Here is a 56,286-nt window from a genome sequence, read left to right as displayed (position 1 = left end):
GAACTGGCGCGTGACTATCCGGCCACCGCGGAACAGTGTCGCTATGCCCGCGAACGGCTGTGGGCCGCCATGCAGCGTGGCGCCGAGATGGAGATCCAGTCGCTGCTGGACGGGCTCGGCGGTGTCTTCGTACCAGCCGGGCCGAGCGGCGCTCCTAGCCGTGGGCGGCTGGACACCCTGCCTACTGGGCGCAACTTCTTCAGCGTCGACAATCGCTCGATTCCGTCACCCGCCGCCTGGTCCCTGGGCGAGAAATCGGCGCAGGCGTTCGTGGAACGTTACCTGCAGGACAACGGTGACTACCCGCGCCGGCTGGGGCTGTCGATCTGGGGCACCGCGACCATGCGTACCGGCGGCGATGACATCGCCCAGGCCTTCGCGCTGATGGGGGTGAGGCCGGTGTGGTCGCTCGGCTCGCAGCGGGTGATCGATGTCGAGGTGATTCCCGCCATGTTGCTGCAACGGCCGCGAGTAGACGTCACCCTGCGAGTGTCCGGCTTCTTCCGCGATGCCTTTCCCAATGTCATCCGCCTGTTCGATGCCGCGGTGCAGGCGGTCGCCGAATATGAAGAGCCAGGCAACGGCAACACCATTCGCGCGGCGGTGCTGGAGCGTCGGCAGGAACTCGAACGCCAGGGGCTATCGCCCGACGCGGCCGCCCGGGAGGCCGGCTACCGGGTTTTCGGCAGCAAGCCCGGCGAGTACGGCACCGGCCTGAACCGGCTCATCGACAACCGCGCCTGGGACACCGCGGACGACCTGGCGGAAGCCTACCTCGGTGCCGGGGCCTACGCCTACGGCCAATTCCCGGAATCCGGGATCGCCGCGCGCAGGGCCTTCGAACGACAGCTCGAGGGCCTGGAGGCGGTGATGCAGAACCAGGACAACCGCGAACACGATATCCTCGATTCGAACAGCTACTACGAGTTCCAGGGGGGCATGGCCAACGCCAGCCGCTCCCTCGGTGGGCAAGCGCCGATCATCTACCACGCCGATCACGCCAACCCGGCGCATCCGCGGATTCGCACCCTCAAGGAGGAACTGGCCCGCGTGATCCGTTCCCGGGTGCTCAATCCCAAATGGATCGAGGCCATGCGCGAGCACGGCTACAAGGGCGCCTTCGAGATGGCCGCCACGGTGGACTACCTGTTTGCCTATGACGCCACCACCGATCTGGTGGCCGACTATCAGTATGCTCAGGTCAGCGAAGCGCTGGTGCTGGATCCGGTCAACCAGCAGTTCCTGCGCGAGCACAACCCGGCGGCGCTGGAGGAGATGGCCGAGCGGTTGCTGGAAGCCGTTCAGCGCGGGATGTGGCAGGACCCCAGCCAACAGGGCCCTGACCTGCAGGATCTGCTGCTGCAGATCGATGAGGCCAAGGAGACCGGGTCCCCATGATAAATAAGATGGATAAGCCAGCCGAGCCTCGCATCAAGGGCTGGTGTCCCGGGGCATGGCGGCCCATGGCGACCGGCGATGGCCTGCTGGTTCGCGTACGCCCCCACCTGGGGCGACTCACACGGGAGCAGATGCTGGCGCTGTGCGATGCGGCCGAGGCTTTCGGTAGCGGTCTGATCGAGCTCACCAGCCGTGCCAATCTACAGTTGCGCGGTGTGTCCGAGGCCACCTGGCCCGGGCTGATGGCCTTCCTCGTCGAGCATGGGCTGGTTGACCCGGCCCCGCAGGCCGAACGCCGGCCCCAAGTGCTGCTGGCACCGGACTGGCAAGAAGGCGACGCCACCCATGAGGCGGCCCGCTTGTTGCTGGACCGCCTCGCTGAGCTGCCGGAACTGCCGGACAAGATGGGCATTGCCATCGATGCCGGTGATGCACCGGTGCTGGGCGAGGTATCCGCCGACTTCCGCATCGAGCGGTCGGCATCGGGCGCCCTGCAGCCGCGGGCTTCGGGCGGCCTGTTAGTCCGGGCCGATGGACGTGCTCTGGGCACCCCCGTAGACTCGGTCGCGGCTGCCGTTGAGCACCTGGTGCGGCTGGCGCACTGGTTCGTCGAGAGCGGCGGACGAGAATCCGGGCGGATGCGCCGCCATAAGGCGCCGCTGCCGGCCTGGGCACCGGAATCGATACGGCCCGCCGAGGCTGGCGGTAGACTGGCATTGGGCGAACATTCGCGGGGCAGAGTGTTTGGCCTGCCATTCGGACGGGCGCCGGCGTCGGTGTTGCGTGCCGCGGTCGACCCTGCATCGCTTGCCCCTGAAGCTAGTGGCGCCGTGCGGGTGATGCCGTGGCGGCGCCTGCTGGTGGAAGGCGCTGAAGCGGCATCGGTCGCTGGCCTGCTGGACGATAATCGGGATCCGCGTTTGTCCATGGATGTCTGTCCGGGCGCCCCCCATTGCGAGCAGGCGAGTGTGGAGACGCTGGGCATAGCCCTGAAGTTAGCCGAACGGCTGAGTGGCCGGGTCGAAGGCCCGGTGCATGTGTCCGGCTGCGCCAAGGGCTGCGCCCGCCGACAGCCGGCTGACGCGTGCCTGACGGGGCGGTCCGGACGCTTCGACTTGATCATCGGCGGTCGTGCCGATGGTGTGCCGGTCGCGACCGGCCTCACCGAAGCCGAGGTTGTAGAACTTGTTTCAAAACGTGGAGTGAGATGAGCGTCGGCGCCAAGCCTTCGCGAGGGCGCTGTAGACCCTTCCATGGGCGCTACTTTTGCCATCCATGGCAAAAGACCCTCGCTCCGCCTTGTCCCCAACGCTCATCTCCTTTGCTCGGAGAAGCTCTTAGGTTTGGGAGGAAATACATAGATGCCTCACGTCTATGAAACAGACGGACCGGCCATCTACCGGGAGTCCTTTTCCATCATCCGGCGCGAGGCCGAGCTGGAGCGCTTCTCGGAGGAGGAAGAGCCGGTGGCCGTGCGCATGATCCATGCCGCCGGTTTGGTGGAGCTTGCCTCACACATTCATTTTCGCGGCGACGCAGTGAACCGGGCTCGGCAAGCGCTGGAGCGGGGCGCGCCGATCCTGTGTGACGCGCGCATGGTATCCGAGGGCATTACCCGCAAGCGCCTGCCGGCGGACAACGCCATCATCTGCACCCTGCACGATGAGCGGGTTCCCGGCCTGGCACGCGACATGGCCAATACCCGCTCGGCGGCGGCAGTGGAACTCTGGCGACCCTACCTGGACGGTGCGGTGGTGGCGATCGGCAATGCGCCGACCGCACTGTTCCACCTGTTGAACATGCTGGAAGCGCCGGATTGCCCGCGCCCGGCGGCCATCATCGGCTGCCCGGTAGGGTTCGTGGGCGCGGCCGAGTCGAAGGAAGCCCTGTGGGAGAGCGCCCCGGTACCCTGCTGCATCGTGCGCGGGCGACTCGGCGGCAGTGCGGTGACGGTGGCCGCCATCAATGCCATAGCGGATCGGGCGGAATGAAGCTCGGGACCATAAAACCAGGAACCATCTACGGGGTCGGCCTTGGGCCCGGAAGCCAGGATCTGATGAGCGTCAGGGCGGATCGACTGATCCGGCAAGCGTCACATATCGCCTATTTTCGTAAGAAGGGCCGAACCGGCCATGCCCGCAGCATCGTGGAAGGCATGGTGGCGTTGGATGCGATCGAACTGCCGATGGAATACCCGGTCACCACCGAGATTCCGTTCGACGACCCCCGTTACAACGAGTTGCTGGCGGCCTTCTATGAGAGAAGCGTCGCACGACTGACTGAGATCGCCGACGCGGGAGGTGATGTGGTGGTGCTGTGCGAAGGCGACCCGTTTTTCTACGGTTCCTTCATGCACCTGTATACGCGCTTGCAGGGGCGGGTGCCGGTATCGGTCGTGCCCGGCATCACCGGCATGTCCGCCGCCTGGACCGCCACCGGGCAGCCGGTGACTTGGGGCGACGACATCATGACCGTGCTGATGGGCACGCTGCCGGAGGAGACGCTGGTCGAGCACATGGCGAAGACCGACGCCCTGGTGGTGATGAAGATCGGCCGCAATCTGGACAAGATCAGGCGGGCGCTGACCCGGGCCGGCCGGGAGGAAGAGGCCTGGCTGATTGAATACGCCGCCATGCCTCGGGAACGGATACTGCCGTTCAGCGACGCCGGCGATAGCGCCCCTTACTTCTCCATCCTGGTGGTCCATGGCAACGGGAGGCGGCCATGAATGGCTGTCGAGGTTGGCTGAAAATCGCCGGCCTGGGCCCAGGCGCCGAAGCACTGATCACCCCGGAAGTGTCCGCAGCGCTGGCCGAGGCCACCGATGTGGTGGGCTATGTGCCCTATGTCGAGCGGGTGTCGCCGCGGCCGGGACTGACGCGTCACGGCTCGGACAACCGCGAGGAAATCGGGCGGGCGGAACAGGCACTGCGGATGGCCGCCAACGGCCACCGGGTGGTGGTCGTCTCGTCGGGTGACCCTGGCGTGTTCGCCATGGCCGCGGCCATCTTCGAGGCGCTGGAGGCGGGAGAGCCGGCGTGGCGCTCGCTGGACATCCAGGTATTGCCGGGCATTTCCGCCATGCTGGCCGCCAGTGCGCGCCTGGGGGCGCCACTGGGACACGATTTCTGCTGCATTAACCTGTCCGACAACCTCAAACCCTGGGCCCTGATCGAGAAGCGCCTGCGGCTGGCCGCGGAGGCCGACTTTGCCATGGCCTTCTACAACCCCCGCTCCAGGGCACGACCGGAAGGGTTCACACGCGCCTTGCAGGTGCTGCGGGAGGCCTGCGGGCCACAGCGCCTGATCGTATTCGCGCGGGCCGTCTCCACGCCGGAGGAATCCGTTCGCGTCACCACCCTTGGCGAGGCGCAACCGGAAATGGCCGACATGCGCACCCTGGTGATGGTGGGATCCAGTCAGACGCGGCGGATCGAGCGCGATGGGCAGCCGTGGGTTTATACGCCGAGGTCGGCGTCAGGGTCGGAGTTATGACCGAGCCAATCCAGGACGGCGGCGGCGCTGTGGACTTCCTGGCGTGGCGGAAGAGCCGGCCGCTCGATCATCACCACCGGCAGGCCCAGTTGGCGGGCGGCGGTGAGTTTGGACACCGCGCCGTCGCCGCCGGAATTCTTGCACACCAGGCGCTCGACGCCATGTTCCCGGAGCAGGGCCAGGTCGCTGTCCAGCGTAAAGGGACCACGGTCGATGGTCACACGGTGATGAGGCAGGGGCGGTGGGGCCTCGGGCCGGTCGACCAACCTCAGCAGGTAGTGATGCTGGGGCTGTGCTGCGAAGTCGGCGAGGTGCATGCGCCCGATCGCCAGCAGCACCCGCTGCGGCGGACCGGCCAGGGCGCTTACCGCCGCGTCGACGCTGGCGACCCTTTCCCAGCGATCGCCGGCCATCGGCTCCCAGGGTGGCCGGGTCAGGGCAATGACGCGGATGCCGCTTCGCTGCGCCGCCGATACGGCGTTGCGGCTCATGCGTTCGGCAAAGGGGTGGGTGGCGTCGACCAGGTGGGTGATGCGGTTGTCCGCCAGGAAGGCGGCCAGGCCCTCGACCCCGCCAAAACCACCGACGCGGGTGGGCAACGGCTGCGGTTTGGGAGCGCTCACTCGCCCGGCATAACTGAACAGGGCCGGGATCGAGCGTTCGGTCAGGGCGCTGGCCAGGGCACTGGCTTCAGAGGTGCCCCCCAGGATCAGGACTTTCATGATGGCTGACGTTAACGACGCTCCCTGGCTGACGATTCTAGGCTGGGGGGAGAGTGGCACAAGGGGACTCACAGCGGCAAGCCGCAACGCGCTGGAAGCCGCCGAGGTGGTGTTTGGCGCGCGTCGCCATCTGCGCCTGTTGCCGCAGCTGGCTGCCGAGGTTCGCGAATGGCCGGTTCCATTCGCCGACGGTATCCCCCAACTGTTGGCCGAGCGCGGCCGCCGGGTCGTCATGCTGGTTTCCGGCGACCCGTTCTGGTTCGGGGCGGGTAGCACCCTGGTACGTCATCTGAGCGCCGAAGAGTGGCAGACCCTGCCATCGCCATCCACCTTCAGTCTGGCGGCATCGCGGCTGGGCTGGTCGCTGGACGCCTGCTCGTGCCTGGGCCTGCATGCCAAACCCCTGACGCGCATCCGGCCCCACCTGCATCGCGGCAGGCGCCTGCTGGTGTTGCTGCGCGACGGCGGGGCGGTAGCCGAGCTGGCCGACTTGCTGGCGCGCTTCGGCTTCGGGGAGTCCTGGCTGCATATCCTGGAAGCGCTGGACGGTGACGACGAGCGCATTCGCGCCGTGCGTGCGGATGCCACTTTGCCGGACGATATCGCCCACCCGGTCGCGGTGGGGCTGGAAGTCGCCGGTGTTGGGCCGGCCCTGCCGCTGACGCCCGGCCTGCCGGACGAATGGTTCGAACACGATGGCCAGATCACCAAGCAGGCGGTGCGCGCCATGACGCTGGCCGCCTTGGCCCCGGTAGCGGGGGAGCGATTGTGGGATATCGGCACGGGGTCGGGCTCGATTGCCATCGAGTGGCTGCTGGCGCACCCGGACAACCATGCCGTGGCCTTCGAATGCAACAGTGAGCGCGCGGCACGGGCGCGTCGCAATGCGCGAACACTGGGTGTCGACTGGCTCGAAGTGGTGGAGGGCAGCGCCCCCGAAGCTCTGGGTAAACAGGTTCTGGGTGAACAGGCGCTGGGTGATCATCCGCTGCCCGATGCGGTATTCATCGGCGGTGGGCTGTCGCAGGCGTTGCTGGAGGCGCTTTGGCGGCGTCTACCGGCTGGCGTGCGCATCGTTGCCAATACGGTGACTTTGGAGTCCGAGGCCTTGCTGGCTCACTGGCAGCAGCAGGCTGGCGGAGAGCTACTGCGTCTCGAACTGGCGGCCGCCGCTCCCATCGGCACGCGGCGGGGCTGGAAAACCAGCTACCCCATCGTGCAGTGGCGGGTGACCCGATGATAGTGGCGGGCTTCGGCTTCCGCCGAGAAGCGCTGCTGGCATCGCTGATTGATGCGCTGGAGCGGATCGAGAAACACCACGGTGCCGTCGACCGGCTGGCCGCGACGCAGACGATGTGGCCGCTGGTTGAAGCATTGGGCCAAGCGCGGGGTCTCGCGGTGATCCCCGTGGCCGACGCCGCCCTGCCCACGGCCACCACCATCACCCGTTCCAGGCACAGCTTGCAGGCCCGGGGAACGGGTAGCGTCGCCGAGGCTGTCGCCTTTCTGGCGGCAGGCCCCGGTGCGGAATTGCTCGGGCCCCGGCTGATTTCGGCGGATCGACTGGCCACTGCGGCGGTGGCGCGAGCCCCTCTCGGAGGAGACTGAGCATGACGATACACTTCATCGGCGCCGGCCCCGGTGCGCCGGACCTCCTGACATTGCGGGGGCGGGATCTCATCGCATCGTGTCCCGTGTGCCTCTACGCGGGTTCGCTGGTGCCCGAACAGCTACTCGAGCATTGCCCGGAAGGCGCCCGGATCATCAACACCGCGCCCCTGTCCCTGGATGAGATCATCGACGAGATGCGTCGCGCCCATGCCGCAGGCCTGGACGTGACCCGACTGCATTCCGGGGACCTGTCGGTGTGGTCCGCCATGGGGGAACAGTTGCGCCGGCTGCGCGAGCTGGACATGCCCTATGCCATTACCCCGGGCGTGCCGTCCTTCGCAGCCGCCGCCGCCACTCTGGGGCAGGAGTTGACGCTGCCGGGGGTGGCGCAATCCGTCGTGCTGACCCGGACACCGGGGCGTGCCAGCGCCATGCCGGGCGGCGAAACCCTGGCCAACTTCGCGAAAACCGGCGCCACCCTGGCGATTCATCTTTCTATCCATAACCTGGTCCAGGTGGTGGAAGACCTGGTGCCGTTCTACGGCGCCGATTGCCCGGTCGCCATCGTTTGGCGGGCCAGTTGGCCCGATGAACGGGTGGTCCGGGGGCGTCTGTCGACGGTGGCCTCCCTGGTCGACGACACCATGCAGCGCACGGCACTGATCCTGGTGGGACCGGTGCTGGAAAGTGAGGATTTCCAGGAAAGCCGCCTGTATGCGGTCGGTTATGACCGTCGCTTTCGGCCCCAGTCGGCGGACTCGCCCTTTGCCGGCACCGCACCCAGCACCTCTTCTGAAGACATGGGAGGCGAGGCATGATCCGGCTCTCGCTGATCGGCATCGGTACGGGCAATCCCGACCATGTCACCCTGGCCGCCGTGCGGGCGCTCAATGAGGCGGACCTCATCCTGTTGCCACGCAAGGGGGAAGCCAAGTCGGACCTGGTCGACCTGCGCCGGCTGCTGTGCCGAAACCTCCTGGACGATCCGTCACGCACCCGGGTCGTGGAGTTCGACCTGCCCCAACGCGATGCCCGCGCCGATTACCTGGGCGCGGTGGACGACTGGCATGAGTCGATCGCGCGTGTCTGGGCTGGGCTCATGGAGACCTATCTGCCGCAGGGCGGACGAGTCGGCATGCTGATCTGGGGTGACCCCTCGCTATACGACAGCAGCCTGCGCATCGCCAGGCGGCTCCGATCTTGTATGAAAAGCAGTATGAAAAGCCCCGCCGAGCAGGCGGTTGAGGTGGATCGGAAGGTAGAGCTGCAGGTAGAAATAGTACCGGGAATCACCAGCCTGCAGGTCCTGACCGCCGAGCACCGCATTCCCCTCAATGCGCTCGCCGAACCGGTCCAGATCACCACTGGGCGGCGTCTAAGAGAGCGTGGCTGGCCCGGCGATACCGCCAGCGTCGCGGTAATGCTCGACAGCGGAGGCGCCTTCGAGGCGCTGCCTCCCGAAGGCATCTACATCTGGTGGGGCGCCTACCTGGGCATGGACAAGCAATGCCTGCTCGACGGCTGGTTGGCTGACGTGGCCCAGACGATCATCGAGCGTCGTGCCGCCCTGCGCGAGCAGCATGGCTGGATCATGGACATCTACTTGCTCGCCCGGAAGCCGCTCTGAAAGGCTCGTTCCGCACTAAACCCCTACGACTTTTTCCTCAAGTTTCGATTACGCAGTGGACTTCCCCTACTTGAGCGGACACGCATCGCTAACTGCTATGGAGGTGAACGATGCCTACCAGCGGTTTCTTGATCAGCTTCTATGTCCCTTCTCGGTCGCCAGAGATAACCTGTCACTCATCGCCATTCCCACCTATCAATCGCAGCTACAGCAGCTCCAACCGCTACGGTCTGCTCTTCACCCTGGTGGAGCTGGGGTTCGTCAGCGGCTTGCTGATCAGCGGCCGCTACAGTCACCGACTGGGCTGCGGTGGCGCTATCCAGCCAGGCGGGCAGTCCCGAGGCACTGCCAGGACGGGCGGCCAGCGTGAAGACCGCTACGGCCTGCTCCAGGCGGCTGGCCTGCTGCTCCAGGGAGGTCGCGGCTGCCGAGACCTCTTCCACCAGGGCAGCATTCTGCTGGGTCACCTGATCCATCTGGCCGACTGCCAGAGAGACCTGCTCGATACCCTGGCTCTGTTCCTCGGAGGCGGCGGGGATCTCGTCCATGATATCGGTGACGCGGCGGATGGCGGCCACCACCTCCTGCATGGTGTCGCCGGCCTCTTCCACCAGGGTGGAACCCTCCTGCACCTGCGCCACCGAACCTTCGATCAGCGCCTTGATCTCGCGGGCGGCATCGGCACTGCGGCTGGCCAGGCTGCGCACCTCCCCGGCCACCACGGCGAAGCCCCGACCCTGCTCACCGGCCCGGGCGGCCTCCACCGAGGCGTTGAGTGCCAGGATATTGGTCTGGAAGGCGATCGAATCGATCAGCCCGGTGATATCGGCCACCTGCAGCGAACTGTCGGCGATGCCGTGCATGGTCTTGACCACGCGCTCCACTACCTCACCGCCGCGCTCGGCGGTGGAGGAGGCATCCTGAGCCAGGCGGCTAGCCTGACGGGCATTGTCGGCATTCTGCTTTACGGTGGCGGTCAGCTCTTCCATGCTCGAGGCGGTCTGTTCCAGGGCAGCAGGATACCGAAGATGAGAGCGACGGCCATGATGACGATGAAGGCCACCCGCATCCGGGCATACTCCTGTGTACCGAGAAGATACTCAGCCTCGGCCACGTCGAGCTGCACCTCCATCAGTCGACCGCAGGCCTCGGAGACCGGATCGATGCGCTGGTAAAGCTCATTGACGATGAAGCCCTCCAAGGCAGCGGCATCTTCCTGGCGCAGGATGGTCTGGAGGCGATCCACCGCGACCTGGTTGTTGTCGATCGGCAGCGTCCCGTCATCCAGATACCAGCGTCAGGGCCGCCCAGCGTTTCAGGCTGTAGACCAACGCCTTGGCGGTGTCCAAGCCATTCGGCGCCTTCTGCCGGTGGGCCAGCATTCAGTCATGCAGCGCCGGCACGTTCATCCAGTGATGGAGCGTGCGGTCTAATCACTGTTATTGTTGCGCGATGCGCAACGTGCTACCATTGGCTCATGATTAAATCATTCCGTCACAAGGGACTGAAACGGTTCTATTCGACTGGTAGCACAGCGGGGATACAGGCTGATCATGCCAAGAAGTTGCGTATGCAGCTTGTCGCTCTTGATACCGCCACGTCAGTAGAGGACATGGATATTCCAGGTTTCCGTCTTCACCCACTTAAAGGCAAGGATAAAGGACGGTACTCGATTTGGGTCAATGGTAATTGGCGTATGACGTTCGAATTTCGGGACGGTAACGCCTATGTGCTTGATTATGAGGATTATCACTGATGACTATGCATAATCCGCCACATCCTGGTGAGTTCATCCGGAACGTGTATCTCGAGCCTTTCGGTATCAGTGCACGTCAGCTTGCGTCCAGTTTGGGGGTTTCACCTTCCACCCTGTCCCGGCTTTTGAAAGGGGATAGTGGCATTAGTCCGGAAATGTCTTTGCGGCTGTCAAAGGTTCTCGGGCGCAGCCCTGAAAGCTGGTTGGCGATGCAAGATATGTATGATCTCTGGGTGGCTCGTAGCACTGTCAATCTGGACGGTATTCATCCCCTGGATTTCGAAGCAGCTTAACCAGGGGATCGGGGATCAACGCGACGCCAACTACGTTGCGCTCCGTTGGCGTCTATTACCACTATGTCTATCACCGATTTCTTGAGTGGCTTGTATGTCCTTTCGCCCACCTGAGATAACCTGCCATCATCGCCATTCCAACCTATCAATCGAAGCTAAAGCCGCTCCTCCAGGGACTTCGTTCCTGACTCATCCCCTATGCTGTGTGTCAGCCAACCTTGCTATCGGTCTGCCATGCCTGGTCCAGGTCGGCGATCAGGTTTTCCATCCCGCCCAGGCTTTCGGCCAGGGAGAATACCCGGCAGCGCTCCAAATGAATTGACACACGTCTGGGAGAAGCGAAGTATGAATTTGTGACGTTTCGGGCCTTGTGCCCTGTCGTTTTACCGGAGTCCCTACGGTATGCGCGTTTTTGCCAACCCAGTCGGTTCCGGTTCGCTTTGGTTCGACAACCTCGCTACCGCCGACGGTACCCCCGTTGCTTACGACCCGCAGGCGCGGGCCTTCCTGCCTATGCCGCCTTTCTGCGCCAACCGGGAGGTCATCGGTTGCAACTGGATTGCTCCTGCACAGGGCGCCTTCTGTCGATCCTGCGCCATGACGGCGCTGGCCCCAGACCCCGCCATACCCGGTGCCATCCCCAACTGGGCGCAGACCGAAGCCGCCAAGCGCTGGGCGCTTGACAATCTCGGCCGCTGGCACTGGTTCCGGCCGGAGGATCCGGGCGCGCCCCCCGTTTTCCACCTGCTCGCCGAGGGCCCGACGCCTGTGCTCATGGGGCATGTCGCGGGTGTGGTGACGATCAGCGTGGCTGAGGCGGATCCAGTCCTGCGCGCAACTCGCCGCCAAGCGCTGGACGAGCCCTACCGCACCATGATCGGTCATATGCGCCACGAGATATCGCATATGCTGTGGTGGCGGCTAAGCCTGCGCGACGATTTCCTCGACGCCTTCCGCGCCATGTTCGGCGACGAACGCGCGGATTACCCCACCGCGCTCCAGCGCCACTACCATGACGGCCCTCCACCCGATTGGAGGCAGCGCTTCCTGACCACCTACGCCTCCGCGCATCCGCATGAGGACTGGGCCGAGACCGCCACGCATCTGCTGCACCTGACCGATATTACCGACAGCTTCGTCGCGGCGGGCCTGTCTTCGCCTGAGCTGCCGAGTCCGGGTTGGGACCCGTATTCGGAACCCGATGCCGAGCGCCTGATCCATGTCGCGGCCTCCCTCACCGTGGGGGTCAATCATGTCAACCGCTCCATGGGGTTGTCGGATCTCTACCCCTTCGTGCTGTCGGACGCCGCGCGTCGTAAGCTCGCCTTCGTGCATGACTGGCTGCGCCGGGGGGCGCAGGGGCGTTGATGCCCTGGGTATCTGAGGGAGGGGATTCGAGGCTAGCTGGTTGAGGTGAGTTCACGAACGGGCGCGATTACGCTGGTCCGATCCTTTCGGGTCGCGTGCGGTTGGCTGTGATCTTGCGAATGAACGCACGCCTACTGGGAAATCTATGACAACCGCTACTTGGTTCATATTGATTGGAACGCTGCTACTGGTAGTGGGCTTTACCTTCTCCTATTTCGCAAGAGTGCCCGCTACCTCTGCCATTGTGTATCTGCTCATCGGATTCATTTTTGGACCCATGGGCTTTGACTTGTTTCATTTCAATGCGCTGAAAGAGTCGGCTATATTGGAGCTGCTGACCGAGGTCGCCGTGCTTATTTCGTTGTATTGCGCCGGCGTGAAAATGCCAGCGCCGGTGACCTTCAAGCGATGGCGCAATCCCCTGCAACTGGCGGTTGTTTCGATGGCGCTGACCGTCGGATTAGTGGCGCTGTTCGGCTACTACTGGCTCGCTTTGCCCCTTGGGGCTGCCGTGTTGCTAGGTGCCGTGGTCGCGCCGACTGACCCTGTACTGGCGACCGAGGTCCAGGTTCGTCATGCCGATGATACTGACGAACTACGTTTTGCATTGACCTGCGAGGCCGGAATGAACGACGGCAGCGCCTTCCCGTTCGTGATGCTCGGCTTGGGCCTGCTGGGTCTGCACGATCTTGGTGACGCCGGTTGGCGCTGGCTGGCAGTGGATGTGTTCTGGGCAAGCGGTGCAGGTATCGGCATCGGTATTTTGGCGGGCTGTGGCGTCGGTTGGCTGGTAAACAAGATACGCACTACCTTCGTGGGCACTGCCTTTCTGGAAAGCTTTCTCGGCCTGGGGCTGATCGCGTTCGCCTATGGAGTCAGCTTGTTAGTGGATGCCTGGGGCTTTTTGGCCGTGTTCAGTGCCGCGGTGGCTTTGCGCCACACCGAATTGAAGTTGGCCGGCCTCAAACAAGACTACTCGGTACCTGTCGAGACACCCCCGGAAGGTGAACCGCAAGCCATAGCGCACGTGCACGTGAGCGAAAGCTCCCTGGTATTCAACGAGCACCTCGAACGGCTGGCAGAAATCGTGCTGGTTCTACTGATCGGCGGTTCGCTCTTCTGGGATTCCTGGAGTTGGCGAGCCGTTGGCTTCGCCGCGTTTCTGTTTTTTGTCGCACGCCCCATCAGCGTGCACCTCGGCCTGCTGGGAAGCAGGGCGCCCATGCGTATGCGCCACCTCGTGGGCTGGTTTGGCGTCCGTGGTATTGGCTCGCTGTACTATCTGATGTATGCCATCCAACACGGGCTGCCAGAGGGAATTGCACTGGAATTAATACACCTGACGCTGGTGGTAGTTGCCTTATCGATCCTGGTTCACGGGGTCAGCGTAAAGCCCACTATTGCCCGCTATTGGCGTTCGCGGAAGCCTCGGTAATCGCTATCACCTCACGTTGCCACTGTGATTGATTGTCGATCGACAGCGTCCCGTCATCCAGGTACTAGCGTCAGGGCAGCCTAGCGTTTCAGGCTGTAGACCAACGCCTTGACGGTGTCCGAGCCATTCGGCACCTCCAGTGATGGAGCGTGCAGTCTAATCACTGTTATTGTTGCTTGATGCGCAACGCACTGCCATTGGTGCATGACGTTCGAATTTCGGGATGGTAACGGCTATGTACTTGATTATCAGGATTATCACTGATGACTATGCATAATCCGCCACATCCTGGTGAGTTCATCCGGAACGTGTATCTCGAGCCTTTCGGTATCAGTGCACGTCAGCTTGCGTCCAGCTTGGGGGGGTCACCTTCCACTCTGCCCGGCTTCTGAAAGGGGATAGTGGCATTAGTCCGGAAATGTCTTTGCGGCTGTCAAAGGTTCTCGGGCGCAGCCCTGAAAGCTGGTTGGCGATGCAAGATATGTATGATCTCTGGGTAGCTCGTAGCACTGTCAATCTGGACGGTATTCATCCCCTGGATTTCGAAGCAGCTTGACCAGGGGATCAACGCGACGCCAACTACGTTGCGCCCCGTCGGTGCCCATTACTACTAGTGTTAAAGCTCTCGTTCCATTCCGACGTTTTTGGCTTTTCGATGGTGCGTCCGCCCAACCTCAGCGATACCTCGATGAGCCAGGACGCAGCCGCGCCCGGGCTTCCAACGCATAGACGAGATGGTCCTAGGGCTTAGTTCCCCGACCCAAACTTCAACCGCAACGCCTGCAGGCCGCTTAGTTCGAGGCGTACTTCGTCGGAGAACAGCGGGTGGCCATGAACGCGGATATCGAGGATCGCTTCCGCGCCGCCGTAAATCACGTCGGCGGAGACCAGTGAGCTGGTGCTCAGGGGCGCCATCGGGCCGTAATCAATGCTTTTCACTTCCAGCGCGCCGAATCCGAAATCGGTGACCCGCTCTTCGACCAGTTGCTTGACGGTCACGCCGTAGTAGAAGTAGAGACCGCCATAGGCGAGTCCGACGATCATGATCAGGGAGAGGAGCTTCCTCACGGTATGTGCTTCCTTGTGTGTCGAAAAACGCACCTTATACCACGATGCGTCGCCATTCGCCGCAGGACACCAAATCTCTACGACTTTTTCCTTAGTATTCGATTACGCAAGTTGAAGGAATCTTTAGTAGGCTGAATGTTACTGGAAGTTTCCATGCGGGGTTGTGACGTCGCCATATGGCGACGTTGGCATTCCGCAGCGGTCAGGGTGGCGGCGCCATGTGCAACTGCCCGGCGGTAGCGTGTTCCCAGGCCAACATTCAACTGGAAAAATCATGAAAACGAATTTTATAAAACTGTCTCGTTTGTTAGTGCCGGTCTGTCTTTTCTTTTTTTCGGCGCAGGCTACTGCTGAAGAGTGCACTAGCATGATGAGTGTGCAGATTTCTCACTTTGTAACTCATAACAATGACTACGGCGGACACCTAAACGCACATGTTCTGGGCCAATCACCGCCGAACGGATTCACGCAAAATGGAAAGACAATTTTTAGAGATAGTCATGATTGGGAAGATGCGTATTCAGCACTAGAAAATCAAGAGCCTGGATTACAGTGTAATCCCAATGCCCCTATAGGGAGTGAGGCGGCAAGGACTCTGCCTCGTCAATATTTTTCTTATCAGTGTACGGCGGCTGATGCACAAGACAGGTGTACGAATGGAAATGAAATACAAACGAATCATGTAACGTATGTATTTCGGGTAATGCAGAATGGTGCTGGTAAACGATGGATTGTATATACCGCTTACCCAACGCCGCAATAGTGAAGAAAACGTAAAGCTGCATTACTTCAACCAGCTGTGGTCTCGGGAATTGCGACCAGAACGCCATGGTAGGGTAGCTGTGGGGTTCCGGATGATCGACTGAACTATAGAAGCTATCCTTTGCTGGCAGCCAAGGAGCTTCTTCATCAGGTCATTCGGGAGCACGGATATGGACATCAAACTGCATAAGCAGGCGATGACCACCCCCAAGATCCGCGCCGAAATCCAGGCGGCGCCTGCCAGCATCAGCGATAGTGAGCTGGCTCGCCAGTACGGCGTCTCCGACTCGACCATTCGCCGCTGGCGGTACCGAGACGATGTTCACGACCGTTCTCACACGCGACACAAGTTACTGGCGACGCTGACCACTGAGCAGGAAGCCGTGCTGATCGCAGCGCGGGAGTTCCTGCGTCTGGGCCTGGATGATCTGTTGGTGGTGGCCCGTGAGTTCCTCGCCCCCCAACTGTCGCGTTCCGCCTTGCATCGGATGCTCAAGCGACGCGAGGTGCCGACGCTGGCTGAATTGGCCAGACGAGATACTGAGGACGGCGAGGCACCCAAGCACAAGCCGTTTCGAGACTATGAGCCAGGCTTCGTGCACATCGATATCAAGTACCTGCCGCAGATGCCCGATGAGCGGCAGAAACGCTATCTGTACGTGGCCATCGACCGGGCGACACGCTGGGTTTATCTCGAGGTGCGGAGCAGTCAGTCGGCTCAGGACGCCCGATCGTTCATGAAGCATGTAGTCGAGAAGGCGCCGTTCAAGGTCCAGAAGGTGCTGACCGACAACGGCAAGTCCTTCACCGACCGCTTCACTCGGGCGGGGGAGCGGACGCCCAGTGGCCACCATCCCTTCGATCAGGAGTGCCAGCAGCACGGCATCCAGCATCGTCTGATCAAACCGGGACGGCCACAGACCAACGGCATGGTCGAGCGCTTCAATGGTCGTATCAGCAATGTCCTGACGACACGGCGGTATGCGTCAGGAGAAGACTTGGAGCAGACCCTGAAGCGCTACTGTTGGCTGTACAATCACCACATCCCGCAGAAGGCACTGCATCACCAGCCGCCTATCGCCGCGATGAAAGACTGGCAAACCAAGCGGCCAGAGTTATTTCACAAACGGGTAATCAATCACCCGGGACCCGACAGGTAGCCACAATGCGTGGCTGCTTTCTCTGCCTGCAAAAATCAAATTAAAGAATGATTTATGCTCCTCGCTAATGGTTGTTAGTATATTATAAAAAACTCACCTATGCTTCTCTTGTGCGCTCCGGTGGTTTTCCCGATTTTCTTCCCAATAAGAACGAACACCGGAAAATGGAAGCAACTTTAACGTAAGGAGTTACTATGGGAACTGCAGCCTCAAGCAACAATCTACAATATGGTTACCCGACCCCCGGCCCGCAAAACCCTACCGGGCAACGGGTCATGGACCATGTGTTTTTCTTGTCCAATGCGAAGTGGAAAGCCGCCAGAGAGAGCAATAAATACGACTATGTGGTGATAGGAACCGGCTTTTGCGCCCTGGCGTTTGCCAAGCGCGTTTTAGAGTCAAACCCTCACAGCCGTATTCTGCTGATCGAACGCGGCCCCTTCTTCCTTCCGGAGCATTTCCAGAATCTGCCTTTACCCTTTAAAGACACCTTGGGTGGACTTTCTGAAACCTTCCCTTGGACCATGTCCGCCTCTACCGCCTTGGGCCAAGACGGCCCGGTTCGCTGGCAACATGGTATGGTGCCTTTCTTCGGTGGCCGCTCCACGCTGTGGAGCGCCTGGTGTCCTCGGCCGAATAATGATGAGATGAACGGTTGGCCGCAAGCCACTATTGAGGCCGCCAAGCGCAATTTCGATACGGCCGAAAAACTGCTGCGGGTCCAGAGAGCCGACCAAATCGACCAGGGACGCAGCACGGAAGAATTGAACGTCATAGGGAAAAGCCGACCCGTATACGGCCCACTGCAGGATCGCATTCAATCTCTGCTACGCGAAAAGGGAGAATGCGTCGACGGCATTTACCGGACGCAAGCCGCGCCTTTGGCGTCCGCCTCTGAAAACGTCAACGGTATCGACTTCCAGAAGTATTCAACACCAGGTGAAATTCTGGCCTTGGCCGATAAGCAGGCTAAACTGCATGCCGCCGGGAAAGGCGCCAGGTTGGATATCGTCACCGAATGCGTAGTGGAAAGCATCCAGCAACAAGAGATCGATGGTTCACTTCAGGCCACGGCTCTGGAAACCTCCCGAGGTGTGCTGCCTCTGGGAGAGGCGAAACTGATTCTGGCCATGGGAACCCTGCCGCCCACCACTCTCCTGCGCAATTCATTCCCGGATACCCAAACCCTGGGTGAGCGCTTTTCCGCGCATTTCATCAGCTCCATCGTGGCACGGGTGCCCAAGTCTGAACTGGACCCGGAAGGGCGCTTTGGCGATTTGGAATTGAGTGCCTGTTATGTTGCCGGTGTGGCCAACGACAGCTATGAACAGCAATACCATATTCAGCTGTCATCCTTATGGGATGTGAACCCAGCAAAGAACGCAGGTACGGCATTACGCTACATGCCGGATGTGGTGGCAACCGCATCACAGGCCCAACTGCAATCATCCGAAGGCTATGTGGTATTCGTTTGCGCGGTGCTGGGTGAACTGGATTACGACAACCCGGAATCCTGGTTCCTGCGTAACCATCAGGACCACAATGTCACCACCAATTCACTGTTGCAGGTCAAGGAAAATACTCAGGATTTTCAGACCTGGGACGCCATGGACAAGGCCACTTTCGGTATCCTGGAAGAAGTGTTGTCTCCAGCGGGCGCCTCTCAGGTTGAGTACTGGCATGGCGACCCGGATTTAGGTGAATGGTGTGCCGAACGGCCGAGTCAGAGTCACCGACGGGTTGATGCCCTGGTTCACGAAAGCTCCACCCTGTATATCGGTGAAGATGAATCCGCTCCCGTGGACCTGAATTATCGATTCAGAGGCAGCAACAATGTGTATGTAACGGGTGGCTGTCTATGGCCGCAGGGTGGTTCATGGAACCCGACTCTGACCATGGTGGCCTTGGCCCAGGACTTGGCTGACAAACTGGAAAGCGCGAAATAATTTGGCTTCCGCTTCGACACTCAGGGCTACCTTGCGTAGCCCTGGCTTTTTGTTGGGTCGAAAGCTGTTCTGAGAGGATCGCTCCTTATTATCCCCTCTTGGCTTAGTTTACCGATGTTAACGCTACTGAGGGTTTCTGGATTTTATCCATCTAGAGGTTTTAATCGAAGGTAATCGGGGACAACCCTCTTTTTTTCAGGTGTTAGTCTTGTATCGCTTAGATTGAGGCAGGCTGTACGTATTTCCAAATGTATTGAAGCGGAAGATAACGAAAATGGGATGGAACGTGAAAGGGAAGCGGTGGCTAGTTGCACTGCTGGTTTGCATATGCGTAGACGCTTGGGCGGAAGATTTGCGAGTGCCGCTGTCACCGCAGGATCGCGTGTGGATGGATCAGACGTCTATGCTCGAGGTTCCTTGGACGCCGAGGCTGACCCAGTCGATCGATGGCCGTGGAGTGATCCTAGGCGTGGTGCTGTTCGATGGTACGCGCAATGACCGCTTAAATGTCCCAAGCAATGAGCGCCAAACGGTTGTAGCGCATCTCAACGAGAGGCTGAAGGGCAACGCTTCGATCGAATTCTTACGCTACTATCGAGGCGTTGGCACACAGCAACAATCTTTCATGGCTCTAGTAGACGCTGCTACGGGTTATACGCTTAAGGACACGGCCGAGAATGCGGCCGATGAGGTCATTGCGGCTATCGATGAAGTGCTTTTGCATACGCCGGATACAGATATTCGTTTGTTAGTTTCAGGGTTCTCGAGAGGCGGTGCGGCGGCTCGGCACTTTATGAACGTGCTGGAGCAACGCTGGCGTTTTCAAGGCCGCTCAGGCTCTCCTCCACGGTTTTACGCGCTGATCTTCGATACGGTTGCCACCGGGCAGAGAGAAAACTTGTCGCTACAAGTCCCGGTTTCGGCGGACTTGTTTTATCACTTTGTGTCAATTGATGAGCGACGCGTTTTGTTCAAGCCTATTATTGATATTCCGCAGAATAGAGTGTCCGGTCGTATCGTCACCATCCTATTGCCTGGTGCACACTCGGACGTTGGGACTTCCTATATCAGCGGTGTTGGCTCGGAGTATCTGGCCAAAATTGATGCATTGCTATCAGGTATGGGCCTGCTGTCGCAACAGTGCTTCAGTGTGGATGGCGATGCACGTGCACAAGGAAAGCATGATTCACGTTGGATGTTAGAGCGATTACTAGGTGTCGGCGCTCCCGATACTAAAGACGAGCCTAGATCCAGAACAGCATTCTCTCTGCCTGCATCTCCTCTCCCTAACGACTTCTGGGCGAATTGGAATTCACGAATGCTATCTTTGGAATTCAATGAAGGGTTCTCGATTCCACTCTGCACTCAGAGAAACGAGTTAAGGCCGCCAGAGTTCGAAGTTACCCGTGTGAAGGGAGGTTTCGAGGTGGTTTCATTGCCGGCAATATACCAGCCGAGCGCAAGAATTCTCATTGAAGACGACCGCTATTTCCTAGCATATACTTTTGACGGAAACACGATCAGCAAAGTGGAGGTCGCTGCATACGTACTCGACGGTATAACCGAGGATCATAGTGCAAAGCTGAGCTTGTCTATAGTGGAGGATGGGGACGGTGAAAACCATCATTACTGGTGGTTTCTGGATGATGAGCGGGAGCAGAGGATAGACGATACGTATAGATAAACGGCAAATGGTTGATGATTGCCTGTAGAACTTTTTTAATCGATGAATGAACAAATTGCCCATTAAAAACTGCCTTATATTAGAAGAAATTTTAAATCCAAGCTGCAGTCAAATGTCTGTTTCTGGTAGGATCAAAAACGTGGCGCTGCGAATCTTCTGAAGTAAAAATCTGATAACGAGGTCGAGTTGGCAACTATATTTTGGCTCGATTTTGACTTCCCCACTTTAGTGGACACGCATTGCTTACCGTTGTGGAGATGAACGATACCGGCAATGAATGCGAGAAGAAGACCCAAAAGTATTCGACTGAATTCAAGGTCAACGTAGTCCAGTGGAGCCATCAATCCCACCGAAGTGTCAAAGCCGGCGCTGAACCGCTTTATTATCGAATTCGGTGACCGCTTGGACGGTCACCTGTAATGGGGTGGGCAGTTACACAGATTTATTTACAGGCTCTCTGGTACTGGTTTAAAAATCGCCGCAATATCGTAGCTTCGCTTTTCGATCAGTGGCTTGTCCTATCTTGGGCCATTCTGGCAGCTGCATTTGGTATTTGGGCCGACAACAAGTATTATGGCGGAAATGTTTCTATCGGAGATGCCGCAGTCTGGTTGTTCTTGGCTGTCTATTCACTCCGACCAATTAGCCGCATATCTCACCAGCTTGCCTCCAGAACTTATAAAGCCCTCGCAGAGCTTGAGGGCAGCAGAGTCGTGTTTGATCACTTCTGGTGACAAGAAGCGCATCAGCAAGCTAGAGGCAGAGAACAGGCAACAAGGCAAGGCGTTCCTGCGTTCATCAATTTGGAACGTCGTCCTAAACCTTTTAGCTGCAATTATTTATGGCTATCTCTTTGTTTCGGCATACCCCTAACGAGGCTGTAGAAAAACCCCTTGACCGCAGAAACTGAGTGCAACACCTGACCAATCCGGTAAGGTGTTGCCTCCATGGCCTACTCAGAACTCAGCATCGAAGAACGCGCCACGATCCAGGTCAGCCATGCCCAAGGCATGAGCATGCGACAAATCGCTCGCCTGTTGGAACGTGCCCCTCCACCATCAGTCGCGAGCTACGACGCAACCAACAGCCTGATGGCCACTACTGTGTCCAGCATGCCCAACACCTTCGGCACGAACGACGGGCGTCCTGTTGCCCCAGACGCAAGTTGCTCCCCGGTGGCGAACGCTTCGCGCTGGTCCTGTACCTGTTATGTCAGCGCTTGTCTCCCGAGCAGATCGCCGGCAAGCTCAGACATATGACGATACCCAGCCTCCTAGACTCCTACGTCTGTCGTGAAACGATCTACGATGCCATCTATGCGCTGCCCGTTGGTGAGCTGCGCAAGGAGCTGATCCATTGCCTGCGACAGGGCAAGTCAACGCGCAAGTCGCGCCGCGGGCAAGTGGATCGGCGCGGCCAGATTCCCGAGATGGTTAGCATTCATCTCCGTCCCCCCGAGGTCGGAAACGCGAGATGCCCGGTCACTGGGAGGGCGACTTGATCAAGGGAAAAGCCAATGCCTCGGCGGTCGGCACCAGGGCCGAGAGATGGCCAAGCATGCGGAGATCACCCAGCACACGGGCGTTACCATCTACTTCTGTGATCCCCACAGCCCGTGGCAACGTGGCAGCAACGAGAACATCAACGGCCTGATTCGCCAGTTCTCCCGAAAGGCACCGACTTGTCGGTCCATAGCCAGGAGGAGCTCGATGCCATTGCCCTCGAACTCAATATGCGTCCTCTCAAACGTTTCGACTTCAAGTGCCCCATTGAAATGATGGAAGAGCTGATGGCGAAGTGTCACGAAGGGCCATCATCAATCCAATGACTGTGTTGCACTCAGAGCCTGCGTCCGCCCAGCCTAAACGAGAGAAACTAAATTCTCTCTAAAGAGATTAAAGTGGTTTCTCAGCAGGCAGGTTTAGCAGCCCCATAGGATGGTGCGTATATGCACCTATAGCCTTTGGAGATACTAAACCTAGTTGTAACTCCTTAACTTTCGAGTGCTGAAACTATGGCGCAAGCTCTAAAGACACGATAAATGTTAATTTCCAATTAGCGTGTACCATCAGCCCGATAAGGAATATATTCACTTTTATGGCTGTCTTCATAAAAAGACGCGGCAGCTCGTTGCGCATGGCGACATATAATGTCAAGCGCACTTGTGAAGAAGAACTTACCACTTGTTACCTCACCAACTGCAAACAACCCATTTTCAGGTTTGCCATCTTCCCGGATAACCCGGTAGGTATCTTCAGCCACTTCCAGCCCCCCGTGGGGGTGCGATGAGATAAGCCCTTGCTCTTCAAGGTTAGTCATGAGCGTTGAATTGGACTTAGACAAGCGCTTTGGGCTTCCCGTTGCCAGAACAGCGAAGTCAAACACATCTTCGGCTGACATTTCATTAATAACCATGGGCAACCCATTCTCGTTTTTTTCAACACGAACCGGTCCCGACTTGAATTCGAGAGCGCCATCATCAAAATACTTCTTTATTTTAATGGCATTTTCACGAGGGATTGAAACACGATAAGAGAGAAACATGCTTAGATATCTTTCTCGGAATATTTCCCTCTCCTCATCCCTGATCAGGCCCCACAGATCATCAATTATTGCATTAGTTGCGTATAATACTGCCTGCCAGCCTCTGGGACCTTCAGCCAGAGTAATCTCGTCTGAAAGGAAGGCTCCAAAGTCCTTTATCGGAGTTGGTAAAGCCAAAGGTTCTTGCGGGTCATCTGGATGATCTCTGAAATAGAACTCAAGATCGTCTTTCACCATATCCACAATTTCTTTCAGGGACAAAGATGACTTTTTAGACTTGATGTTTTTGATATTTTCTGGAGTCAAGTTTCTTGGACTGAACCGGCCTTGTGTGCCACGCACAGAAGGAAAGTACCCGCTGCGGGAATACATGACAATCTTACCGAGATGACCAGCTTCCTTTAAAGCAATTATGGTATCAATGGCGCTCAGACGAGATCCAATTACTGCGATATTCTTATTCTTTCCTAGCCAGCTTGTAAGCTTAGAAACTGGATAAGGATTGCTAATAACTCCAGATGACATCTTGGGGGTATCCTGGCGAGCATTTTCTAGCGTTCCGCACATCAGGAAGACATAGTCAGCATAGATACTAATGCTGCATGCAGTTTCCACCGAATACCCTTCTCGGTGTTTTTTTACGTCCATTACCTCGGCATTTACAGGGACGACTTTCACCCCCATTTTGACCGCGTTGCTAACGGTTTGAGAAAAGGCTGACTGTAAATACTGACCAAACAATGGCCGAGGGGCATATGTGTCATAACTTGCATCAAAATTTGGATATTTCCACTGCCAATGTTCGGGATGGTTGTGCAGCCAGTCGTAAAAATCACCTTTGCGCTCGGGGAATATAGTGATAAAGCCTGTTTTAGTATTTAATAGGTTGCTCCCTAAGTCGTCATAATATGCAGCACCTGGCCCAAAAGTAGGGTTTTTCTCCACCACATATATAGTGTACCCACTTCCCTGTTTTCCCTTTAATTCTTTCATAAATCCATCAAGAAAGGCGATAGAAGCAGCACCCCCTCCCACAATACAAATCACTTTTTCCATTTCTCGCTCCCTGCGTTAACAATTAATTTTGCTTAGTTCGTGGTCGACTTCGAAATAGGCATCTGTTAGTTCTCTAACATCCTCGGGTTCCATGCCTTCAGCTACTTCTGTAAGCACCAAAGTGTCGGATCTAACTACGAAGACAGCCCGATCAGTTATTATTTTTATTTTAGAAGCTTTAGAATAAGAGGGATCGAAGGTTATTTGGTCTAAATTCTTAACGATCTTTGCCATGCCCCTCGTTTCTTCCCCTAGAGGGCCTTTCGCCACTAGTGCACCGCAGAAAATAAGCTCCTTAGCGGATGAGGTGATATTAATGAAGCCACCCGCTCCTGGTCGACGATCATGAAACTTGCTGACATTAACTCTTCCTTTTTCATCTATCTGGGCGAACCCCAAAAATGCTTTATCAATCCCCCCACCATCATAAAATGTGAACAATTGCGACTGGTCCACAATAGCGTCAGGATTGACTGAAGCTCCAAACGAGTCACCGAAAAGCGGGCTGCCACCGATGACACCGGATTCGACACTTAAGGTGTACGAAGCCCGCTGTTCCTCAGACATGGACTGTCCCACTTCGGCAGGGATCCCGATCCCGAAATTTATGACTTTTTTCTGGTATGGACCCACAGGGAGCTCCGCCAAGGCTCTACTAACTATACGCTGTCTTATTTCATCGGGTTCAGCATAGTTCTTAACCCCCCTATCCGGACAAGTATCATGCCCATATGTGAACGGGTGATCCAGCCCTTTTGAATTGACTACTGCGTCAACAAGATGACCAGGAATGTCAACTTCAGTGGCGGAGAGCTGGTCATGCTGGACACACTTTACCTGGATGAGCACGATTCCGCCTGAGTTACGTGCTGCTTGTGCCTGGGAAAGTGCATCCATTTTTGAGGCCTCACCTCTCAAGGATACATTCCCAAAGCGGTCTGCAACTGTCCCTCTCATCAGTACCGCATCAATTTTCTTAGAGGGATAAAATAGGTATTCCTCCCCTTTTATAAGCACCACCTCTACAAGACTTTTTGTACTCTCTGGCTTAAAGACCCCACCTTCAAATCTTGGATCTACAAAAGTATTGAGGCCGACTTTGCTAATGACACCCGGGCCACCTTCAGCAATCACACTGAACAACTTGCTTACTACCCCTTGCGGCCAATTATGGGCCTCAATCCCACCTAATTCTCCCATACCGCCAAGCTTAGGACATAGGTTCCAGTAGCCGCCTATAGCACGTATTACTAATCCAGGGTGAGCAAGTCGATCTAAGCCGCCCCCTCTCTTATCACCAGCACCAGAGGCGAAAAGGAGTGTCAGATCTTTGGGCTCCCCGCTATCAAGGAATCTTTTCTCAAGGGCTCTCGTAAATAAGTCGGGATGTCCGCAGCTTCCGAACCCTCCGGGGGCTATGGTTGCCCCCGAGGGTATCATGCTTATTGCCTGGGACGGTGTCAGGATTTTCATAATCAGCGTTCCGTCATAGGTCATGTGAGCTGTTTTACTGGAATATCCCGCATCGCTAAAATCACACAACCACTGTTCGAACGCATACTATGCGTTGTCCCAGGTGCTCGAATGATCAGACTACCAGGAGAGTGGACTTCTCCATTTTCTATATACTCTCCCTGAAGAACTAAAACCATCTTATACCCGCGATGAAGATGCAGCGGCACAAATGCACCCGGAAGATACTTGATTAATGCTGCATCTGAACCGACAGGGTCTTCATTCTTATTGTTGAAGAGAACATGGATAAGGACGTTGTTCCTAAGCCCTGGCTCCATTTCTTCGAACTCTACGTCGGGTATATCCACTTTACCCATGACTAGACGCAGTAACTTGTCGTTAGCTTCCGGATTATCGGGAAACTTTTCTACAGCTTTCAGCGCATCCATGAGATAAATCCTTTTAGTATCCCTGCAAATTTGGAGGAGCCATTAGCTCGCCCACTTCTTTCTTCCGTATTGGGTCAACCCGTTATACCCCCAAAACTCTTGGGGTATCTGCTGGACAGAGATGTAATTCGGCGAAGAACCTTCTCCAAGAATTTGCTTCATGGTCTCAAAGACCTCTCGGACCCATGTGCTTACCTCTTCCTGGGAGTTGGTGCCCTCTGTAACTTTGATTTCAACCTCAAAGATTGGGCTGGCTGAAGGTGATAACTCACTTCCTGATACAAACCATGCGTTTGAAGATCCCTCTTCAACCTTTACAACAACGAGCTCTCGGTCTTTCTTTAACACCCTTACCGTGCTTTCAGTCAAGCGCTCGACAATCTTCCCGATTGCTGCTTCTTTTTCAATTTCTTGAAAGCCGACGTCTTTTTCAATATCTTGAAATCCAAGATCGCTTATCGAAACTTTGATAATTGGCATGTTATTCCTCTCAAACCCAATATTGTGGCCACTGCTTAGCTTGGCCAATGTTGTTGATCACAAGGGCAATGGCGACAAGGACCACTGACCCTGCTAATACAGGAGTTGCAAGAAAGCTCCAGTCGTGAACGCCCGCGGTCAGCACGACCAAGGGATTAGCTCCAGCAGGAGGGTGAACAGCCCGGAAGAACTGCATCAATGCGATGGCAACACCGACACCAACGGCCATTTGCCATATACCGGAACCAAAGACATTCATCATCACCAGCCCCACTGTGGCGGCAATGAGGTGTCCCCCAATGACATTCCGTGGCTGTGCTAGCGGTGCTCCCGGTGCGGCGAACAGGAGCACACACGTTGCCCCAAAAGGCGCCATAAGGAGGGGCACGCCTGCCAACTGGGTAAGCAATGCGGCGGCGCCAATGCCTGCGACTCCCCCCATTAGGCCTGTTAGTATCTGGAGCGCATCAGGGCGGGCTGGAGCCCCCCCCGTACCTTTGAATTTGTGAAGCATTTATGAACCTCTGTGCTATAGTGGACAGACGAGTCTGTACAGTAGGTGACATTAGACTTGTCTGCAACGCCAATTATGGCTATTGGATTTTAAACTATGATAGGATTTACTTATGAGTAAGCGCGACGACATCCTGTATACAGCTCTCCGGCTGTTCAACGAGAACGGCTACCACGCTGTGGGAGTCGACAGAATTCGTGACGAGGCTCAAGTCTCAAAAATGACGCTGTACAAATATTTTGCCAACAAGGACAAACTCGTCGAGGAGGTCCTTAAATTGCGTCATCGTATGTTTAAAGAGTCTCTCGAAGGTGCAATATCAAAAGCCACAACTCCCCTTGAAAAGCTTCGCGCGCTCCTCAATTGGCACATCCACTGGTTCTTCTCGAAGAATTTTCATGGATGCATGTTCATAAAGGCTACGGGGGAGTTTCATGATACAAGAGACTTCTTGGCTGTTTCCCGGGAGCATAAGAATTGGATAACTGGTCTACTAACCACCATTCTTAAGGATGCGAATGTTCCTCAGCCTGAATCCTGCGCACAGCTATTTGAGATCACTATTGATGGCATGATCGTGAACGCATCGATCTTCCATTCTTTTGAAAACATCCAAGTTGCATGGGACAAGCTTTGTGAAGCTGTGAACCTTCCTCGACTTCCTCTGGATGAACCTACCATCTAGTTTTTTGTGGAGAAAGGATGTTGCTAGCCCTCCCACGACTGGCCTTACGTCCGGCACAAGGATTGCAGCCGCTTACCGCTCGAATGCTGAGAGCAAGTTGACTAGGGCACTCTGGTGGGGCTACCAACCTCACTGCGCTACAGGCAAGGCGCCTGAGCCGATCAATGTCATGGTGTGGGGGGGGGGGGACAACCTCACGATATTTCTGCGACGCATTCGCTCGGCACCGTTGCCTGATGCGGCTGTTGAGCAACCTCATTTCATAACACGACGTGATAGAGGGGTATTGTGGTTTGCTGGTATCTGGTCCGAACGGCCAGATAGCATGCGCGATCCTCACTGAGTCAGCACGCAGCGCTGTCGACGCCGCACCTCTAAAACGGACAACCTTCAGTGGCGTTGACACTATTTCACCGCGCTGCCGGACGCCGTGAAAGACACCTTGAAGCCTACCTCGAGATCCACCGGAAACTGACCGGCTCTGCCGCACAAGGAGCCATGAACGCCCCATTGCATTCTGCAAACTTCACTCAGGTCAGTCGTGGAAGACGCGCAACACCAGGGGAAACACCCCCCGTATCCGGCCATTGGTGTTCTCATTGCCTTCGCGCTGGATAGAACGTTACCTGTTTTTGTTATAAAACCTTGATAAGGCTTCGTGGGAGTCTTTAAGCGTGCTTTCTGAAAGAAATCTTGACTCGGAAGGGCCTAAGAATTTGTCCACAACCTCATACTGCCCAGTAGGGTAAGTGACGACTAATTGCTTTTTGGTGACAATGGCATAATTCGTGTAGCTGCCAGCAATCATCCATTCCTTGTTATCCGGTATAAATAGATTGCTTCCAATGGAGTAGGCGCTCGCTGGGGTCCGTGGACATCCCAGTGCGGATTGCATTAGCGTTGGTGGTATATCGGCATGGGAAGTACGCTGCGTAATCCTGGCAGGTGGTTTGCCAGGCCAGTATAAGACCATTGGCACTTTTAATTGAGCATCGCTGTAATTGCTGCCGTGCCCCCAATAGTTTTTGCCATTGTCGTTAAATTCCTCGCCGTGGTCGGAGGTCAGTATGACGATGGTGTTGTTGAGTAACTTACGTTGCTTGAGATCGTTCAGTACTCGGCCAATGAGTTGGTCGACATAGCGAGTCGCGGTCTTGTAACGATTGAAGTAGGGGGTGGGATCGAATTCTTGGTCCAGTGCCAGGTGGTTGATGGTTTCCCAGTAGGGTTCGATTCTGGGAAAGTCCGGCGGCACGCTGTATCCATGGACAGACATGTAAAACAGGAAACCGAAGAACGGTTTGGCATCGGCCCCACGCTGAGCGGTAAAATTCAGCCAGTCGTTAGTGATAAGCTGGTCTCGTTGCCAGGCTTCCTCTCCGGGGGGAGTGAGGCGAATTCCGTCGATACTGGCAAAAGCGGTACGGTGGAGTGCAGGACTGATCAGCGTGCCGGCGGAAAGAATCTTGGTTTCGTAGTTAAGTTCTTGCAGCCGCGCGATCCATGCTGGAGGCGTTTGTGTCGTCTCGAAGATATCCCAATAAGTAGGGGGAAGCCCATAAAACAGACTGAAGCCGCCCGCCTTGGTTGAATTTCCCCCACTGTAATGGTCGGTGAATATTTGGCTTGTCTCATCGGCAAATTCTGAGACGTTCGGCATCCAGCGTGGATCGAGCATGTCGGCTCGCAATGTATCCACGGCAATCATCAACACATTGGGGCGGGTTTGAGGTGGCTGACACGCCAAAGGCCGGGTAGGGTAGTTGAGTCCGTCACCGGTACGAAAACTCGTTAACTCGCGAACCTGGTTCTCCTTGCGTGAAGCTTGTGCTCTTACCCATCCTTGACCATGCAAAAACCGATTCGCCGTTGCCGGGTAATACAACGGCACATGCCGGGTCAGTGATGTGATGCGGGTATCGTAGGTGGCATCGGCCCATGCATGCCAGCTGTGGGCGGCCAGTTGTGTCGAGAAAAATGCAACGAATGCAGCCCCCAGCCAACGGACCCTGGGGCGCTTACGCGTTAGGCCGATGGCGATGGTGGCTTCTACCAATGACAGCGTGAATAGGGTTATCGCAGCTGTCAGCCAGATCTGCCATGAAAATTGAAAGGTATGATCTCCGGCTTTGACGAATGCTTCGAACATGAACCCTGATAAGTGGTACCGATACAAGCTATAGAACAGTGTGTCGGTAATCAGTAGAGCCTGAGCCAGAGTGACAACGATAATACTGACAAGGATCAACCAGCGTCGTGGCATTATCAGTGCCAGAGCCAGCAGAAATAGCCCGGGCACCCATGTCAACAAGGTAAACTGAGCGATATAGACCAACCCCACGTATAAGCCGGTCGTGGCGTCGGGAACGGGCATCCAGTTCAAAAAGCGAATAGCGATTAGCCAGGCGACAGGCACATTGGCAAATACGAACCACGCGGTCCATCCCAGGCGTCGCTTTGTCGTGTCGGGTTCTGTCGCTCTGAACCAAGACAATAGGTTGACGACTCTCACGATAGATCCTTCGCTAGGCGGGGATTCAGGGCCGAACTAGCGAGTGCTTAGACATTACGAACTATCGAATTTCCGTTCGGCCCTACGCCGATGATGAGAGTATTGGTAGCGTCCTTCATACGGTGTCTCCCTTTGTCAACCGACACCACTAAGATGCTTGATATAACTCGATGTTCCCGATGAGTGCCGATCGACACTCCGGGAATCTGGAGTAATGCTCATGTGCCTCAGCCACCCTCACTAGCGGCCTGCAATGCCTGATCCAGGTCGGTGATCAGGTCATCGATGGAGGATTCAATAGCGCCCCATCCGCGAAGAGGGTGTTGGGCTGGAAAGGGTGGCCCGTTCAACCGTCTGGTGGGGTGCGACGGGGCAGGGGGTGACGGCGTCACGGGCCATAAACTGGGTGTTATTAGACGTGGTGTTGGTGGTGTTTCGCTCGGCGTAAGCGCGATGCACCAAGCTGATGGCTTCTTCCATAGAGGGGATGTCGACGGCGAATATGCTACGCCTGCCGGGTACCGCGGAGCGTTCCAGGGGAACACCGCAAGGGGCATCCGCCACATCAGCGAAATAGATGAGATAAGGGCCTTCCAGGCTTTGGAAGATATAGCCGGCGTTTCGGCCATCTATCCGGAAAAGGGTGATGGGGCCGAATGTATCGGCTTTGGGGTGGAAGGTGATCATGCCAGCTCCTCCCCATTGAGGCATTCCGTGGTTAGGAGCGCTACATTCACCATGCGACGACGACCGACCTTGTACAGGGGGAGATTGCCTTGCTGGAGTTGGCCCCGAATGGTATCGGGAGAGAGACCGGTCAATTCGGAGAACCGCTCGATGGTCATGATTGGCACACAAGCGGGGGCTTGAGGCGCTTGACTCGTTTCCATGTCGTACCTGCTCACTGTGGCATGTGGTAGGCTAATCCCTATCTCATTATGCGGCCATGTGGTCTTATTAAACCATAATGGTCTTTATTAACTATAGGTGAATTAAGCTATATGTCAAGTGACCTTGGCAAAAAAGTGCGCGCGATACGCGAAGCGGAGGGCATGGGACGCCACGTGTTCTGTAACGTGACCGGCATCACGAAGCAGACGCTGATCAATATCGAGCAGGGGAGAAACGCCCCTTCCGGTAAGCTGTTGGCCCAGGTGACCCAGGCATTTCCTCAGTACACCATGTGGTTGATGAATGGCCAGGTGATAGAGGAAGTTGGGCAAATAAGCCCGGAGATGGAGATAGCAAAAGTCGCTGAAAGCAGCGGAAAAGGCTACCACATCTCCGAGCAAGCGGAAGAATAGCGCTGAACGTACGAAGGACGTTCGTCCTTCAGTGGGTGGCGGCCCTCATTTCCACTTGATGTTGCAGCCCATCGATGGCATCTGGTCGGCATCCGGTGTTTGGCCGGCCAGTACCGCATCCGCGGCGGCTCGCAAGTCCTTGCCTGTTACCGGTGTCTCCTTGCTTGGGCGGCTGTCGTCGAACTGGCCTCGATAGACCAGTCGATGGTTCCGGTCGTAGAGGAAAAAGTCCGGCGTACAGGCAGCCTGGAAGGCACGCGCCACGTCCTGGGTTTCGTCCACCAGATAGGGGAAGGGATAATCGCGTGCCTGGGCTTCCTCGATCATGTGCTCAGGGCGATCGTCCGGTTGTGCCTGGAAGTCATTGCTGTTGATGGCCACCACTGCCAGGCCCCGTTCCCCATATTCCCGAGCGAACTCGGCGAAAGCATCGGCAACGTGTTTCACGAAGGGGCAGTGGTTGCAGATGAAGGCCACCAGCAAGGGCGTGTCGCGGAACTGTTCGCTGTCGACTTCCACTCCATGTGGGTCGGGTAGGCGAAATGCCGGCAAGGGGCTGCCCAGTTCCGTCATGTTCGAAGGCGTCAGTGACATGGTACGAAGCCTCCTGTCGTTGGTGTTGAGGTAAGGCCATCAATTATTGGTTGAGGGCTCTGTCCAGCAATAGCAGCGCTGCCTGCCAGGAAGAGGCATCGGCCGCGGCGTTGTAGCCAATCGGCAAGTCGAATTCCTCGGCCAGCGCATCGGCGCCAGGGTTCGTGAAGCCGTGAAGGGCCTGGGGATAATTGATGACATCGACATCGGCACCTTGTGCCTCGAGCGTGCGGGCCATGGCCGTCAGGTCTTCCCGTTTGACGAGCGAGTCCGCGCCGCCATTGTGGATCTGCACCGCACCACTGAACTCCCCGGGTGTGGAGACAGCTTGTGTGGGACCTCCGTGGAAGCTGATGGCGGCCTCGATCGGCATGCCGGACAATGCCATGTTCATGACGACGCTACCGCCAAAGCAGTAGCCGATGGCGGCCATGCCGGTATCAGCCACGGCAGGGTGTTCGCGTAACTGGGTCATGGCCGCTTCGAGCCTGGCGCGTGCGGCTGGCCAGTCCTGCATGACTTGCGAAGAAAATTCACCCGCTTTATCGGGATGTGTGGCTACCTGGCCACCGCCATACATATCCACGGCCAAGGCCACGAAGCCCAAAGCGGCGAGTTGGTCGGCGCGTGCACGAGCATAGTCATCGAGCCCCCACCATTCGTGTACCACCAATACCGCCGGCCGTGGTTCCTCATCGTTGGCGTTGCGTGCCAGGTATCCTTGATAGGTTTCCCCCCCGGTCGAATACTCGAAGATCTCGCTTTCGACGCGCGGCCCCCAGGCCATGGCGAATTCCGGCTCGGGTTTGGGTTCTGCTTCGGGCGTTGTCGGTAGGTTGCCCTCTTGGGCCATTGCCGAGCCTGCCATCAACCCTGATATCAGGCACAAGAACGTAAATAGTGTGCGCATGTGAGATTCTCCTTGCTCATTCTTCTTTGCCAGGCCCCGGACGAAGACAGCGTAAGCTTGCCGCCCTTTACTAACATAGCTTCCGTCGTAGGTCCGCGTATACCGCCATTGCCTGACGCTTTCGTATGCTTGCTTCTCTGCTGGCTCTGGGTCATGGTCCTGATGGACTACCCCGCTTTCTCATGACCGGAAACGACAATGCCATACGATCTCAGCGAGCGCCTGGTAATCGGGCTGGCTTCCAGCGCCCTTTTCGATCTTGCCGAATCCGACCAGGTTTTCCGTGAGCAAGGCGAGGCGATTTACCGTACCTACCAGCGTGATAATGAAGACGTGCCGCTGGAGGTGGGTGTTGCGTTCCCGTTCATCAAGCGGCTGTTGTCATTGAATGATCTCAGTCCCGATAACCCACCTATCGAGGTCATGTTGCTGTCACGCAATGACCCGGAAACGGGGCTGCGTGTCATGAAGTCGATCGAACATCATGGCTTGGGGATCACCCGCGCGATTTTCCTCCAGGGGCGCTATCCACACCGCTTCATCCCGGCATTGAATATTAGCCTTTTCCTATCGGCCAATAAACAGGATGTCGACCAGGCAATTCTGGCGGGGCATCCCGCGGGTCAAGTGTTGTCATCCGGTGATTTCGATCTGACGGACGAGGAGGAATTGCGGATCGCGTTCGATTTCGACGGTGTGTTGGTCACCGATGAATCGGAGACCATCTACCAGCAACAGGGTATCGAGGCCTTTCGCGAGTATGAGCGCACCAATGCTCAGGTGCCTGCTGAATCAGGCCTATTGGCCGATTTCTTGCGCAAGCTGGCGCGTATCCAGGCGTTGGAGAAACGATGTGAAGAGCAGACACATGGGCGTTATCATCCCAAGGTTCGGGTTTCCATTGTCACTGCCCGCAATGCTCCCGCTCACGAACGTGTCATTCACACCATGCGCAGTTGGGGGGTGACGGTCAACGAAGCCTATTTCCTGGGCGGTGTGGCCAAGGAGCATGTATTGGGTATCATCAAACCGCATATTTTCTTTGACGATCAGGCCTCACACCTCTCGGCCACTAGTGACATCCTGCCTTCCGTACACGTGCCATTCGGGCAATTGAACCAAGGGACGAAAACGCAAGTATGAGTCAGGTGTCTTGCTCCCCTCGCATTCATTTATCTATCCACCATGGCACTTAGCCCAAGGGGGCAGAGGCTAAAGTAACTTGCTGGTACGCCTTGCTGTGACCGCTGCGAGTGGCTGGAAGCTGTCGGCGCTGGCCTCTTGCCAGTAATGGCGGAACACTTCATGGTCGGGCGGGCCATTGAGCAGTTCGCCGGGTGCCAGATAAGGAAATAGCACGTCAAAGGAGCGGATCTCATTGCGCGACACGCGGCGCAGGATATGCTCCGGCCCCAGTTCAGAAGTGTCTCGGAGGCCGGCGGCGGCCAGCATTTCGGCGAGTGCTTTCAGGGTATTGTCGTGGAAATGGTGGACACGTTGGCTCTTGTCGGAAACGTCGAGATTGGCTCCGCGCCGCTTATCCTGAGTGGCCACGCCGCTGGGGCAGCGGTCGGTGTGGCAGGTGCGTGCCTGGATGCAGCCCAGCGCGAACATGTAGCCGCGGGCGGCATTGCACCAATCGGCGCCCAGGGCGAGGGTGCGGGCGATGTCGAAGGCCGAGATGATCTTGCCGGCGGCGCCGACCCGGATGCGTTCGCGTAAGTTGGCGCCCACCAGGGCGTTGTGCACTAGCAGCAGGGCTTCCGTCAGTGGCATCCCCAAGCGGTTGACGAATTCAAGCGGTGCGGCGCCTGTGCCACCTTCGCCACCGTCGACCACCACGAAGTCGGGGTGTTCGCCTGATGCCAACATGGCCTTGACCAGCGCAAACCATTCCCAGGGGTGGCCAATGGCCAGCTTGATGCCCACCGGCTTACCACCGGACAGCTTGCGCAGTCGAGCGATGAAGGCCATTAGCTCCAAGGGCGTGGAGAAGGCCGAATGCGCTGCCGGCGATACCACGTCCTGTCTTTCCGGTACGCCGCGTGTCGTGGCGATCTCCGCCGTCACCTTGACCCCGGGCAGGATGCCGCCATGACCGGGTTTGGCGCCTTGCGAGAGTTTGATCTCGATCATTTTGACCTGATCGAGGGTCGCCTTTTCGGCGAAGCGCTCCTCGCAGAAACTACCATCAGGCGTGCGGCACCCGAAATAGCCCGAACCAATTTCCCATACCAGGTCGCCCCCCTGAAGGTGGTGGGGGGAAATCGCCCCTTCACCGGTGTCGTGGTAGAAGCCGCCAAGGCGGGCGCCTTTGTTCAGTGCCTGGATGGCATTCGCCGACAGCGAGCCGAAGCTCATGGCCGAGATGTTGAATACGCTGGCCGAGTAGGGCTTGGCGCAGTGTTCGCCGATGGTGATGCGAAAGTCATGGCCAGTAACGGGCACGGGTGACAGGGAATGGTTGATCCATTCATAGCCTTCGGCATACAGGTCGTGTAACGAGCCAAACGGCACTTTGTCGGCCACCTGCTTGGCGCGCTGGTAGACCAGTGCGCGTTGCTCCCGCGAGAAGGGGCGTTGTTCGGTATCGGTCTGGATGAAGTACTGGCGAATCTCAGGGCCGATCGATTCCAGCCCGTAGCGGAAGTGTGCCAGGATCGGGTAATTGCGGCTTACCGTACGCCGGCGGTTGAACAGGTCGTAGGTGCCGAGGGCAGCAAACAGGGCAAAGACCAGTGCCAGCCAGCCCCAGATGGGATGGAAGCGGCTCGCCCACCAACACACCAACAGGCCAAGCCAACTGGCCAGGTAGGCGGTATAGCGCAGTGGCACGCGCGGCAGATGTCGATTCAGGGCAGGAAGGTTGGGCATCGAGCCACCTCGGTGTCTAGCGCCGCTTGGTCAGGCGCCGGCAGTTTTCGGGCATGGTCTAGTTCGAGGCCTGCATCGCCAGGGAATATCCTCGCGCGTCGATACTGTTGGCCAGGTTGGTGCTCTGACCGCAGGCAAGGTACGCCGAGGCTTCTAGCCACTGTTGGTCGGGGTAGTAGGCGAACAGGTACTGGTCTTCCTTGATGCTGTCGATCAATGGCTTGGCGACCTCCTGACGTACGGCGGGGCAGCCGTGGCTGCGGCCCAGGCGGCCATACTTGTCGATGAAAGATTCGCTGACGTAGTCGGCACCATGGATCACGATGGCTCGCTGGTAGGCGAGGTCATTGATGCCGGGTTCCAGCCCCTCCAGGCGCAGGGAATAGCCGTTGCTGCCGTAATAGCTGTTCAGGGTACGAAACAGCCCCAAGCTCGACTGGTGACTGTCGGGCGTATTGGAGAACCACAATGCCTGCTCGTCGCCGGTTCCGCGCCCGTGCGACACCAGCTCTTCATATAACAGCCGCTCCTGGACCAGGTCGAAGACCCACAAGCGTGGTTCATTGGCGCTGAGCGAGAAATCGATCACCGCCAAGCGCTCGGCGTTGGGTTGGGCACAATTCAACGCATTGGCGGCCAGGCGCAGCACCTGGGCATCGGCATTGGGGGCCAAGCGTTGCAGGGTGTCGGCCAGAGGGGTGGCAATGACAGGGAACGCAAGAGAGAACAACCCGAGGAAAGAAAAGGCACGGATGCATTTGCTCAGCGCAAGCAGGCGTGTCGTCATTGGGGATGAGGTCCTTCTCGGTTGGTCCATTGATAGCTAAATTAACTAAGGTGATTGGAAGGCAGTACCATGACCTGGGACAGTCTTCATTATGACTGCAGCGGGTAGGATGGCCAATCCGTTGAAGCGTTGAAAAGAGGCAGGGAGCCCATGCTTAAAGTTCGATTAGCCAAGGTTCTGTTCGTGTTGCTGTGTGCCGTGACATGGAACACAGGCCCAGCCTGGGGGCAGGAGAGTGCCTCGATCCAAGCCCTACTGCACGAGGAAGAGCAAGACACGGCGCTTGGTCGGCTCGTTCGCGATTTTTATCAAGCACGCAATTATCGACCGGCGTGGCGCGAGGCGTCGCGTGTGTCAGCCTTGGTGACGGCACTGGAAGGCTTGGATCGTGATGGTTTGAGGCCATCCGACTACCGCCCCGACGCGTTGGCATTGACCTGGCAACGCATTCAACAGGCAGAAGAGAGTTCGCAACAGACAGGAGAGAGCTCGAGCGAGGCGATAGCGCGGGCTGATTTGGGCGCTACACGGCGCTTCCTCCTGGCCTTGCGTCATCTGTACCTCGGCAAGCTCGACCCCAAGACCGTCGACGATGACTGGGACCTTCCTCAGGCGACGTTCACGCCGGACATGGCGGCGCTTTTCCAGGCTGTCGAGGCGGGAAATATCGAAGCAGCCTTCGAGCGGGTCCGGCCTCCTTATCCGCCTTATGAACGCCTGCGTAAGGGTTTGGCCCATTACCGGGCCATCGAGGAGGCTGGGGGGTGGTCGACACTGCCAGCCCGTGATTCGTCCCTGCGGCCTGGCGATCGCCACCCCGATGTTGCCCTGCTGCGCCAACGGTTGGGAGTCCTTGGACAGCCCGAACTATTGGCGGCGGATACCGGGCATTATGTACGAACGTTCCGTGACGTCGTGCTCGAGTCCCCAGACGCCGAATACTATGACGCAACGCTGGCGGAGGCCGTGCGTGAATTTCAGCGCCTCCACTTGCTGGAGGACGATGCAGTGGTGGGGCCACAGACTCGCTCGGCACTCAACGTGGGGGTGGGGACGCGGATCGACCAGATCCGCGTCAACCTGGAGCGGGCGCGTTGGCTGTTGCACGATGTGCCGGAGAGCTTCGTGCTGGTGGATATCGCAGGCTACAAGTTGAGCTACTTTCTTGGCTCGGGGGATGTCTGGCGGACACGCATCGTGGTCGGTCAGCCATATCGCAAGACACCTTCATTGCGTTCGTCGATCACGCATCTGACCTTCAACCCGACCTGGACGGTGCCACCGACCATTTTCCGGGAAGACAAGCTGCCGAAGATTCGCGAGGACCTGGATTACCTGAAGCGGGAGAACCTGGCCGTCATCGACTACCAAGGCAACCAGCTCGACCCTGAAACGGTCGATTGGCAAAATCCGGGGCCGATCATGCTGCGTCAGGCGTCGGGGGGAGACAATCCCTTGGGCAGGGTGGTGATCCGCTTCCCCAATAGCTACTCAGTATATCTGCACGATACCCCGTCACAGCATCTGTTCGACAATCCGCAACGGGCGGTGAGCTCGGGCTGTATCCGGGTCGAGAACGCCATGCAGTTCACCCGTTTGCTGCTTGACGACAATCAGCGCTGGGATGCGGCGTCTCTCCGCCAGGCGGTGGACAGCGGTACCACGCGCACCGTCAATCTACGCCGGCGGGTACCGGTCATCCTGCATTACTGGACAGTGGATGCCAGCACCAACGGCCACTTGGCATTCCGGCCGGACATCTATCAGCGTGACATGGCGCTGCGTGTGGCGCTTCATCGCCCTTTGCAACAAAATTTTGATTGACGTGGTCATTCACAAGGTGCATGCTGCGCGCTGTTGGTTAGCAAGTCGAATATCGTCAGCAGTACTCGAAAGTTGTCATAGAACTTCGATAGCCTGGTGAATATCTCCCTTGTTTTACCCACGCGTCTCGGGTAATTCCCGGCAACATCATCAAGTTATGAAGGATTTAACACATGGCAACTGGTACCGTTAAGTGGTTCAATGATTCCAAAGGCTACGGCTTCATTTCTCCGGACGACAAGGGCGACGACCTGTTCGCGCACTTCTCCGAGATTCAGTCCGATGGCTTCAAGACCCTGCAAGATGGCCAGAAGGTCTCTTACGAGGTCTCTCAAGGCAAGAAAGGCCTCCAGGCTTCCAACATCAAGGTCGTCAGCTAAGCGCTGACGAACGAGATGCTCGCTATCGTCAGATAGTGATCCACAAGGCCCGCTTCGGCGGGCCTTGTTTGTTTCAGGGCTATCTCTAGAGTTGCCCATCTTCCATCTTCCATCTTCCATCTTCCATCTTCCATCTTCCTTCTCTCCTCTTATCCCTTTTTCGTCTAGATAAATTTCTACAAATAACTTTGGGGTATATCCTGTGGCGTTCACAATGGGGCGTTTCGCCTCGTCGTCCATGGATTACTCATGCCGCTAGATGCCTGGCTTGCTTTCATCGCTGTTATCGCCGTTTTCCCCTTGATGGCCTTCACCCGCATTGGTGCCGACATGGTTCTGCTCGGTGCGGTGGTCGTGCTGTTGACCCTGGGGGTGATTGACCCGCAGCAGGCGTTGGCGGGTTTCTCCAGTAGCGGCTTGTTCACCGTGGCTTTCATGTACGTGCTGGTGGCAAGCATTCGTGAAACCGGCGGCATCGACCTGATCATCCGCTATGTGCTAGGGCGCCCGAAAGATGAGGGTAGTGCCTTGAGGCGTCTGCTGGTGCCGGTGGCCAGTATGAGTGGCTTCATCAACAACACGCCCGTGGTGGCTACCTATATTCCGGCGGTACTTAGCTGGAGTCGGCGATTGGCATTGCCTGCTCATCGCTTCTTGATGCCATTGAGCTTTGCCTCGATCCTTGGCGGTACCATTACCCTGTTCGGCACCAGCACCAATCTGGTGGTCAACGGTATGCTCGCTGATCGTTATCCATCGCTTGCCATGGGGCTGTTCGATATCGCCTGGGTAGGCGTGCCGGTGGCGGTGATAGGGGTGGTCTACCTGTTGGTGGTGGGGTATCGGCTGTTACCTGAGCGCCGCGGAGCCGAGCAAGTTTTCGAGAACCCTCGTGAATTCACTATCGAGATGGAAGTCGACGCCGAAGGGCCGTTGGTCGACAAAACGGTAGAGGAAGCCGGCCTGCGCCATCTGCAGGAACTGTTTTTGGTCGAGATCGAGCGCGGGGGCAACGTGGTTAGCGTCGTCGGCCCCGGAGAGAAACTCAAGGGCGGCGACAGGCTGGTGTTTGCCGGGACCTCGGCGGGTGCGGTAGAGCTGCAACAAATGCGCGGCCTGGTGCCTTCCTACCATGGGGAGTCGAGCCTGGAGAAAGACTTCAAGGAGCGTCGTCTGGTCGAGGCGGTGGTCTCCGATCAGTGCCAGTTCGTCGGTCAGCGCATCCGTGAGGGCCACTTTCGCACCCTCTATGGCGCCGCGGTGCTGGCGGTGTGTCGAAACGGAGAACGTGTTGCCGGCAATCTGGGACAGATTCGTCTGCAACCGGCCGACGTGCTGCTGCTCGAGGCGCGGCCACCGTTCATCGAACGCCATCGCCAGTCACGCGATTTCCTGCTGATCAGCCAGGTCAATGGGTCGGCTCGCCCGGTACATGAAAAGGCCTGGATGGCTTGGAGTATTCTCATCGGTGTGGTCGCGCTGGCCACGTTCGGTGTACTGAGCCTGCTCAATGCCGCGATGCTTGGCGCAGCGCTGGCGGTGGTTACCGGTTGCTGCAGTATCGGCGCCGCCAAGCGTAGCCTGGATGTGCAAGTACTGTTGACCATCGCCGCCTCATTTGGCCTGGGCGCTGCCCTGGAGAATTCCGGTGCCGCGCAGACCCTGGCGACGACGGTGCTGGGCTTGGCCAATGGCGATCCCTGGTTGATGCTGGTCATGGTCTATGTCGTGGTAGCGTTGTTGACGGCACTGATTACCAACAATGCCGCAGCAGTCATCACCTTTCCTATCGTCGTCGCCAGCGCTGAAAGCATGGGGGTGAACCCGATGCCTTATGTGGTGGCGGTGATGTTTGCCGCTTCGGCGAGTTTCATCACGCCCATCGGCTACCAGACCAACTTGATGGTGTATGGCCCAGGCGGATATCGCTTCGGTGACTATCTGCGGGTAGGCGGCCTGCTCAACGTGCTCGTCGCACTCGTTGCCTTACCATTGATTCCGCAGATATGGCCATTTTGACGACGAGGCGAGCCTTGTATCGACGTCGGGGTCGCCGTCGGAAGAGGCATGAGGTAGGGTATCGAAAACCTTGCAAGGAGTAGCCCCCAAATGAGCCGACCCACCGAACTGGTCATCGAGCCTCGCAACGGCAAGCCCGCCGATAGCTGCGTGATTCTGCTGCATGGCCTGGGGGCCGATGGCCACGATTTCGAGCCGTTGGTGCCGGCATTGGATCTGCCTTCCGACCTGGCGGTGCGTTTCGTATTGCCTCACGCGCCGCGACTGCCGGTCACCATCAATGGCGGCATGGTGATGCCGGCCTGGTATGACATTCTGGAGATGGATATTGGGCGCCGCGTCGACGTGCCTCAGCTCAAGGCTTCGGCCAAGCGGATACATGGTTTGATTGATGCCGAGATCGACAAGGGGATCGACAGCCGGCGCATCGTCCTTGCCGGTTTCTCACAGGGTGGGGCGGTGGTCTATGAGGCGGCGTTGACCTATCCTCGGCCGCTGGCCGGTTTACTGGCGATGTCGACCTACTTTGCCACTGCCGACAGTATCGAACCCCACGAGGCCAATCGTGGCCTGCTCATCGAGGCCCATCACGGCACCTTCGATCCGGTCGTGCCGGAAAGCCTGGGCCGCGCCGGAACCGAACGTGCCAGCGAGATGGGCTACGAGGTCAATTACCGCACGTATCCCATGCAGCATTCGCTGTGCCCTCAGCAGGTCGCTGACATTGGTCCCTGGCTGGCCCAGCGCCTGGCAAAGGGGTGATCAGTCATGAATAGGCAGGATTCGATACCATCCGAACCCGATGCCCGCCTGTCTAGCCCGGCGACGGCACGCAATCGGGAACCGATTCTCGAGGTACTGCGCCAGTATCTACCGTCGCACGGGGTGGTGCTGGAAGTTGCCAGCGGCAGTGGTGAACACGCACTGCATTTCGCCACCGCATTGCCTGACCTCGACTGGCAGCCCAGTGACCCCAACCCTCGAGCGCGATCCTCGATTGCCGCCTGGCGCGATGGCCAAGGGCCGGCCAATCTGCGTTCGCCACTGGCTCTGGACGTGATGCGGCGCCCTTGGCCGGTGGAAGGCTTCGATGCCTTGGTGTGTATCAACATGCTGCATATCTCACCTTGGAGTGCTGCCGAAGCATTGCTGAGTGAGGCCGGAGAGCGACTCCCCGTGCATGGCGTACTGTATCTCTATGGTCCATTCAAACGTGATGGCCAGCATACCGCCCCCAGTAACGCCGAATTCGATCGAGATCTGCGCATGCGCAATCCCAGTTGGGGGATCCGCGATCTTGCCGAAGTGACCGCCCTGGCGAGCCAACACGGCCTGCACCTGGACGCTGTGGTGGACATGCCAGCCAACAATCTCAGTGTCGTGCTGTGTCGTCATCCATAACGCCCCTCTATAACGCCCCCTCTCGAGAATAGGGAATGGAGCGCTTGAAGTTTTGTCTCATGCCTTAAAGACTGAAAGAACCATGTCAGGGAGGAAATAGCGCATGCACGACCTATCGGAAGAGTTCCGCCTGCCAGTGGGATGCCCCAATTGCGGTAGCCATCTCATGCGGGTGTCCGAGGTGCACAACCCCGATGACAAGGTGTTCTGTACCTCCTGCAATACCTATGTTTGCCTCTACCACGAGGCCGAGACCATCCTGCGCCAAGGGCCGGGAAGCGAAAGCGAGGCATTGATCGAGAAAGCCGTCAACCGTCACGAACCCTGAGTTGGCCATGGCCTGAGTCCTGTGTGCTACAGGACTCAGGCTGCCGACAAAGCGCCCAGCCAGACGTTTTTCGTCGTCTATCGGCATCGTTGAGGCGCCGTATCAAGGATCAAAAGAGGTGCAGAAGAACCAATTCGGAACTTCCGCTTTCTGGCATAGAAAGTAAGGCGGGCCGTCCTGTTGCTTTACGGCATCTTCTAGAGACGGAACGACATCTTCATCAACACCACCGATCTCGCTATATTTATAATACCAACTAGGACGAAAAAAAGTAAAAAACTGATCTATAGTGAATACGGCTGTTTGGTTGAAAGGATCATTGTTGAAGTAAATCTCATCAATATCGGATTGCTCGATAGTGTCATAGATATCATGTGGAATGGCGTCGCTAAGATCTTGTGGGTTCGTGCCGGATGAGGAGATTGATAGAATCTTGAAACCTAGTGTTCGTGAGAGCTTGACCAGCGTATCGTTGATTTCGATCAGCCGGCTGTCGATCTTGTAGGTGATCGGTGGGGTGAGAAATTGGTAGACTGAAAAAATGACGATAGCGGCAAGGGCCGAAATTTTCGCTAATTTACGTTTGTTCATTACCCTGTCCTTGTCACTTTCGTCCAGTTAGGCACGCAGGCATCGGCATCGCTGGGACGCCTTATCAAGGATCAAAAGCGGTGCAGAAGAACCAATTCGGCACTTCCGCTTTCTGACAGAAGAAGTAGGGGGGGGTGTCCTGTTGCCTTACGGCCTCTTCCAGAGACGGAACGATATCTTCGTCAACACCACCGATCTCGCTATATTTATAATACCAATAAGGGCGAAAAAAAGTAAAAAATTGATCAATGCTGAATACTGCTGTTTGGTTTACAGGGTCGTTGTTAAAGTGAATCTCCTTGATATCGGATTGCTCGATGGTGTCATAAATGTTGGGCGGAATGGCGTCTCTAAGAGATTGAGGGTTTGTGTGGGATGAGTATATTGATATACCTGTGAAGCCTAGTGTCCGTGATAGCTTGACCAACGTGTCGTTGATTTCGATCAGCCGGCTATCAATCTTGTAAGTGATTGGCGGGGTAGTGTATTGATAGTATAAAAAATAGCTGATGGTTGCCACTGCGGCGATGGCCGCTAGTTTACGCTTGTTTCTGACAATTCCCATGTTACTCTCGCCGCTCCCTGGCGCGTTGGCAGTCGTGCAATACTTTCGAACCGACTTCCATCGGGTATGGAGCGGCTTCTATCCTGTCGAGCAATATCTGGGCGGTCAGACGCTGTGGATCGGGGTATGCATCGAACAGATCGTAGCCGATTCTGATCGACAGTGAATCCGTCGTATCATCGAAGCGCTGCAGCCCCTCTCCATTGGTGGACGCTCTATTGGTAGGTGATTGGAAGCGATGAAGATCCGTTCCCACCTGCTCGAGTCCGGCGCCATCCAGCAGGGCATCCCGGGAGAAGCCGCAAAACAGCCCCATATAGCCATAGTGGATATTGGACCAGATGTCGTAGAAATATTCGTATTTCTTGTATTTATGGTGATGTCGATAGGATGTTTTGCCTAAGGTCTCAAATCGCCCTGCAATTCTTCGTTTGTGATCCCAGTCATGGTCCTGCATGACCATCCAGGTCCATCTGGACCATGCGGCTCGTTGCTGGGCATGCTCGATATCATAAAAACCGGGTTTCACAACGGCTCTACCGATTTGTTGCAGAAAACCCAGTTCTTCTCCTTCTTGCTGCCATTTACTGAGTTCCCGCTCGGCACTGTAGGCATTTTGCTGCTTCATTCGAAGCGCGGCGTCCGATACCGCATTCTGCTGGATTTCTTGTACCATCCAGGCGGCAATGTCCACTGCCTGATCAGGATGGCGACAGGGTAGTGTCACCTCGTAAGGGTCGTTAATGCTGGCGGGGGTCGTTTGGGTCGTTGCTACTAGTCGCCATTCGCTCATCGGTCACTCCTTGACCAGAATTCTTACGCCTGAGGAAACGAAACGGGAGTCGGCGATGTTGGCTTCGCCGTTGGCATCGGTCACGCCCTCGAGCACCTCGCCGCTGTCCAGTTCCAGCCGATAGGCAACGCTGGCATAGGGCTTGCCACTCGCATCCTTGAAGATAACTCGTCGATTATAGCTTTCCCCCTTGGCGGGGCTGAGCGGTTGCATCGCTCCGCCTCGCGGCGAGCCGATCTTGACCGTGGAGGCGGCTATCACCTGGCCGCCACAGGAAGTCGCACTACCGTGCACGGCGGCAGGGGCGTCTTCTATCTGGTACCAATCGAGGCCAGTGACGATGCTTGCTCCGCAGGAACTCTTGTCTCCGGCCCGGGCGGCGGGCATGTTGTCGACCAGAGTACGCTTGGCTCCAGTCACGATGTGGTGGGGACCACCCTTGCATGGGCAAGCGACCAGGTCACCCAGTTTGGCAAGATCCATTTACCTGTTTCCCTGTCAACGGTTCAAGGAACCGTTCGTATGCGTCGCGTATCTTCGCACGCTGCTTTTTCAGTGCGTCCTCAACGCTGGCGTGAGGCAGTGACGTCGGCAGTATATAACGGAATGTTTGGATATGTTAAGAATTGCTAAATAAGTGATTATGTAATCTCACGTGCCAGCTCAATCTGAACTGCCCCAAAGTTGGACTCCGTTCCAACCCGGGGGCAGCTCAAATGCCGGGGCTTTTGGTAGCAAAAAAGGCTAGAGCAGTTCTTCTGCAGCCAGTGCCAGGCGTGAGCGCTCGACGCTGCGCAAGGTGATGTGGCCGGCGTGCGGCCAGTTGCGGAAGCGTTCGACGATCGCCGCCATGCCGCAGGTGTTGGCGGTGAGATAAGGGGTGTCGATCTGGCCAACGTTGCCGAGGCAGACGATCTTGGTGTTGCGCCCAGCACGGGTCACCAGCGACTTGAGTTGCTTGGGTGTGAAGTTCTGTGCCTCGTCGATGATTAGGAAGGTGTCGTTCAGGGTGCGCCCACGCATGAAGGTCGGTGAGCGGATCTGCACCCGCGAACCGATCAAGGTGCGGGTGGCGCCGTCGTTCCAGCTCGTGCTGCCGTCCTTCTCGTCGCGTAGCAGGTTGTCCATGTTGTCGTGGAAGGCGCCCATCCACGGCGACATCTTCTCCTCTTCGGTGCCGGGCAGGAAGCCGATATCCTCTCCCATGGGAATCGGGGCGCGGGTGAAGACGATGCGCTCGAAGCGTTTGGTATCCAGGGTTTGCTGGAACGCCGCCGCCAGCGTCATGTAGGTCTTGCCGGTACCGGCGCTGCCAGCGATGGTGATCAGGTCGATTTCCGGGTCCATCAACAGGTTGAGGGCGAAATTCTGACGGCTGTCGTGGGCGTGGACACTCCATACACCGGCGTGATGCCGATAGTTGGTCAGCAGTTGTAGCCGTGCGGTGTGGGGGCCCAGCTCGCGCACGATGGCTTCGAAGTCGGCACCGTTCTCGCTGTCGGATACCAACATGCCGACATGCCAGTCATCGGGCAGGTCGCCTTTCAGTTGATAGAAGGTCTGATGATCGATGCGCTCGACCTTGACCTCGACATTGAGCGACTCCCAGAGTCCAGCGCCCCCTGGACCAGCGTCGGTGTAGACCTTGGCGCCTTCGATCATGGCGTCGTTGTCGGAGAACACCCGGTCGTTGAGGTAGTCCTCGACCGGCACCTTGAGCGCAGCGGCTTTGACTCGCAGGTTGATGTCCTTGGTGACCAGGATCACCGAGGCATCGGGGCGTTCGTCGCGCAGGCGGCAGGTTTCCGCCAGCAAACGGTTGTCGGGGCTGTCCTCCATGTTGTCCAGGGGCAGCAGGTCCGGATAGCAGAGGAAACGCAAACGACCGACTGGGCCGATCGAACCGGGCAGGGGAATGCCTTCCTGGATCTCGTCGAAGCTGACCTGGTTGGTCAGGTCGGATAGGGTGCGGCTGATTTGCCGGGCGGTGCGAGCGATCTCGCGAATGCCATTCTTGTGTTTGTCGAGCTCTTCGAGGACGGTCATGGGAATGACCACATCATGTTCCTCGAATTGGTAGAGAGCTGCGGGGTCGTGGATCAGGACATTGGTATCCAGCACGTAGAGCCGTGTGGCTTTCTTATCGATGCGTACCATCGGCTTGAGCACTCCTTGGATTGACGGCATGGTCGACACTGGCACTGACACCTTACGGTCATATGACAGGCTGTCATGCGTTCGGCCGGTAACGTTTCCGTGGGGGATGCGTGATCGTCGATGGGCTCCTTTCATAGGCTATTTGACACTAAAATGAACGGTGCGCTCCGTTATTGCCAGTGCGGCCTTTCACGCTAACTTTGCTTAATGTGTGTCGTTTGCCTGGAATACGGGCACTTGTACATGGTGTCGCGACTGGCGAATGAGTGCAATAAGAGGGGGGGACGGGAGAAAACAGGCTGATGTTGCCTAGTCTGTCGCCTATATCGGTAAGAGGGCCAACGCACTGAGTGCGTTGGCCCTCTTACCGATACTGATGCAGTGCAGGGTCATCCAGCCTACCCTGAGATGCCGGTGCTTGCCAAGAAAATCGGTCAACGTTGATCGACGCTGGTTCGCTTCAGGCCACCATTTCAAGCGGATTGTTGAGAAACGTTGCTGCTCGAGCATCACGTGTGTAGGCCACATTGATGCGTACCCATGGAGAGCTGGTTCCGTGGGGTAAGAACATATGCCCCGGCGACAGGCTGATTCCGGCATGCTGGGCATTCTGTACCAACTGGGTAGAGGATTCGACTTGGGGATGTCGTGTCCAGATGAACATGCCTCCGGCAGGCTCCGCAAAGATTTCCCAGCCTGCGCTTCTTATCAGGTTCAGGGCTGAGGCCATTTGGCCGGACAGCTTGACCCTGAGCCGTTCCGCCAACTTCCGGTAGGAGCCGTTGTGGAGCATGGTCGTGGCCACTTGCTCGGCAAAGCGTGAGGCTGAAATATTGGTGAGCATTTTTACATCGACCAGGTGCTTGATAAGAGACGGCTGTGCGGCGATGAAACCGACTCGCAACGAGCAGGACAGGCTTTTGGAGAAGCTGCCCAGGTAGATGACCCTGTGCAGTCCGTCCAGGGCAGCGAGCCGAATCGTGGGGTCATGCTGAAAGTCTGCATAGACATCGTCTTCGACAATCTGGAAATCGTACTTTTCGGCGAGCTGAAGCACTTGGTGGGCGACGGTCGGGGCCAGTGTCGTTCCCGTGGGATTCTGGAACACGCTATTGGTGAAGAACAGCTTCGGCTTGTGCTTGGACAGCAGATACTCCATCTGCTCCGTGTCAGGACCGCCGGTAAGGCGGGGCACGCCGACAATCTTGATCTGTTGAAGACGCAGCAGGCCAAAGAGGTTGTAGTAGCCTGGCGATTCGACAAATACCACGTCGCCGGGTTTGAGCATCAGCCGAACGATGAGGTCCAGCGCGTGGCTTCCACCTCCCGTCATCAGAATCTGATTCGGGTCCGCTTCGATGCCGAGCAAACGTATCCGTTCTTGAATTAAGGAGCGAAGCTCCGGTATCCCCATGGGGGTGCTGTAATCGAAGATGCCGGAACGGTGCTGTCGGGCGACATGACGTATCGCATATGTCAGGTCCTCTTCTTCGCGCCAATGATGGGGTAACCAGCCGCAGCCAAGTTTCAAGCTGTCTTCATCGGCTTTGAACAGGTTCCACATCTCGTCGGTCATGTCTTCGAGGCTTGTCTGAGCCAATGGGGCCTTCGAGAGGATGCTGGCTGCGTTTTCGGCCACGTAGAATCCCGAACCCGGTTTGGAGCGAACCAGGCCATGGGCAACCAACCTCTCATAGGCTTCGATCACTGCATTGCGGCTGATACCGTGGCTCGACGAGAGGTGCTGTATAGAAGGCAGACGGCTACCTCCGCCGGCTCCATGTCGCTCTATCCACTCGCGTATCCCTTCCTCCACCTGATGTACGACAGGCTTGTCCGAGTGCTTGTCGACTTCCAGCTTCATGCTAAAGAGCTCCCTGCTTCACCAAACCGTTCAGGAAAATACAGGAACAGTTCTTTGATAATCATAGGTAACTGTACCTTATCTGCAGACTATATAAGTGCGAATTTGATGACTCTATAGCACATGGCGTGATGCCGCTGTTCTCCAATTCCAAGCTGCTTTTCTCTTCGCCTGAGATGGTGGGAAATCAAGCCAGAATTCATCGAGAAGTTGGAGATGTTGATGCTGATGTCGTGGGTTATTTCCTCACTCATCTCGGACCGTAGCCATGGATAGGATCAATTCCATACGCCTCGCATTCGCACTGTGCATGATTACCACAGCAGTGAATCTTCAGGCGCCGTTATACGATGATTTCGCAGCGCGAGATGGCGTAGGTGTGGGGGCGACGACGGTCGCATTCTCTTTCTATGTGGTTGGCATCATGCCGGTCCTTCTACTGCTGAATGGGCTTTCTGAGCGCGTTGGCCGTCGTCCCTTGATCGTTGTCGCTTTGCTGTTGTGTTTGGCTGCCACGGTGCTGACTCTCGTCGCACCAGGTCTTGCCACTCTTGCCGTTGCCCGGTTCATGATGGGGATCGGGTCTGCGCTGACCTCGGCAGTTGCCCCAGCGTATATGCTCGATCTATTCAAGAGCGAAGATAGCCGGGTGCCGGCCAACTGGGTGACTGCCAGCACATCGCTGGGCTTCGGTCTTGGCGCTGCCATTACCAGTCTCTTCATCCTCCACTCTCCAAGTCTGACACCGCCGAGTTTCTGGATTTACCTGGGAGCTGGTTCACTGGCACTGTTGCTGGTGATCACCTTAAAAGATGAGGCACCGAGGCGTTCCAGCGCCGAAATGCTGCGTTTGCCGATGTATCCGCCAGGTGCCTTTGCCTATGGGCTGTCCATCTTGCTTGCCTGGGCAACCTCCGGGCTGGTCATCGCCATTCTGCCCTCGGCCTTGGCCCCGTATGGTCTGTCGGGTTGGGCCGGGTTCGCGACATTCGGCATTTGCAGTTGCGGGGTACTGTTCCAGCAGATGGTACGCAAGTTGTCTCCCCCTCTCTCGACTCGAATCGGCTTGGTCATTCTTCCCATTTCCTATGCCCTAATTGCATGGGGGGCATTGCTCGGTGTCTTGGGCGCGGTGCTGGTCGGGACGGTCGCCGCCAGCAGTGCCTGTTATGGATTCATTTATCTGGGGGGATTGAGCGGGGTGCTCGAGGTGGCGGGAGATCAAAAATCCCGCGCCAGTGCAGGATATTTTCTGATGGCTTACATCGGCTTCAGCATCCCAGTGATCACGATCGGTGTCCTGATCGATACCTTTGGTCATGCGATGGCATTGACCTTGTTCGGCATGGTACTGCTTGTCGGCGCCACCGTGGTGAGTTGGATACTCAAGGGCGACAGGCAGCATGACCAGTACGACGCTCAGGCTGTGGCCGGCAAGGTGAAGTGATGAGCTAACGCCGAATGGAAGGAGACAGCCGATATTCAGGCATTGCGCATGGCTTGTAATCCATCGATAGTTCCAACATGGGCGGTGCATGCGGGGAAAAGAGATGAATGAGGTCTTGTTTCAACCAACGATGTTCGATGATCTTGACTTCGTGCTGATTGCTGAAGGGGCACCGGACAGCTCACCTTTCATCACCCCGTGGGATGCTCCCCGTCACTGTCAGGCCATGGCCGATCCCGATATTGCCCACCGTATGGTTTGGAGTGGGGGGAAACCGGTCGGCTTCTTCATTCTCGCTGGCTTGTCCTCACCTCATCGTTCTCTGGAGCTTCGTCGTGTAGTTGCAGCAGAGAAAGGAATCGGGTTCGGACGTAGAATAGTTCGGGAGGTCAAGAGGTTGGCTTTCACTGAGTTGGGCATGCATCGCCTGTGGCTTGATGTGAAAGTCGATAATGGCCGTGCCCGACAACTGTATCGCAGCGAAGGGTTCATCGAGGAAGGGATGCTCAGGGAGTGTCTCGAAGGACCTTCCGGTTACGAGTCGCTGGTCGTCATGTCGATGCTGAGCCACGAGTTCGAAGCCGCATACTCCCCCAGGGCCTTCTAGCTATCGAGACAGATCTACTGCCTGGTCGAGCTGTTTGCAACCGAGCTTATTTGCGCTCCTCTCTATCGGCCTGGCGGCGTTGGTGGCGCCGGTGATTGCCAATCTGGCCGGCGAGGTTGGCATCGAGGTGCCCATGGTGGCCATCCATTTGTTCGTTTTCTACTTCGGTATCTTGGCCGATGACACGCCGCCGGTTGGGTTGGCAGCCTATGCGGCTTCGGCCATCTCCCGCGCCGATCCGATACGTACCGGCGTTCAGGGGTTCACCTATGACATGCGCACGGCAATTCTGCCGTTCATGTTCTTTTTCAATCCGGAACTACTACTGCACGACGTTGAGAGTTGGTACCGAGGCGTCTGGGTGATCTTCACGGCGACGACGGGGATGTTTGCCTTCGTAGCCACGATACAGGGGTATCTGGTGACTTGGGTGCGCTGGCACGAACGTCTGTTGGTGCTGGGCTGCGCCTTGCTGATGATCAAACCGGGATGGATGACCGATATTCCTGGCCTGGTCCTTCTGGTACTGGTTTTCGTCTACCACCGGCACCGTTCCATCGCCGGCGGCGGGCCGTCGGCTTTGTTTGGCAAGGGTAGCTATCCGGCCAGGCAAAGGTCGACCGGGTAGTGTGGGAATATGCTGGGCCTGTCAGGCTATGGGCGGTATCGACCAGTGGGGGCTTGCGGTGAGGAAGGGACATCGCTCTCAAGACCCAAGGGAAGCCGCGTCTCGAACTTGTTGCGTTTGCGGGAGATCAGCGTGCGGAACTTGTGCACGCCTCCTCCTGCATAGAGCACACTGTCACAGAAGCGATCATAGCCCTGCATGTCGGGCACGTTCACGATCAGTACGAAATCGACTTCCCCCGTGACCTGGTAGCACTGGGTGACTTCGGGTGCTGCTTCCACCCGCCTGATGAAGTCGCGATAGAGCGGCTTGTCGTCCCGCACCATGGTCACTTCCACCACCATGTGCAGGCTCGTGCCCAACGTCTCGGGTGCCAGAAGCGCCACCTCGCGCTGAATGACCCCGTGCTTCTTCAAGCGACGTACGCGCTTGAGGCATGCCGATGGGGAGAGTCCAACCCGCTCCGCCAGTGCCTGGTTGGTCAGGCTGGCATCACGCTGCAGCTGATCGAGGATCCTTAGATCGAGTCTGTCCATGGTGCAGAAAATTTCCCTTGCCACCTACGTAAAGCAACATTCTTCCCGTTTCGCGTACAGAACGCCATCGCCTTGTGCGGTACATGAGTAAAGTAAGCAGTTGACTCCCTGATGGAAATGGAACATGGCACAACGACTTCCTACCCGCCTGGCAAGCACGGTGGGGCAGCTGCTTCGCGAGACCTGGACGGTCTATTTGACCTTGCTCAAGGTGATGATACCGGCGCTGCTGATCGTCAAGGCGCTCGAGATTCTGGGCATGACCGAACGACTGGGCGAATGGCTGTCGCCTCTGATGATGCCGCTGGGCCTGCCGGAGCCATTGAGTATGGTATGGGCGGCCACGCTGATGACCAACATCTACACGGGCCTGGTAATCTTCTTCGAGATCTCGCGGGAAACTCCACTCACGGTGGCGCAGGTCACGGTGCTGGGGGCGCTGATGGCCGTGGGGCATTCATTGCCAGTGGAAGGGGCCGTGGCGCGCAAGGCTGGCGTACCCTGGTGGCTGACGCTGCTGTTCCGAGTCGGTGGTGCCTGGCTGCTGGGGTGGGCGTTGCACATGAGCTATTCGCTCGGTGACTGGCTGCAGCAAGCCAACCATGTCGTCTGGGAGCCAACGCCGCGGGATGCCGGCCTGGCGGCCTGGGTGCAGGACCAGGCCATCACACTCGCCACCATCTTCGTGGTGATCCTGGCACTGATGGCGCTGTTGAGTCTGCTGCGCTGGCTGGGCATCGAGCGTTTGATTCACAAGCTGCTGTACCCGCTGCTGCGCTTACTGGGAGTCGGCTCATCGGCAGCTAATATCACGGTGATCGGCATCACGCTGGGGTTGAGCTTCGGCGCAGGCCTGCTGCTGCGCGAGGCGCACTCGGGCCGCCTCATGCCCCGTGACATTGTCCTGACGCTGAGCTTTCTCGGGCTATGTCACAGCCTGATCGAGGATACCCTGCTGATCATGCTACTGGGGGCCGATCTCTCTGGCATCCTGTGGGCACGGCTCGGTTTTGCACTGGTGGTCATTGCGTTGCTGGCCAGGCTGCCTTGGCTGAATCGCGCACGGCTCCCGGCCTGGATGTTCGCTAAGCGGACACTGCCGGAGACGGCCCCGCGCCCTTGATTTGGTCTGTGCCCGGCTCATGAAGATGACTACCTTTCTTCGTTAGATCGATCGTACTTGAGGAGAGGTAGACAGTCTTCAAACTACGATATCCACTCGACCAAGGTGAAAACTGTGGCTCGTTGCCATCCGTGTTATGCAGCCGGCGCGTTCAAGTCAATAAACGCGCCGGCTGTCTAATACCTGTTAGCCGTGATGGCCTGACCCGATAAGTGATACTATAGTGGCACTTATTGGTCTGACTCACGGTGAACCCATGAAAGTTGAGCTTGTTACGAACCTCAAGCGCCAAGCCACAAAGATTTTGGCAGACCTGCATATGACAAAGGAGCCGGTACTGATCACAGAGCATGGTCAGCCATCCGCGTATCTCGTCGATGTACAGGATTACGAGTTTATGCAGCGCCGGCTTATGCTACTTGAGGGGCTCTCACGGGGAGAGCGCGCTGTACTTGAGGAAAGAACGTACAGTCAAAGTGAGGCCAGGGAGAAAATGAGTAAATGGCTGAAGTAATCTGGACGGAGCCAGCCCTTCAGGAACTGGACGCCATCGCTGAGTACATCGCTCTGGATAACCCCACGGCAGCAAGCCATCTGGTAGAGGAAGTTCTCGACAACACTGAGCGCTTGGAAGACTTTCCTCAGTCCGGGCGGGTTCCGCCCGAACTACCCAATTCCATCTACAGGGAAGTGGTAGTGCCACCCTGCCGTATTTTTTACCGAGAAGATGAGAGCCGTGTGCTCATCCTCTATGTAATGAGAGAGGAGCGGCAACTTCGCGCTTACATGCTGGAGAGCAGTTAACCAGGTGCGCACGCGGATGCCGTTGTCTCCGCTTCGCTGCGTCAACGTCACCGGCGGCTTCTCCTCAACTCTCCAATTTGAACCCAACCCTCACGCCTTGATCCACACTTCGTCGCCCTCGAAACGCACCGGCCAGGTGCGCAGTTGCACCGACTCGTCTTCCAGGCACACGCCGTCCTTGAGCCGGAAGTGCTGCTTGTAGATGGGTGAGGCCACCACTGGTTGGCCCTTGAGATCGCCGACGATACCGCGTGCGATGACGTTGGCCTTGGAGAAGGGGTCGTGGTGATCGATGGCATAAAGCTCGGTTTCGTGTCCCGGCAGCCCCGGCGTATTCGGGCCGGTTGGTAAATAGAACAGCGCTACCTGGGCCGGGCCCTCGGCGGTTTCGATCCAGGCGGCGACCCCGGAAAAGGCCACCAGGTCGTTCTTGGTGCAAAGTGTCTGCCAGCTCACGTCAGCCTCGGTCTCGGTCTTTAAAGCGGTTGCGGTACTCATGAGGTGTTCCTCGTTTTATTCGGTTGTTGATTTGATGCTGAAAGGTGTCGAGCGAAGCTCAGGCAAGCAAAAATTCGCGAGAGGGCGGAGTTTACTGGTGTTAAATGAGCACCTTGAGCGAATTTTTAACGCTGCCTGAGCGAGCGCAGACCGTTTCAGCGCAAATCAAGCGGGGCGCAGTTGGCCGCGCTCCTCCGTCACGATGATATTGGGATCGGGGCGATCGTCGTTGACGTAGCTGCGGAAGCGCTTGAGCTTTTCCGGGTCCTTGAGCGCGTTGGCCCATTCGCATTCGTAGCGATCCACCACGTCCTGCATCTGCTTCTCGAGTTCATCGGCGATCCCCAGGCTGTCGTGGATGATCACGTCCTTGAGGTAGTCGAGGCCGCCGTCGAGGTTCTCGCGCCATACCGAGGTGCGCTGTAGGCGGTCGGCGGTGCGGATGTAGAACATCAGGAAGCGGTCGATGTATTGGATCAGCGTCTCGTCGTCGAGGTCGGTGGCGAATAGCTCGGCGTGACGCGGGCGCATGCCGCCGTTGCCGCACACGTAGAGGTTCCAGCCGTTCTCGGTGGCGATCACCCCGACGTCCTTGCTCTGTGCCTCGGCGCATTCGCGGGTACAGCCGGAAACCGCGAACTTGAGCTTGTGCGGTGAGCGCAGCCCCTTGTAACGGTTCTCGACATGCAGTGCCATGCTCACGCTGTCCTGCACTCCATAGCGGCACCAAGTGCTGCCGACGCAGGATTTCACGGTACGCGTGGCCTTGCCGTAGGCGTGGCCGGTTTCGAAGCCGGCATCGATCAGTTCCTGCCAGATGTCCGGCAGGTCGTGGAGCTGGGCGCCGAACAGGTCGATGCGCTGGCCACCGGTGATCTTGGTGTAGAGGCCGTACTTCTTGCCTACCTCGCCGAGTGCGATCAGCTTGTCAGGGGTGATCTCGCCACCAGGCACGCGCGGCACCACCGAATAGGTGCCGTTCTTCTGCATGTTGGCCATGAAGGTGTCGTTGGTGTCCTGCAGTGGGATGTGCGAGGCATCGGTGATCGGCTCGTTGAAGCACGAGGCCAGGATCGAGGCCACCGCCGGCTTGCAGATATCGCAGCCCAGGCCGCGCCCGTGCTTCTTGATCAGCTCGCTGAAGGTCTTGATGCCTTCGACGCGCACGATGCCGTAGAGCTCCTGGCGGGTATAGGCGAAGTGTTCGCAGATCGACTTGTCGACCTCAACGCCGCGAGATTCCAGTTCATGGTCGACCACGCTCTTGAGCAGTGCCGCGCAGCCGCCGCAGCCGGTGCTGGCCTTGGTTTCGGCCTTGACTGCCCCGAGGTCGGTGGCGCCGGTATCGATGGAGGCGCAGACATCGCCCTTGGTGACGTTATGGCAGGAGCAGATGGTGGCCGTTTCGGGAAGTGCATCGGCGCCGAGGGTAGGAGCACCTTCGGTGCTTGGCAGGATCAGCGAGGCTGGGTCCGCGGGCAGCTCCAGGCCATTGCTGTAGTACTGCATCAAGGTGTCGTAGTAGCTGTTGTCACCGACCAGCATGGCACCGAGCAGCTTCTTGCCGTCGCTGGAAACCACCAGCTTGCGATACTCCTGCTTGATCTGGTCCAGATAGCGGAACATGCGCGCACCGGGCGAGCGGTCGCCGTGGGCATCGCCGATCGAGCCTACATCGACGCCGAGTAGCTTGAGCTTGGTGCTCATGTCGGCGCCACGGAAGGTCAGTTCGCCTTGGGTCAAGGTGTCGGCGGCAGCCTTGGCCATCTGATAGCCGGGGCCGACCAGGCCGAAGATGCTGTTGTTCCACAGCGCCACTTCGCCCACGGCGAGAATCGTGGGATCGCTGGTCAGACAGTGGTCGTCGACCACCACGCCGCCGCGCTCGCCCATTTCCAGGCCACTGTCGCGGGCCAATTCATCGCGTGGGCGAATTCCGGCGGAGAACACGATCAGGTCGGTCTCCAGCACCTTGTCGTCCTGGAATACCATGCGATGGAAGCTGGCTTCGCCATCCTCGATGCGTTGGGTGGCGCGTTCGGTCAGCACTTGTACCCCCAGCGATTCGATCTTCTCGCGCAGCAGTTCGCCGCCTTCACTGTCGACCTGCATCGGCATCAACCGGGGAGCGAATTCCACCACCGCGGTATCCAGGTTCAGCCCGCGCAGGGCATTGGCCGCTTCCAGGCCCAGCAGGCCACCGCCGACCACCACGCCGGTCGTGGCCTTTTC

At 57.6% G+C, this 56,286-nt stretch carries 56 protein-coding genes and 4 pseudogenes (2 of these 60 cut by a window edge); 34 read left to right on the top strand and 26 right to left on the bottom strand.

What is annotated here, in order from left to right:
* From cobN to cobJ, 5 genes are all read left to right on the top strand, one after another.
* Window positions 1-1,398 carry the 3' portion of a cobaltochelatase subunit CobN gene (gene cobN / locus L861_RS09225; protein ID WP_016416803.1) on the top strand. It extends 2,454 nt beyond the left edge of the window, so only the last 1,398 of its 3,852 coding nucleotides appear in the window; its start codon lies beyond the left edge, outside the window; it ends in the stop codon at window positions 1,396-1,398.
* The gene (locus L861_RS09220; protein WP_016416802.1) at window positions 1,395-2,609 is read left to right on the top strand and encodes a ferredoxin-like domain-containing protein; all 1,215 of its coding nucleotides are present in this window, start codon (window positions 1,395-1,397) and stop codon (window positions 2,607-2,609) included. The genes cobN and L861_RS09220 overlap by 4 nt, the downstream gene beginning before the upstream one ends.
* Before the next feature lie 150 nt (window positions 2,610-2,759).
* Window positions 2,760-3,389, top strand: a complete 630-nt coding sequence (locus L861_RS09215; RefSeq protein WP_016416801.1) for a precorrin-8X methylmutase — start codon at window positions 2,760-2,762, stop codon at window positions 3,387-3,389.
* Window positions 3,386-4,126 carry a precorrin-2 C(20)-methyltransferase gene (cobI, locus tag L861_RS09210; protein WP_016416800.1) on the top strand — a complete coding sequence of 247 codons (741 nt, stop codon included), beginning with the start codon at window positions 3,386-3,388 and terminating at the stop codon, window positions 4,124-4,126. The genes L861_RS09215 and cobI overlap by 4 nt, the downstream gene beginning before the upstream one ends.
* A complete protein-coding gene (gene cobJ, locus L861_RS09205; RefSeq protein ID WP_016416799.1) occupies window positions 4,123-4,893 on the top strand; it encodes a precorrin-3B C(17)-methyltransferase in 771 nt (256 codons plus the stop codon). The genes cobI and cobJ overlap by 4 nt, the downstream gene beginning before the upstream one ends.
* Here the strand turns inward: cobJ and L861_RS09200 are convergent.
* Window positions 4,857-5,615 carry a cobalt-precorrin-6A reductase gene (locus L861_RS09200; RefSeq protein ID WP_016416798.1) on the bottom strand — a complete coding sequence of 253 codons (759 nt, stop codon included), beginning with the start codon at window positions 5,613-5,615 and terminating at the stop codon, window positions 4,857-4,859. The genes cobJ and L861_RS09200 overlap by 37 nt on opposite strands.
* A 1-nt stretch (window position 5,616) precedes the next feature.
* Here L861_RS09200 and L861_RS09195 point away from each other — a divergent pair, with 1 nt between their 5' ends.
* The 4 genes from L861_RS09195 to cobF are packed head-to-tail and all read left to right on the top strand — an operon-like array spanning window position 5,617 to window position 8,853.
* Complete coding sequence (locus L861_RS09195; RefSeq protein ID WP_035568261.1) at window positions 5,617-6,855, top strand: bifunctional cobalt-precorrin-7 (C(5))-methyltransferase/cobalt-precorrin-6B (C(15))-methyltransferase; 1,239 nt, start codon at window positions 5,617-5,619, stop codon at window positions 6,853-6,855.
* Window positions 6,852-7,223 (top strand): cobalamin biosynthesis protein, encoded by a 372-nt coding sequence (locus L861_RS09190; RefSeq protein WP_016416796.1) that lies wholly within the window; start codon window positions 6,852-6,854, stop codon window positions 7,221-7,223. The genes L861_RS09195 and L861_RS09190 overlap by 4 nt, the downstream gene beginning before the upstream one ends.
* 2 nt (window positions 7,224-7,225) lie before the next feature.
* The gene (cobM, locus tag L861_RS09185; protein WP_016416795.1) at window positions 7,226-8,044 is read left to right on the top strand and encodes a precorrin-4 C(11)-methyltransferase; all 819 of its coding nucleotides are present in this window, start codon (window positions 7,226-7,228) and stop codon (window positions 8,042-8,044) included.
* A complete protein-coding gene (gene cobF / locus L861_RS09180) occupies window positions 8,041-8,853 on the top strand; it encodes a precorrin-6A synthase (deacetylating) (RefSeq protein WP_016416794.1) in 813 nt (270 codons plus the stop codon). Before cobM ends, cobF begins: the two co-directional genes overlap by 4 nt.
* A 176-nt stretch (window positions 8,854-9,029) precedes the next feature.
* Here cobF and L861_RS09175 read toward each other — a convergent pair.
* The 3 genes and pseudogenes from L861_RS09175 to L861_RS24485 all read right to left on the bottom strand — a co-directional run.
* Window positions 9,030-9,869, bottom strand: a pseudogene (locus L861_RS09175) (methyl-accepting chemotaxis protein); the annotation flags it as partial.
* Window positions 9,830-10,099, bottom strand: coding sequence for a hypothetical protein (locus tag L861_RS24790; RefSeq protein WP_016416792.1), 270 nt, complete (start codon window positions 10,097-10,099; stop codon window positions 9,830-9,832). The gene L861_RS24790 and the pseudogene L861_RS09175, both read right to left, overlap by 40 nt.
* Window positions 10,100-10,102: 3 nt before the next feature.
* Window positions 10,103-10,235 (bottom strand): annotated as a pseudogene (locus L861_RS24485) (IS66 family transposase); the annotation flags it as partial.
* Window positions 10,236-10,330: 95 nt separating this feature from the next.
* Here L861_RS24485 and L861_RS09165 point away from each other — a divergent pair.
* The 5 genes and pseudogenes from L861_RS09165 to L861_RS24100 all read left to right on the top strand — a co-directional run bounded on the left by L861_RS09165 (window position 10,331) and on the right by L861_RS24100 (window position 14,261).
* Window positions 10,331-10,609 (top strand): type II toxin-antitoxin system RelE/ParE family toxin, encoded by a 279-nt coding sequence (locus L861_RS09165; RefSeq protein WP_021029153.1) that lies wholly within the window; start codon window positions 10,331-10,333, stop codon window positions 10,607-10,609.
* The gene (locus L861_RS09160) at window positions 10,609-10,902 is read left to right on the top strand and encodes a HigA family addiction module antitoxin (protein WP_016416789.1); all 294 of its coding nucleotides are present in this window, start codon (window positions 10,609-10,611) and stop codon (window positions 10,900-10,902) included. Before L861_RS09165 ends, L861_RS09160 begins: the two co-directional genes overlap by 1 nt.
* 402 nt (window positions 10,903-11,304) lie before the next feature.
* Window positions 11,305-12,270, top strand: coding sequence for a zinc-binding metallopeptidase family protein (locus L861_RS09155; protein WP_016416787.1), 966 nt, complete (start codon window positions 11,305-11,307; stop codon window positions 12,268-12,270).
* Between the two features lie 193 nt (window positions 12,271-12,463).
* Complete coding sequence (locus tag L861_RS09150; protein WP_236617128.1) at window positions 12,464-13,705, top strand: cation:proton antiporter; 1,242 nt, start codon at window positions 12,464-12,466, stop codon at window positions 13,703-13,705.
* A gap of 263 nt (window positions 13,706-13,968) precedes the next feature.
* A pseudogene (locus L861_RS24100) lies at window positions 13,969-14,261 on the top strand (HigA family addiction module antitoxin).
* Between the two features lie 191 nt (window positions 14,262-14,452).
* Here L861_RS24100 and L861_RS09145 read toward each other — a convergent pair.
* A complete protein-coding gene (locus L861_RS09145; RefSeq protein WP_021029152.1) occupies window positions 14,453-14,773 on the bottom strand; it encodes a hypothetical protein in 321 nt (106 codons plus the stop codon).
* Window positions 14,774-15,047: 274 nt separating this feature from the next.
* On the opposite strand from L861_RS09145, the gene L861_RS24480 reads away from it, so the two are divergent.
* From L861_RS24480 to L861_RS09120, 5 genes and pseudogenes are all read left to right on the top strand, one after another.
* Window positions 15,048-15,536: a hypothetical protein gene (locus tag L861_RS24480; protein ID WP_144062995.1), complete on the top strand. Its 489-nt coding sequence runs from the start codon at window positions 15,048-15,050 to the stop codon at window positions 15,534-15,536.
* A 169-nt stretch (window positions 15,537-15,705) separates the two neighbouring features.
* Window positions 15,706-16,695 carry an IS481 family transposase gene (locus tag L861_RS09140; protein ID WP_016416784.1) on the top strand — a complete coding sequence of 330 codons (990 nt, stop codon included), beginning with the start codon at window positions 15,706-15,708 and terminating at the stop codon, window positions 16,693-16,695.
* Between the two features lie 194 nt (window positions 16,696-16,889).
* On the top strand, window positions 16,890-18,641 hold the full coding sequence (locus L861_RS09135) for a GMC oxidoreductase (protein WP_016416783.1): 1,752 nt from the start codon (window positions 16,890-16,892) through the stop codon (window positions 18,639-18,641).
* A 388-nt stretch (window positions 18,642-19,029) separates the two neighbouring features.
* Entirely contained in the window at window positions 19,030-20,325 is a 1,296-nt protein-coding gene (locus L861_RS09130; RefSeq protein ID WP_016416782.1) for a phospholipase effector Tle1 domain-containing protein, read from the top strand.
* A gap of 947 nt (window positions 20,326-21,272) precedes the next feature.
* Window positions 21,273-22,153: pseudogene (locus tag L861_RS09120) on the top strand (IS30 family transposase).
* A 227-nt stretch (window positions 22,154-22,380) separates the two neighbouring features.
* Here the strand turns inward: L861_RS09120 and L861_RS09115 are convergent.
* From L861_RS09115 to L861_RS09095, 5 genes are read right to left on the bottom strand one after another with little or no spacing between them, the layout of a single operon-like run.
* A complete protein-coding gene (locus L861_RS09115; RefSeq protein ID WP_016416780.1) occupies window positions 22,381-23,925 on the bottom strand; it encodes an FAD/NAD(P)-binding protein in 1,545 nt (514 codons plus the stop codon).
* A gap of 15 nt (window positions 23,926-23,940) precedes the next feature.
* Complete coding sequence (locus L861_RS09110) at window positions 23,941-25,422, bottom strand: CoA-transferase (RefSeq protein ID WP_016416779.1); 1,482 nt, start codon at window positions 25,420-25,422, stop codon at window positions 23,941-23,943.
* On the bottom strand, window positions 25,419-25,829 hold the full coding sequence (locus tag L861_RS09105; protein WP_016416778.1) for a cupin domain-containing protein: 411 nt from the start codon (window positions 25,827-25,829) through the stop codon (window positions 25,419-25,421). Before L861_RS09105 ends, L861_RS09110 begins: the two co-directional genes overlap by 4 nt.
* Window positions 25,830-25,871: 42 nt before the next feature.
* On the bottom strand, window positions 25,872-26,309 hold the full coding sequence (locus L861_RS09100; RefSeq protein ID WP_016416777.1) for a tautomerase family protein: 438 nt from the start codon (window positions 26,307-26,309) through the stop codon (window positions 25,872-25,874).
* Between the two features lie 10 nt (window positions 26,310-26,319).
* Window positions 26,320-26,751 (bottom strand): HPP family protein, encoded by a 432-nt coding sequence (locus L861_RS09095; protein WP_442915664.1) that lies wholly within the window; start codon window positions 26,749-26,751, stop codon window positions 26,320-26,322.
* A 184-nt stretch (window positions 26,752-26,935) separates the two neighbouring features.
* On the opposite strand from L861_RS09095, the gene L861_RS09090 reads away from it, so the two are divergent.
* Window positions 26,936-27,508 carry a TetR/AcrR family transcriptional regulator gene (locus tag L861_RS09090; protein WP_016416775.1) on the top strand — a complete coding sequence of 191 codons (573 nt, stop codon included), beginning with the start codon at window positions 26,936-26,938 and terminating at the stop codon, window positions 27,506-27,508.
* Window positions 27,509-28,130: 622 nt separating this feature from the next.
* Here the strand turns inward: L861_RS09090 and L861_RS09085 are convergent.
* From L861_RS09085 to L861_RS24095, 3 genes are all read right to left on the bottom strand, one after another.
* On the bottom strand, window positions 28,131-30,020 hold the full coding sequence (locus L861_RS09085; RefSeq protein WP_016416774.1) for a DUF3413 domain-containing protein: 1,890 nt from the start codon (window positions 30,018-30,020) through the stop codon (window positions 28,131-28,133).
* 294 nt (window positions 30,021-30,314) lie between these two features.
* The gene (locus L861_RS09080) at window positions 30,315-30,707 is read right to left on the bottom strand and encodes a hypothetical protein (RefSeq protein ID WP_016416773.1); all 393 of its coding nucleotides are present in this window, start codon (window positions 30,705-30,707) and stop codon (window positions 30,315-30,317) included.
* Window positions 30,704-30,910, bottom strand: coding sequence for a MerR family transcriptional regulator (locus tag L861_RS24095; protein WP_021029150.1), 207 nt, complete (start codon window positions 30,908-30,910; stop codon window positions 30,704-30,706). Before L861_RS24095 ends, L861_RS09080 begins: the two co-directional genes overlap by 4 nt.
* 111 nt (window positions 30,911-31,021) lie before the next feature.
* Between L861_RS24095 and L861_RS09075 the strand changes: the two genes are divergently transcribed.
* Window positions 31,022-31,324 carry a helix-turn-helix transcriptional regulator gene (locus L861_RS09075; RefSeq protein ID WP_016416771.1) on the top strand — a complete coding sequence of 101 codons (303 nt, stop codon included), beginning with the start codon at window positions 31,022-31,024 and terminating at the stop codon, window positions 31,322-31,324.
* Between the two features lie 45 nt (window positions 31,325-31,369).
* Here L861_RS09075 and L861_RS09070 read toward each other — a convergent pair whose 3' ends face one another.
* Complete coding sequence (locus L861_RS09070) at window positions 31,370-31,918, bottom strand: thioredoxin family protein (protein ID WP_016416770.1); 549 nt, start codon at window positions 31,916-31,918, stop codon at window positions 31,370-31,372.
* Window positions 31,919-31,961: 43 nt separating this feature from the next.
* Window positions 31,962-32,828: a dienelactone hydrolase family protein gene (locus L861_RS09065; RefSeq protein ID WP_016416769.1), complete on the bottom strand. Its 867-nt coding sequence runs from the start codon at window positions 32,826-32,828 to the stop codon at window positions 31,962-31,964.
* 198 nt (window positions 32,829-33,026) lie between these two features.
* Here L861_RS09065 and L861_RS09060 point away from each other — a divergent pair, with 198 nt between their 5' ends.
* Window positions 33,027-33,971, top strand: coding sequence for a 5'-nucleotidase (locus L861_RS09060; RefSeq protein ID WP_016416768.1), 945 nt, complete (start codon window positions 33,027-33,029; stop codon window positions 33,969-33,971).
* 69 nt (window positions 33,972-34,040) lie between these two features.
* On the opposite strand, the gene L861_RS09055 is transcribed toward L861_RS09060, so the two are convergent.
* Together L861_RS09055 and L861_RS09050 are read right to left on the bottom strand one after the other, a co-directional pair.
* On the bottom strand, window positions 34,041-35,702 hold the full coding sequence (locus tag L861_RS09055) for an FMN-binding glutamate synthase family protein (RefSeq protein ID WP_016416767.1): 1,662 nt from the start codon (window positions 35,700-35,702) through the stop codon (window positions 34,041-34,043).
* A 58-nt stretch (window positions 35,703-35,760) separates the two neighbouring features.
* Entirely contained in the window at window positions 35,761-36,489 is a 729-nt protein-coding gene (locus L861_RS09050) for a murein L,D-transpeptidase catalytic domain family protein (protein ID WP_016416766.1), read from the bottom strand.
* Between the two features lie 150 nt (window positions 36,490-36,639).
* On the opposite strand from L861_RS09050, the gene L861_RS09045 reads away from it, so the two are divergent.
* The 6 genes from L861_RS09045 (at window position 36,640) to L861_RS09020 (ending at window position 42,441) form a co-directional block, all read left to right on the top strand.
* Window positions 36,640-38,313 (top strand): L,D-transpeptidase family protein, encoded by a 1,674-nt coding sequence (locus L861_RS09045; protein WP_016416765.1) that lies wholly within the window; start codon window positions 36,640-36,642, stop codon window positions 38,311-38,313.
* Between the two features lie 173 nt (window positions 38,314-38,486).
* On the top strand, window positions 38,487-38,693 hold the full coding sequence (locus L861_RS09040) for a cold-shock protein (RefSeq protein ID WP_016416764.1): 207 nt from the start codon (window positions 38,487-38,489) through the stop codon (window positions 38,691-38,693).
* Between the two features lie 249 nt (window positions 38,694-38,942).
* Entirely contained in the window at window positions 38,943-40,712 is a 1,770-nt protein-coding gene (locus L861_RS09035; protein WP_016416762.1) for an SLC13 family permease, read from the top strand.
* 90 nt (window positions 40,713-40,802) lie between these two features.
* Window positions 40,803-41,474, top strand: coding sequence for an alpha/beta hydrolase (locus tag L861_RS09030; RefSeq protein ID WP_016416761.1), 672 nt, complete (start codon window positions 40,803-40,805; stop codon window positions 41,472-41,474).
* A 6-nt stretch (window positions 41,475-41,480) separates the two neighbouring features.
* Entirely contained in the window at window positions 41,481-42,113 is a 633-nt protein-coding gene (locus tag L861_RS09025) for a DUF938 domain-containing protein (protein WP_016416760.1), read from the top strand.
* Window positions 42,114-42,216: 103 nt separating this feature from the next.
* Complete coding sequence (locus L861_RS09020) at window positions 42,217-42,441, top strand: hypothetical protein (RefSeq protein ID WP_016416759.1); 225 nt, start codon at window positions 42,217-42,219, stop codon at window positions 42,439-42,441.
* Between the two features lie 102 nt (window positions 42,442-42,543).
* Here L861_RS09020 and L861_RS09015 read toward each other — a convergent pair whose 3' ends face one another.
* From L861_RS09015 to L861_RS08990, 6 genes are all read right to left on the bottom strand, one after another.
* Window positions 42,544-43,032 carry a hypothetical protein gene (locus L861_RS09015; RefSeq protein ID WP_016416758.1) on the bottom strand — a complete coding sequence of 163 codons (489 nt, stop codon included), beginning with the start codon at window positions 43,030-43,032 and terminating at the stop codon, window positions 42,544-42,546.
* A 64-nt stretch (window positions 43,033-43,096) separates the two neighbouring features.
* Window positions 43,097-43,597 carry a hypothetical protein gene (locus L861_RS09010; RefSeq protein ID WP_016416757.1) on the bottom strand — a complete coding sequence of 167 codons (501 nt, stop codon included), beginning with the start codon at window positions 43,595-43,597 and terminating at the stop codon, window positions 43,097-43,099.
* 1 nt (window position 43,598) lies between these two features.
* A complete protein-coding gene (locus L861_RS09005) occupies window positions 43,599-44,390 on the bottom strand; it encodes a polymorphic toxin type 44 domain-containing protein (protein WP_016416756.1) in 792 nt (263 codons plus the stop codon).
* Window positions 44,391-44,393: 3 nt separating this feature from the next.
* Entirely contained in the window at window positions 44,394-44,873 is a 480-nt protein-coding gene (locus tag L861_RS09000; protein WP_016416755.1) for a PAAR domain-containing protein, read from the bottom strand.
* Between the two features lie 261 nt (window positions 44,874-45,134).
* Window positions 45,135-46,547 carry a PhoH family protein gene (locus L861_RS08995; protein WP_016416754.1) on the bottom strand — a complete coding sequence of 471 codons (1,413 nt, stop codon included), beginning with the start codon at window positions 46,545-46,547 and terminating at the stop codon, window positions 45,135-45,137.
* 460 nt (window positions 46,548-47,007) lie between these two features.
* Window positions 47,008-48,411, bottom strand: coding sequence for an aminotransferase-like domain-containing protein (locus L861_RS08990; RefSeq protein WP_016416753.1), 1,404 nt, complete (start codon window positions 48,409-48,411; stop codon window positions 47,008-47,010).
* Between the two features lie 268 nt (window positions 48,412-48,679).
* Between L861_RS08990 and L861_RS08985 the strand changes: the two genes are divergently transcribed.
* The 3 genes from L861_RS08985 (at window position 48,680) to L861_RS08975 (ending at window position 51,093) form a co-directional block, all read left to right on the top strand.
* Complete coding sequence (locus L861_RS08985; RefSeq protein WP_016416751.1) at window positions 48,680-49,858, top strand: MFS transporter; 1,179 nt, start codon at window positions 48,680-48,682, stop codon at window positions 49,856-49,858.
* A 103-nt stretch (window positions 49,859-49,961) separates the two neighbouring features.
* Window positions 49,962-50,465, top strand: coding sequence for a GNAT family N-acetyltransferase (locus tag L861_RS08980; protein WP_016416750.1), 504 nt, complete (start codon window positions 49,962-49,964; stop codon window positions 50,463-50,465).
* A gap of 34 nt (window positions 50,466-50,499) precedes the next feature.
* Complete coding sequence (locus L861_RS08975) at window positions 50,500-51,093, top strand: DUF3394 domain-containing protein (RefSeq protein ID WP_016416749.1); 594 nt, start codon at window positions 50,500-50,502, stop codon at window positions 51,091-51,093.
* Between the two features lie 26 nt (window positions 51,094-51,119).
* Here the strand turns inward: L861_RS08975 and L861_RS08970 are convergent, their stop codons facing one another.
* A complete protein-coding gene (locus L861_RS08970) occupies window positions 51,120-51,629 on the bottom strand; it encodes an Lrp/AsnC family transcriptional regulator (protein WP_016416748.1) in 510 nt (169 codons plus the stop codon).
* Between the two features lie 124 nt (window positions 51,630-51,753).
* Here L861_RS08970 and L861_RS08965 point away from each other — a divergent pair, with 124 nt between their 5' ends.
* The 3 genes from L861_RS08965 to L861_RS08955 all read left to right on the top strand — a co-directional run bounded on the left by L861_RS08965 (window position 51,754) and on the right by L861_RS08955 (window position 53,556).
* The gene (locus L861_RS08965) at window positions 51,754-52,752 is read left to right on the top strand and encodes a nucleoside recognition domain-containing protein (RefSeq protein ID WP_016416747.1); all 999 of its coding nucleotides are present in this window, start codon (window positions 51,754-51,756) and stop codon (window positions 52,750-52,752) included.
* Between the two features lie 256 nt (window positions 52,753-53,008).
* Entirely contained in the window at window positions 53,009-53,266 is a 258-nt protein-coding gene (locus L861_RS08960; protein WP_016416746.1) for a type II toxin-antitoxin system Phd/YefM family antitoxin, read from the top strand.
* Window positions 53,254-53,556 (top strand): type II toxin-antitoxin system RelE/ParE family toxin, encoded by a 303-nt coding sequence (locus L861_RS08955; RefSeq protein ID WP_016416745.1) that lies wholly within the window; start codon window positions 53,254-53,256, stop codon window positions 53,554-53,556. The genes L861_RS08960 and L861_RS08955 overlap by 13 nt, the downstream gene beginning before the upstream one ends.
* A 90-nt stretch (window positions 53,557-53,646) precedes the next feature.
* Here L861_RS08955 and nirD read toward each other — a convergent pair whose 3' ends face one another.
* Together nirD and nirB are read right to left on the bottom strand one after the other, a co-directional pair.
* On the bottom strand, window positions 53,647-54,054 hold the full coding sequence (gene nirD / locus L861_RS08950; protein ID WP_016416744.1) for a nitrite reductase small subunit NirD: 408 nt from the start codon (window positions 54,052-54,054) through the stop codon (window positions 53,647-53,649).
* 165 nt (window positions 54,055-54,219) lie between these two features.
* On the bottom strand, window positions 54,220-56,286 hold the 3' portion of the coding sequence (nirB, locus tag L861_RS08945) for a nitrite reductase large subunit NirB (RefSeq protein WP_016416743.1). Its footprint extends 438 nt past the window's final position; 2,067 of the gene's 2,505 nt are visible here — the last part of the coding sequence; its start codon lies off the right edge, out of view; the stop codon is at window positions 54,220-54,222.

This window comes from Litchfieldella anticariensis FP35 = DSM 16096, assembly GCF_000409775.1.
In the GTDB taxonomy this organism is placed as follows: domain Bacteria; phylum Pseudomonadota; class Gammaproteobacteria; order Pseudomonadales; family Halomonadaceae; genus Litchfieldella; species Litchfieldella anticariensis.
Note: the sequence above shows the minus strand (reverse complement) of the source record. Positions and strands in the feature narration are given on the sequence as shown.

Bases quoted from the DNA above. Each gene is read 5' to 3' on its own strand.
- L861_RS09165 (WP_021029153.1), top strand. From the start codon at position 10,331: ATGATTAAATCATTCCGTCACAAGGGACTGAAACGGTTCTATTCGACT.
- L861_RS09055 (WP_016416767.1), bottom strand. From the start codon at position 35,702: ATGCCCAACCTTCCTGCCCTGAATCGACATCTGCCGCGCGTGCCACTG.
- L861_RS09140 (WP_016416784.1), top strand. From the start codon at position 15,706: ATGGACATCAAACTGCATAAGCAGGCGATGACCACCCCCAAGATCCGC.
- L861_RS09065 (WP_016416769.1), bottom strand. From the start codon at position 32,828: ATGCGCACACTATTTACGTTCTTGTGCCTGATATCAGGGTTGATGGCA.
- L861_RS09220 (WP_016416802.1), top strand. From the start codon at position 1,395: ATGATAAATAAGATGGATAAGCCAGCCGAGCCTCGCATCAAGGGCTGG.
- cobF (WP_016416794.1), top strand. From the start codon at position 8,041: ATGATCCGGCTCTCGCTGATCGGCATCGGTACGGGCAATCCCGACCAT.
- L861_RS09080 (WP_016416773.1), bottom strand. From the start codon at position 30,707: ATGATCACCTTCCACCCCAAAGCCGATACATTCGGCCCCATCACCCTT.
- L861_RS09035 (WP_016416762.1), top strand. From the start codon at position 38,943: ATGCCGCTAGATGCCTGGCTTGCTTTCATCGCTGTTATCGCCGTTTTC.
- L861_RS09040 (WP_016416764.1), top strand. From the start codon at position 38,487: ATGGCAACTGGTACCGTTAAGTGGTTCAATGATTCCAAAGGCTACGGC.
- L861_RS09020 (WP_016416759.1), top strand. From the start codon at position 42,217: ATGCACGACCTATCGGAAGAGTTCCGCCTGCCAGTGGGATGCCCCAAT.
- L861_RS09045 (WP_016416765.1), top strand. From the start codon at position 36,640: ATGCTTAAAGTTCGATTAGCCAAGGTTCTGTTCGTGTTGCTGTGTGCC.
- L861_RS08960 (WP_016416746.1), top strand. From the start codon at position 53,009: ATGAAAGTTGAGCTTGTTACGAACCTCAAGCGCCAAGCCACAAAGATT.
- L861_RS09015 (WP_016416758.1), bottom strand. From the start codon at position 43,032: ATGAACAAACGTAAATTAGCGAAAATTTCGGCCCTTGCCGCTATCGTC.
- L861_RS24480 (WP_144062995.1), top strand. From the start codon at position 15,048: ATGAAAACGAATTTTATAAAACTGTCTCGTTTGTTAGTGCCGGTCTGT.
- L861_RS09115 (WP_016416780.1), bottom strand. From the start codon at position 23,925: ATGGAAAAAGTGATTTGTATTGTGGGAGGGGGTGCTGCTTCTATCGCC.
- L861_RS09070 (WP_016416770.1), bottom strand. From the start codon at position 31,918: ATGTCACTGACGCCTTCGAACATGACGGAACTGGGCAGCCCCTTGCCG.
- L861_RS09050 (WP_016416766.1), bottom strand. From the start codon at position 36,489: ATGACGACACGCCTGCTTGCGCTGAGCAAATGCATCCGTGCCTTTTCT.
- L861_RS09105 (WP_016416778.1), bottom strand. From the start codon at position 25,829: ATGGATGCGCTGAAAGCTGTAGAAAAGTTTCCCGATAATCCGGAAGCT.
- nirD (WP_016416744.1), bottom strand. From the start codon at position 54,054: ATGAGTACCGCAACCGCTTTAAAGACCGAGACCGAGGCTGACGTGAGC.
- L861_RS08985 (WP_016416751.1), top strand. From the start codon at position 48,680: ATGGATAGGATCAATTCCATACGCCTCGCATTCGCACTGTGCATGATT.
- cobJ (WP_016416799.1), top strand. From the start codon at position 4,123: ATGAATGGCTGTCGAGGTTGGCTGAAAATCGCCGGCCTGGGCCCAGGC.
- L861_RS09030 (WP_016416761.1), top strand. From the start codon at position 40,803: ATGAGCCGACCCACCGAACTGGTCATCGAGCCTCGCAACGGCAAGCCC.
- L861_RS09095 (WP_442915664.1), bottom strand. From the start codon at position 26,751: ATGGGGGGAGTCGCAGGCATTGGCGCCGCCGCATTGCTTACCCAGTTG.
- L861_RS09060 (WP_016416768.1), top strand. From the start codon at position 33,027: ATGCCATACGATCTCAGCGAGCGCCTGGTAATCGGGCTGGCTTCCAGC.
- L861_RS09010 (WP_016416757.1), bottom strand. From the start codon at position 43,597: ATGGGAATTGTCAGAAACAAGCGTAAACTAGCGGCCATCGCCGCAGTG.
- L861_RS08990 (WP_016416753.1), bottom strand. From the start codon at position 48,411: ATGAAGCTGGAAGTCGACAAGCACTCGGACAAGCCTGTCGTACATCAG.
- L861_RS09155 (WP_016416787.1), top strand. From the start codon at position 11,305: ATGCGCGTTTTTGCCAACCCAGTCGGTTCCGGTTCGCTTTGGTTCGAC.
- L861_RS08995 (WP_016416754.1), bottom strand. From the start codon at position 46,547: ATGGTACGCATCGATAAGAAAGCCACACGGCTCTACGTGCTGGATACC.
- L861_RS09135 (WP_016416783.1), top strand. From the start codon at position 16,890: ATGGGAACTGCAGCCTCAAGCAACAATCTACAATATGGTTACCCGACC.
- L861_RS09110 (WP_016416779.1), bottom strand. From the start codon at position 25,422: ATGACCTATGACGGAACGCTGATTATGAAAATCCTGACACCGTCCCAG.
- L861_RS09215 (WP_016416801.1), top strand. From the start codon at position 2,760: ATGCCTCACGTCTATGAAACAGACGGACCGGCCATCTACCGGGAGTCC.
- L861_RS09200 (WP_016416798.1), bottom strand. From the start codon at position 5,615: ATGAAAGTCCTGATCCTGGGGGGCACCTCTGAAGCCAGTGCCCTGGCC.
- L861_RS09000 (WP_016416755.1), bottom strand. From the start codon at position 44,873: ATGGATCTTGCCAAACTGGGTGACCTGGTCGCTTGCCCATGCAAGGGT.
- L861_RS09005 (WP_016416756.1), bottom strand. From the start codon at position 44,390: ATGAGCGAATGGCGACTAGTAGCAACGACCCAAACGACCCCCGCCAGC.
- L861_RS08980 (WP_016416750.1), top strand. From the start codon at position 49,962: ATGAATGAGGTCTTGTTTCAACCAACGATGTTCGATGATCTTGACTTC.
- L861_RS08965 (WP_016416747.1), top strand. From the start codon at position 51,754: ATGGCACAACGACTTCCTACCCGCCTGGCAAGCACGGTGGGGCAGCTG.
- L861_RS09130 (WP_016416782.1), top strand. From the start codon at position 19,030: ATGGATCAGACGTCTATGCTCGAGGTTCCTTGGACGCCGAGGCTGACC.
- L861_RS09100 (WP_016416777.1), bottom strand. From the start codon at position 26,309: ATGCCAATTATCAAAGTTTCGATAAGCGATCTTGGATTTCAAGATATT.
- L861_RS09025 (WP_016416760.1), top strand. From the start codon at position 41,481: ATGAATAGGCAGGATTCGATACCATCCGAACCCGATGCCCGCCTGTCT.
- L861_RS08955 (WP_016416745.1), top strand. From the start codon at position 53,254: ATGGCTGAAGTAATCTGGACGGAGCCAGCCCTTCAGGAACTGGACGCC.
- cobI (WP_016416800.1), top strand. From the start codon at position 3,386: ATGAAGCTCGGGACCATAAAACCAGGAACCATCTACGGGGTCGGCCTT.
- L861_RS09195 (WP_035568261.1), top strand. From the start codon at position 5,617: ATGGCTGACGTTAACGACGCTCCCTGGCTGACGATTCTAGGCTGGGGG.
- L861_RS09075 (WP_016416771.1), top strand. From the start codon at position 31,022: ATGTCAAGTGACCTTGGCAAAAAAGTGCGCGCGATACGCGAAGCGGAG.
- L861_RS09190 (WP_016416796.1), top strand. From the start codon at position 6,852: ATGATAGTGGCGGGCTTCGGCTTCCGCCGAGAAGCGCTGCTGGCATCG.
- L861_RS09160 (WP_016416789.1), top strand. From the start codon at position 10,609: ATGACTATGCATAATCCGCCACATCCTGGTGAGTTCATCCGGAACGTG.
- L861_RS08970 (WP_016416748.1), bottom strand. From the start codon at position 51,629: ATGGACAGACTCGATCTAAGGATCCTCGATCAGCTGCAGCGTGATGCC.
- cobM (WP_016416795.1), top strand. From the start codon at position 7,226: ATGACGATACACTTCATCGGCGCCGGCCCCGGTGCGCCGGACCTCCTG.
- L861_RS09090 (WP_016416775.1), top strand. From the start codon at position 26,936: ATGAGTAAGCGCGACGACATCCTGTATACAGCTCTCCGGCTGTTCAAC.
- L861_RS24095 (WP_021029150.1), bottom strand. From the start codon at position 30,910: ATGGAAACGAGTCAAGCGCCTCAAGCCCCCGCTTGTGTGCCAATCATG.